This window comes from Streptomyces sp. NPDC051963 (genome assembly GCF_044593495.1).
In the GTDB taxonomy this organism is placed as follows: Bacteria; Actinomycetota; Actinomycetes; order Streptomycetales; family Streptomycetaceae; genus Streptomyces.
Genome location: NZ_JBIUCC010000007.1, coordinates 530,559 through 587,778, shown reverse-complemented (window position 1 = coordinate 587,778; position 57,220 = coordinate 530,559). Strand labels below are relative to the sequence as shown.

Sequence of the window (57,220 nt, the reverse complement as noted above, 5' to 3'; positions counted from 1 at the left end):
ACGCACGGACCGCCGAATACGACGAGGACCATCTGCGCCGGCTGCGGCTGGTGCGCGCGATGATCCAGATCGGACGGGTGCCGGTGGCGACGATCCGGGAAGTGCTGGGACACGTCGACGACGACTCCCTCCCCCGCACGATCCGCATGGGCGCTGCGATGTGGGCGCTGCCACAGGTCGCCGAGCCGGACGAGGAGGACGAGCACGTCCGCTCCGCGCACGAGGCGGCGGATCAACTGCTGGAGTCCCTGGGCTGGTCGAACGCCCAGGCGCTGGTCTCCATCTCGCCCGCCTACCGTTCGCTGGTAGTGGCGATGGCCGCGCTCAGACGGATCGGCATCGACTGGGACACTCAACTCCTGGTGGCGTACGCCCGGTTGATGCATCAGGCGGCCGTACTGGACCTGGACTTCGTGGAGCGCCATCCGTCCGAGGCGGAGAAGGTCGAGACGGCGGTGCTGGGGGCGATCCTGGTCGATCCGATGCTCCAGTCCCTGCACCGGCTGGCGCAGGAGGAGGAGTCGGCGCGGCGGTACGGCTTCGGTGACGAGCAATGACGAAGGCCCCCCACCGAAGTGGAGGGCCTTCACGATGCGTACCCCCGACCGGATTCGAACCGGCGCTACCGCCTTGAGAGGGCGGCGTGCTAGGCCGCTACACAACGGGGGCGAGGATCTTACGTTTCCGCAGATCCGAGCTGGTCTACCTGGACTCGAACCAAGACTAACTGAACCAGAATCAGTCGTGCTGCCAATTACACCATAGACCAATGTGGTTTAGACCAGTTTGTACCCCCGACCGGATTCGAACCGGCGCTACCGCCTTGAGAGGGCGGCGTGCTAGGCCGCTACACAACGGGGGCCCTAGCGATCCTGCATCGAGAACAACGGGTGCGACCCTGACTGTTCCCGCGGGAAGGATCTGTACCCCCGACCGGATTCGAACCGGCGCTACCGCCTTGAGAGGGCGGCGTGCTAGGCCGCTACACAACGGGGGCTTTGCAGATGAGCTCTGCGAGCTGGCCTACCTGGACTCGAACCAAGACTAACTGAACCAGAATCAGTCGTGCTGCCAATTACACCATAGGCCACTGGAACGCAAGCCCCTGAGGGGTTTTGTTCTAGCTTGCGCCTCCGGTTCCCGGCCTTTCGGCCCGCTCCCCGGCGACGCAGGAAGAACATTACCTGAAGGTGGACGGGGCTCCAAAACGGGTATCCGCGCCGAGCAGCGCGGGGAGTTCGGCGAGCGAGCCGATCCGGTGCGGGCCGACGGGCACGTCGTCGCCGGTGTACACGGCGCCGCGGTCGATCCAGACCGACAGCAGTCCGGCGTCGGCTGCGCCCCGTCCGTCGATCTCCGGGTGGTCGCCGACGTACGCGACCTGGTGCGGGGCGAGGTCCAGGGCCTCGCAGGCGGCCAGGAAGGCTCCGGCCTCGGGCTTGGAGACGCCGAGTTCGGCGGCGCACAGGACGGCCTCGAAGCGGTCGTGCACGCCGAGCATGCGCAGCTTGCGGTCCTGGACGACGAGGCTGGAGTTCGACAGCACGGCGTGCCGGTGACTGGCGGCGAGGGCGTCCAGGACGGGCAGTACGTCCGGGAAGAGCGCCCACGCGGCCTCGTAGTGCGTGATGTACCGCAGAAACCAGTCCTCGGCCTCCGCGTCGGTCAGCTCCGTATCCAGGAAGGCCCGGACCCGATCGCGCCGCTGCGTCTCGAAGTCGACCTCCCCGACCGCGAATCGCGCCCACTGACGGTCGGTGACCTCCCGCCACCGCACGAGGGCCTGCTCCACGGACTCGTATCCGTGAAGCAGGCCCTCGGCCGCAAGGTGCGCGCGCATTCCGGCGCGGTCCGCGGTGGTGTAGTCGAAGAGGGTGTCGTCGACGTCCCAGACAACAGCTCGGATCCCCATGACACCGACCGTACAGGGAGTGGTTACGCCGTGAGCTTGGCGAGTGCCGCGTCGATGCGGGCCAGGGTCTTGTCCTTGCCCAGGACCTCCAGGGACTCGAAGAGCGGGAGGCCCACCGTGCGGCCGGTGACGGCGACGCGGACCGGGGCCTGGGCCTTCCCGAGCTTGAGGCCGTGGGTCTCGCCGGCGGCCAGGACGGCCTCCTTCAACGACTCCGCCGAGGTCCAGTCCGCGGACTCCAGCTTCTCGCGGGCCGTACGCAGAAGTGCGTCGCTGCCCTCCTTCATCGCCTTGGTCCACGAGGCCTCGTCCGCGGCCGGCTCCGGCAGGAACAGGAAGTCGACGTTGTCCGTGATCTCGGAGAGGACCTTGAGACGGGTCTGGGCGTGCGGGGCGATCGCGTGCCACTTGGCCTCGTCGAAGTCCTCCGGCGCCCAGGGCGCGAACGGGGCCTTCAGCCACGGCGCGCAGCGCTCCGTGAAGTCCTTCACATCCAGCAGACGGATGTGGTCGCCGTTGATCGCCTCGCACTTCTTCAGGTCGAAGCGGGCCGGGTTGGGGTTCACGTCCGCGATGTCGAAAGCCGCGACCATCTCGTCCATCGTGAAGATGTCCTGGTCGGCGGAGAGCGACCAGCCCAGCAGGGAAAGGTAGTTGAGCAGCCCCTCGGGCAGGAAGCCGCGCTCGCGGTAGAGGTTGAGGGACGACTCCGGGTCGCGCTTGGAGAGCTTCTTGTTGCCCTCGCCCATCACGTACGGCAGATGGCCGAAGGACGGGATCTCCTTCGCGACACCCAGCTCGATCAGCGCCTTGTAGAGGGCGATCTGCCGCGGGGTGGAGGAGAGCAGGTCCTCGCCGCGCAGGACGTGGGTGATCTCCATCAGGGCGTCGTCGACCGGGTTCACGAGCGTGTAGAGCGGGGCTCCGTTGGCTCGTACGATCCCGTAGTCCGGGACGTTCTCCGGGGTGAACGTCAGCTCGCCGCGGACCAGGTCCGTGAAGGTGATCGTCTCGTCGGGCATCCGGAAGCGGACGATGGGCGTACGGCCCTGGGCCTTGTACTCCTCGACCTGCTCGGCGCTCAGGTCACGGCAGTGGCCGTCGTAGCCGGACGGCTTGCCGGCGGCGCGGGCGGCCTCGCGGCGGCTGTCCAGCTCCTCCTGGGAGCAGTAGCAGTGGTAGGCGTGGCCGGCGTCCTGGAGCCTGCCCGCGATGTCCTTGTAGAGGTCCATGCGCTGCGACTGGCGGTACGGCGCGTGCGGGCCGCCGACCTCAGGGCCCTCGTCCCAGTCGAAGCCCAGCCAGCGCATCGCGTCGAGCAGCTGGGTGTACGACTCCTCGGAGTCGCGGGCCGCGTCGGTGTCCTCGATACGGAAGACCAGTTTGCCGCCGTGGTGGCGGGCGAACGCCCAGTTGAACAGGGCGGTGCGGACCAGGCCCACGTGCGGGTTACCGGTGGGCGACGGGCAGAAACGTACGCGGACGGGTGCGCTAGCCACGCTTGACAACCTTGTTGGTGAGAGTGCCGATGCCTTCGATGGTGACGGCGACCTCGTCGCCGACGTTGAGGGGGCCGACCCCTGCCGGGGTGCCCGTGAGGATCACGTCGCCGGGGAGCAGCGTCATGGCCTCGGTGATGTTGACGATCAGGTCCTCGATGGAGTGGATCATCTCGCTGGTGCGGCCCAGCTGGCGTTGCCCGCCGTTGACCGTGAGCTGGATGGTGAGGTCGCTCGCGGCGGCGAGGTCCAGGTCCGTCTCCACCCAGGGGCCGAGCGGGCAGGAGGTGTCGAAGCCCTTGGCCCTGGCCCACTGCTTCTCGCGCTTCTGGACGTCGCGGGCGGTGATGTCGTTGGCGCAGGTGTAGCCGAGGATGACGTCCTTGACGCGCTCGCGGGGGACCTGGCGGCACATGCGGCCGATGACGACGGCCAGTTCGGCCTCGTGGTGGAGGTCCTCGGAGAAGGAGGGGTACTGGATCTCGTCGCCGGGGCCGATCACCGAGGTGGACGGCTTGAAGAAGGCGAACGGGGCGTCGGGCACCTCGTTGCCCAGCTCGCGCGCGTGCTCGGCGTAGTTGCGGCCGAAGGCCACGACCTTGTTGGGGAGCACCGGCGGCAGCAGCCTGACCTTGCTCAGGGGGACCTTCGTACCGGAGAGCTCGAATTCCGCGAACGGAATGCCCTTGATGATGTCCAGGACGAGCTCGTCCGGCTTGTCACCCTCGACCGCGCCGAAGGCGACGTTCCCGTCGATGGAGAATCTGGCGATGCGCACGGGATGCTCGCGCCCCTCACTGAGTAATTGTGGACGCCCAGGCTATCCGGTCCGGACGCATGGTCACACGGTACGGTGAGCCCGCTGAGCGCCTCCATGTCACTCCGGCGATGGCATGTGCCCCACATGAATGTGAGGCGACTCTCAGCCGACGCCTTTGTGCGACCTCTACAAGCACAATCCCCTCTGAGCAGTCGGAACGGCTGCATGCCGTCGAGGTTCTGTTCAGGGGTACCAGGAAAACGGGCCGGAGACTGTACGGAGTCAACGGCCCGCTTTCCTTGCTGTCCTTCGTAAGGTCGCTACATGACCGTTTTGGATGAGGCGCCGGGTGAGTCCACGAGCGAGCCGACCGACGCCCACGGGCGAGTGGCCGAGCTGCACGAGATCCGTGCGCAGGCGGTGGCCGGGCCGAGTGAGAAGGCGACGACGGCGCAGCATGCCAAGGGCAAGCTGACCGCGCGTGAGCGGATCGAGCTGCTGCTGGACCCGGAGTCCTTCCGTGAGGTCGAGCAGTTGCGCCGGCACCGGGCGTCCGGGTTCGGTCTGGAGACCAAGAAGCCGTACACGGACGGTGTGATCACCGGCTGGGGCACGGTCGAGGGCCGTACCGTCTTCGTCTACGCCCATGACTTCCGGATCTTCGGCGGGGCGCTGGGCGAGGCCCACGCCACGAAGATCCACAAGATCATGGACATGGCCATCGCGGCCGGAGCGCCGCTGGTCTCCCTCAACGACGGCGCCGGCGCCCGTATCCAGGAGGGCGTGAGCGCCCTCGCCGGCTACGGCGGCATCTTCCAGCGCAACACCAAGGCCTCCGGCGTCATCCCGCAGATCTCCGTGATGCTCGGCCCGTGCGCGGGCGGCGCGGCCTACTCACCGGCGTTGACGGACTTCGTGTTCATGGTCCGCGAGACCTCGCAGATGTTCATCACCGGCCCGGACGTCGTCAAGGCCGTCACCGGCGAGGAGATCACCCAGAACGGCCTCGGCGGCGCCGACGTCCACGCCGAGACCTCCGGCGTCTGCCACTTCGCCTACGACGACGAGGAGACCTGCCTCTCCGAAGTCCGCTACCTGCTCTCCATGCTCCCGCAGAACAACCGCGAGAACCCGCCGCGGGTCGAGTCCTCCGACGCCCCGGACCGCCGCGGCGACGTCCTGCTGGACCTCGTCCCCGCGGACGGCAACCGGCCGTACGACATGGCGAAGGTGATCGAGGAGATCGTCGACGACGGCGACTACCTGGAGATCCACGAGCGGTGGGCCCGCAACATCATCTGCGCGCTGGCCCGGCTCGACGGCCAGGTGGTCGGGATCGTCGCCAACCAGCCGCAGACCCTCGCCGGCGTCCTGGACATCGAGGCATCGGAAAAAGCTGCGCGCTTTGTCCAGATGTGTGACGCTTTTAACATTCCGATCGTCACTTTCCTGGACGTTCCGGGGTTCCTTCCCGGTGTCGACCAGGAGCACGGCGGGATCATCCGCCACGGAGCGAAGCTGCTGTACGCGTACTGCAATGCGACGGTGCCGCGGATCTCGCTGATCCTGCGCAAGGCATACGGAGGTGCGTACATCGTCATGGACAGCCAGTCCATCGGTGCGGACCTGACGTACGCCTGGCCCACCAACGAGATCGCCGTGATGGGCGCGGAAGGCGCGGCCAACGTCATCTTCCGCCGCCAGATCGCGGAGGCGGAGGACCCCGAGGCCATGCGTCAGAAGATGGTCAAGGAGTACAAGTCCGAGCTCATGCACCCGTATTACGCGGCCGAGCGCGGTCTGGTGGACGACGTGATCGACCCGGCGGAAACCCGCGAGGTCCTGATCAAATCCCTGGCGATGCTCCACACCAAGCACGCCGACCTGCCGTCCCGCAAACACGGCAACCCCCCGCAGTAACCCAGCGGCAACCTCTCTCACGGAGACTGAGACCTATGAACTCCCCTGACATCCGCGTCGAGAAGGGCCACGCCGAGCCCGAGGAGGTCGCCGCCATCACGGCGATCCTGCTCGCCCGCGCCGCCGCCCAGCCGTCCACGGACCAGCCCCACCACGGCCGCCCCAAGGCGGGCTGGCGCCGCCTGGAGCGCGAGGGCGGCTTCCGCGCCCCGCACAGCTGGCACGGGTAGGCTGCGCCGCTCAGCCGAGTGCACGTAAGAGACAGGAGAAGGGCCCCTCTGGAAAGAGGGGCCCTTCTCCGTGCGCCACGAAGGGGCGCGGGAACCGCTAGCGCAGGCGAGCCATCAAGGCGTGCTCGACCAAGGTGATCAGTGCGGACTTGGCGTCGGCGCGGTGCCGGGCGTCCGTCGTGATGATCGGGGTGTCCGGGCCGATCTGGAGCGCCTCGCGGACCTCGTCGGGGTTGTACGGCTGCTGGCCGTCGAAGCCGTTGAGGGCGATCACGAAGGGCAGGCCGCTGTTCTCGAAGTAGTCGACCGCGGGGAAGCAGTCGGCGAGACGGCGGGTGTCGACCAGGACGATCGCGCCGATGGCGCCGCGCACCAGGTCGTCCCACATGAACCAGAAGCGGTCCTGGCCGGGGGTGCCGAACAGGTACAGGATCAGGTCCTGGTCCAGGGTGATACGACCGAAGTCCATGGCCACCGTCGTGGTGGTCTTGTCCCCGGTGTGGGTGAGGTCGTCGATGCCTGCCGAAGCAGACGTCATGACGGCCTCCGTGCGCAGCGGGTTGATCTCCGAGACGGCGCCGACGAACGTGGTCTTGCCCACGCCGAAGCCGCCCGCCACCACGATCTTCGCGGAGGTGGTGGAGCGGGAAGGACCGCCGCTAGAGCTTGCGAAGTCCACTGAGCACCCTTTCGAGCAGTGTCACGTCTGGCTGGCCGCCGGCGTTCTCGTCGCCGCCGGGCTGATGGATGGCGACCAGGCCCGCCTCCGCCAAGTCGGCGACGAGGATCCTGGCCACGCCGAGGGGGATCGTGAGGAGGGCCGAGACCTCGGCCACCGACTTGATCTCTCGGCAGAGGTTGCAGATCCGCTGATGCTCGGGCAGCTGGCCCTGCATCTGGTGCGGAGCCGCAGTGGTGTGCACCAGCGCCTCGATGGCGAGCTGGTAGCGCGGCCTGGTGCGGCCGCCGGTCATGGCGTAAGGACGCACCAGGGGGTTGTTCGACGCCCCGGCGGGCGCCTGCTCAGGGGCGCGTCGCTGCGGCTGCACCGGCTGGATGCGCGGCGCCTGCGGCTGGTCGTACGGCGACGGTCCGGGACCCTGCGGCCCCTGCGGCGCGTACGGCTGCCGCCGCTGGCTCGGTGCGGAGGGGAAGTTGTACCGGTTCGCCGACCCGTCGTCCTGGCCGTGGCCCTGGCCCTGGCCAGGGCCGTACGACCAGTTGCCCGAAGACGAACCGCCTGGGGGTGTTGCCACTTTCTCCTCCTCCGACTGTGCCGGGCACCCAACACTGTGGTAGCCGCGTCCCGAAACCTTACGGCCACGGGACGCCAAAACGCACCGTCTGTCTGTTAGTTGAGAAGGCTCCCTTGGAGCTCCGCACGCAGATCAGGGGTCAGGACCGTACCGGCACGGTCCACCAGAAGCGCCATCTCGTACCCAACGAGGCCGATGTCCGCCTCCGGGTGTGCAAGAACTGCGAGCGACGAACCGTCGGAGATGGACATGATGAAGAGGAATCCCCGCTCCATCTCCACAACCGTCTGATTCACACTGCCGCCCTCGAAGATGCGCGAGGCACCGGCGGTCAGTGAGGTCAGACCGGAGGCGACCGCCGCGAGCTGGTCGGCGCGGTCGCGCGGAAAGCCTTCGGACATCGCCAGAAGGAGTCCGTCGGCGGAGACCACCACCGTGTGAGACACCCCGGGGGTGTTGTCCACGAAGTTGGTGATCAACCAGTTCAGGTTCTGTGCCGCCTGGCTCATCGGGCTCACACTAACGCTCCTGGTTGTAGGTGCTGTCAGGACCGAAGCCCTGGCCGTTCGTTTCACTTCCCGCGCTGCGGCCCCGCTGGACTCCGCGGCGCAGGTTGCTCAGCCTGCCCCGGACGTCCTCGGGAGCGCGGGAGACCTGTGGGCCACCCTGAGGGGTCGCTTCGGCGGTGCCCTCGACCAGGTTGGCCTTGGGTACCCGCCGCGGCAGGCCGGAGGAGGTCACTCCGCCCGCCTTGGGCTTGCGGAGCGCCGCGGCCTGCTGCCAGCGCGCGTCGTTGGACGAGCGCCAGTCGCCGTTGCCGCTGCCGTTGTTCTCCGGTGCGGGGGCCGGCGGCTCCTGGTTCGTGGACCGCGGGCTGTTGCCGTTCGCGGGGGTGGATCCGCGGCGGGGCAGTCCGGCGTCGGTCAGCGCGTGCGATGCGGAGGGAGCCGGTCCCGGACGCTCGAAGCCTACGCGGTCACGCTCACTCACGTCAGCGGCCTGCGCCGACTCCGGCTGCGGGGCCTCCGCGGTGTACGGGGCCTGGTAGCCGTTCTGGTAGCCGTTCTGCTGCGGCCAGTCGTCCTGGAAGGGCTGTTGCTGCTGCTCCTCGAAGGCCGAGAAGGTGTTCTCCCGTGCGGAGCCGGGGCCCGCCGAGCGGTCGTCCTGGACCGGCTCCGCGTACCGGGGCTCCGGGTAGCCGCCGTTCGACGAGAACGTGTCGTTCTGCGGCACACCGCTGTTCGGCGCGAAGTACTGCTCGTCGTACGACGGCTGCTGCGGCTCCTCGTACGCCGTCTGCTGGTCGTACGCCCCGGGCTGCTCCGGGTAGCCGGCCTGGTTGTTGTCGTAGCCCTGCTGCGGGTCGTCGAACGCGTCGGCGTAGGAGGGTGCAGAACCCTCCGGGCCGGGCAGCTGGCCCGGGTTCTGGGACTCCAGGGCCGCCCGGCGCTCCTCGCGCATCAGGGAGCGGCCTACGGGGTCCAGCTCGCGTATGTCGTCCGGGATCTCGGAGTAGCGGCTGTCGTCGAAGCCGAGTTCGGCGGCGGTGCGCAGCGGCTGGCGGTTGAAGTCCTCACCCTGGAAGCTCCGCTCCGGGATGATCTGCGAGACCGTGAACTCGTCCTGGACCGGCTGGTGCTCGCCGCCACCACCGTGGGTGATCGCGTCGGGCAGCATGACCAGCGAGGTGGTGCCGGCCTGCTCGCCGGAGGGGCGCAGCTGGACGCGGATGCCGTGCCGGTCGGACAGCCGGCCGACCACGAACAGGCCCATGCGCTGGGAGATCGCGGCGTCCACGGTCGGCGGGTTGGCCAGCTTGTGGTTGATGTCCGCGAAGTCCTCGGCGGTGAGGCCGATGCCCTTGTCGTGGATCTCGATCATCACGCGGCCGTCGGGGAGACGGGTCGCGGTGACGCGGACCTTGGTCTGCGGCGAGGAGAACGTGGTGGCGTTCTCCAGCAGCTCGGCGAGCAGGTGCACGAGGTCGGTGACCGCGCGGCCGTGGATCTCGGCCTCCGGGACGCCCGAGAGCTCGATGCGCTCGTACTGCTCCACCTCGGAGGAGGCGGCGCGGAGCACGTCGACCAGCGGGACCGGCTGGTCCCAGCGGCGGCCGGGCTCCTCGCCGGCGAGGACCAGGAGGTTCTCGCCGTTGCGGCGCATACGGGTCGCGAGGTGGTCCAGGCGGAAGAGGTTCTCCAGCTGGTCCGGGTCGGCCTCGTTGTTCTCCAGCTCGGTGATCAGGGTCAGCTGGCCCTCGATCAGCGACTGGTTGCGGCGCGACAGGTTGGTGAAGATCGCGTTGATGTTGCCCCGCAGCAGGGCCTGCTCGGCGGCCAGTCGGACCGCCTCGCGGTGGACCTGGTCGAAGGCGCGGGCGACCTCGCCGATCTCGTCCGTGGAGGTGATCGGGATCGGCGCGACCCGGGTGTCGACGCGGCCGGGGTCGGTGCGCGAGAGCTGGTCGACCAGCATCGGCAGCCGCTGCTCGGCGATACCGAAGGCGGCGTTGCGCAGCTGGCGCATCGAGCGGCTCATCTGGCGGGCCACCATGCCGGCCAGGATGAACGCGGCGAGCAGGGCGACCACGACGGCGGCGCCCACGATGAAGGCGTCCCGCTTGGCGGTGTCGGCGATGCTCGCGGCCTCGTTCACCGCGGTGTCGGCCAGGTCCGTCTCGATCTGCTGGTACGCGTTGTACTTGAGGGTGTTCACCGCCCAGAAGTTGGTCGCGGTGATGCCCTTCTCGGCGAGGCCCTCACGGACGCTGGGGTCCGGGCTCTCCATCGTCGCGATCGCCGAGATCATGTCGGTCGGGTTGGACGGCGGAGGCACGTACTCCTTGCCGTTCGCGGCGGCGTCCGCGGCGGCCTGCTTGGCCATCGCCGTGCCGTCGGCCTTGATCTGCGCCTCGGCGTCCTTGAGCTTCTGCTCGTCCGCCGCGGTACCACCGCCGATGTACTCCTCGACGGCGATACCTTCGAGGTAGGCGTAGGAGGAGAGGGCGACGCGCTGCTTGCCGAAGCCCGCGGCGTCCGTGTCGGGCTTGATCAGCATGTGCATGCCGATGGCACGCTGCAGCGACAGAGCTCCCTTGGTGAGCTCGATGGCGTAGACGGTCCGGCCGTAGCTGGTGATGTTTCCGGTGCCCAGACCGAGCTCGTTGGCGAACTCGGTGAGGGGGTGCGCCACCCCGACGTAGCCCTCTTCGGTCTGCACGCCGGTGAGCTTGCTCGTGTACGCGGCCGCACGCAGCGTGGAGAGCTTGGGCTCCTCGTCGCGGAACAGCCTCAGGCGGCGCTCCAGGCCGGTCTTCTGCGGCATGTTCTGGGCCGCTTCGTCGAAACTGTCCGCGGCCTTGTCCGTGGCACCGCGGGCCGCTGTGACGGTGGCCTTGTCCTCGGCGGTCTGTGCGCTGCCCTTCAGCAGGGGCGCGGCGGTGATGTCACGCTCGTTGTAGAGCGCGGCGGCATAGTTCAGGGAGGCACGGACCAGGCGCGCGGTGTTCTCCGCGTCCTCGGCCTCCTGCCAGGTGTCGATCGAGCTCTTCACCTGGAAGCCGCCCATGACCAGGCCGACCACCACGGGTATGAGCAGGATCGCGTTCAGCCGGGTCGGCACGCGCCAGTTGCGCGGGGAGAAACGGCCGCCGCTTGAAGCCGGGGCGGCCGTTGGTTCCGATCCGGGCACAGGGGCGGGCGCCGCTCCGCGCGGCGGCGGGGTGAAGTTGCCCCGCGCCGACGACGGCTCGGGACCGTTCTTGCTTCGCCTCACTCGACCAACAACCTTCCGGCGGGGTCGGCACCAATCGTTGTGCCGCAGTCTCTCAGAGCCCAGTACGCCATCGACTAGTGAGTACGTCATTGACTATTGGGCAGTTCAGGCATTCCAGCACGACGACCTGCGCTCTTCCAAACAGTGGAAACCGATCATTCCCAGCGCTGTAAGCCCCAGATAAAACGGTCATAAAGAGCGAGCCCCGTCAAATGACGGGGCCTTTGTGTGCGCAGCGGCACGAGTCGACCGCGACGCGTGGCGGTACCACTCGATTCCTCTGCCGAAACGTTATGAACACCGACGCCGACCGTGTCAAAGGACACAGCCGGCTCCGGGACATCTACGACAACTGCCGTATGGCACTTCCGACTTGAGTGTGAATCGAGTGCTACCTGAGACGAGCCATGAGAGCGTGCTCGACCAGTGTGATCAGGGCACTCTTCGCATCCGACCGGTGTCGGGCGTCCGTCGTGATGATGGGAGCGTCCGGACCGATCTGGAGCGCCTCGCGCACTTCCTCGGGAGCGTACGGCTGGTGTCCGTCGAAGCCGTTGAGCGCGACGACGAACGGCAGACCGCTGTTCTCGAAGTAGTCGACCGCCGGGAAGCAGTCGGCCAGGCGCCGGGTGTCCACCAGGACCACGGCGCCGATGGCACCGCGCACCAGGTCGTCCCACATGAACCAGAAGCGGTCCTGACCCGGCGTACCGAACAGGTACAGGATCAGGTCCCGGTCCAGCGTGATGCGGCCGAAGTCCATGGCCACCGTGGTGGTGGTCTTGTCCCCGGTGTGGGTGAGGTCGTCGATGCCCGCGCTCGCGGACGTCATGACGGCCTCGGTGCGCAGCGGGTTGATCTCGGAGACGGCGCCGACGAACGTCGTCTTGCCGACGCCGAAGCCGCCGGCCACCACGATCTTCGCGGAGGTGGTGGCCCGCCCTCCGTCAGAGCTTGCGAAGTCCACTGAGCACCCTTTCGAGCAGTGTCACGTCGGGCGCGCCGGTGGTCTCGTCGCCACCAGGCTGGTGGATGGCGACGAGGCCGGCCTCTGCGAGGTCGGCGACGAGGATCCTCGCCACGCCGAGCGGCATGGCGAGGAGAGCCGATACCTCGGCCACCGACTTCACTTCACGGCACAGATGGCAGATGCGCTGGTGCTCCGGGAGGAGTCCCATGAGTGCCGCCGGGTCGGCCGTGGTGCTGATCAGGGCCTCTATGGCGAGCTGGTAGCGCGGCCTGGTACGGCCGCCGGTCATCGCGTACGGACGTACCAGCGGCTCGTCGCCTTCATCGCCGTACGGCTCCGCGTACGGATCATGAGAGGCGGTGGGCGGGGTCATGGATCCTCCGGGCGGGACAGCAAGTTGGTCAGTCGTGCCGTCTGACGGTGGCCGGTGGGGGGATTGTGTCGGCCGGACGGTGATTTGGTGAGACGGGTGGATCTGGGCGAGTCAGTGGAGCAGACTTCCTTGGAGTTCGGCGCGCAGGTCCGGCGTGAGCACTGCGCCCGCGCGGTCGACCAGTAGCGCCATCTCGTAGCCGACCAGACCGATGTCGCACTCGGGGTGGGCGAGAACGGCCAGGGACGACCCGTCCGAGACGGACATCAGGAACAAGAAGCCGCGTTCCATCTCGACGACCGTCTGTGCCACGTCGCCCCCCTCGAAGATCCGGGATGCCCCGGCCGTCAGCGAGGTGAGCCCGGACGCGACGGCCGCGAGCTGGTCGGCGCGGTCGCGCGGGAAGCCTTCGGACATCGCCAGAAGGAGACCGTCGGCGGACACGACGACGGTGTGGGACACCCCAGGGGTGTTGTCCACGAAGTTGGTGATCAACCAGTTCAGGTTCTGTGCCGCCTGGCTCATCTGCCTCAACTAACGCTCCTGCTGGTGAGTGGGGTTCGGGAAGCTGCCGGTCTGGCCGCTACCGGCCTGACGGCCCTGTGAGATACCCCGACGAAGATTGGTCAGCCGGCCACGTACGTCATCAGGCGCACGCGAAACCGCCGGACCGCTTTGGTGCTGTTGCTGCTGAGCCGTACCCGGGACGAGGTTCGCCCTGGGTACCCGGCGCGGCAGGCCGGAGGTGGTGACTCCGCCCGCGGCCGGCTGCCGTACGCGCTCCGCCTGCCGAATGAGTTCGTCATTCGGCGAGCTGCGCCAGGCCCCTGCTGCGGGACGTTGGGGGGCGGGAGCGTGCTGCGGCTGCGGCGGGGCGGCCGGCGCGGGGGCCGAGCCGTTCTCCTGCTGCGGGCCGCCCTGGCTGCCCTGACCGTGGAACCAGTTGGTCTCGAGAGTGTCGTACAGCGGCGTACGTCCGTCACCCGGGCCGGTCGCCGGCGGCAGCGCCTCGGGCTCCTGGCGGACCGGCCGCTGCGGACGCGGCGGTACGGGCGGACGCCCGGCGCCGTATCCGGAGCCGTTGGTGCCGTTGCCGTTCGCCGGGTTCGGCCGGCCGGGCGGCGGAGTGTGCCCGCCCGCGGAGCCGTTGTCGTAACCCTGCGGGGCCTGCGTACCGGCCGTGCCGAAGACGTCCGAGCGGACGAACTGACCCGTGTTCTGGCCGCTGTTGGGGTTCGGCGGAGCGCCCGCACCGGGGCGGGGGAACTCGCCGGAGTTCTGGTCCGGGCGGACGAACTCACCGGTGTTGTGCTGGGCGTTGGCGCCCGGACGGGCGAACTGACCCGTGTTCTGCGGCCCGTTCGCGCCCGGCTGCTGCGGCGCACCGAAGTCCTGACGGCCGAAGTCCTGACGGCCGTCGCCCCGCGGCATCGCCGGGATGTCCGCGGGCGAGGGCGGACCCTGCCGGTCGTCGATCCGCGGCATCGGGGCGGTCTGCGACGGGTCGCGCTGCTCGTCGTGCCCGCGCGGGGTGTCGAGCGAGGCGCGCGGCACCGACGGCGTCGCGTTCTCGTCGCTCCAGCTCGGCGTGCGCGGCTGCTGCGAGTTGCCGCCCGGCAGCTCGGCCCGGGCCCCGCCGCGCGGCGGCAGCTGCGGCCGGCGACCACGACGGCCACGCCCGGACGATTCCTTGTTCGCTACGGCGTCCCGAGCGTCCGGCCCCTGCGGCGGCATGCCCGTGCCCGCGGCCTGGAGGCCCTGCGGGGCACCCGGCGCCTGACCACCGAAGCCGGCACCCGCACCGGCCGGAGCCGGTCGGCCGCCCTGCTGCGGAGCGCCCGGACCCTGCGGCCCACGCGCGCCACCCGGCGCACCCGGACCCGGACGGCCACCGGGGCCACCACCGCTGCCCGGCAGCGCGGCCCGCGGTCCCTGAGCGGCACCGAGCCGCCCACCGGGAGCACCGGCACCGGCGCCGAGAGCGCCCGCACCCGCGCCGCCCCCGAGAGCGCCGCCCTGGCCGCCCCGACGAGCGGCCGCGACACCTGCGGCGGCCTGCGCGGCGGCGGGACCACCGGCACCACCCGGGCCGCCCTGGCCGGGCTTGCCCTGCGGCTTCTTGCCGCCCTGGGCGACATCGACGGGGAGCATGACCAGCGCGGTCGTACCACCGGAGTCGGACGGACGCAGCTGAATACGGATGCCGTGCCGCTGCGACAGACGACCGACCACGAAGAGGCCCATGCGGCGGGAGACCGACACGTCCACGGTGGGCGGCGAGGCGAGCCGCTCGTTGATCGCGGCGAGGTCCTCCGGCGACAGACCGATACCGGTGTCGTGGATCTCGATCAGTACGCGGCCGTCGGGCAGCGCATGACCGGTGACCTTGACCTTGGTCTGCGGGGAGGAGAACGAGGTGGCGTTCTCCAGCAGCTCGGCGAGCAGGTGCACGAGGTCGTTGACCACGCGTCCGGCCACTTCGGTGGTGGGCACGGCGGCCAGCTCGATGCGCTCGTACTGCTCCACCTCGGAGGCGGCGGCGCGGAGCACGTCGACCAGCGGGACCGGGCGGGTCCAGCGGCGGCCGGGCTCTTCACCGGCGAGCACGAGGAGGTTCTCGCCGTTACGGCGCATGCGGGTCGCGAGGTGGTCGAGCTTGAACAGCGAGGACAGCTGGTCCGGGTCGGCCTCGCGGGACTCCAGCTCGGAGATCAGCGACAGCTGGCGCTGGATCAGACCCTGGGAGCGGCGCGAGAGGTTGGTGAACATCGCGTTGACGTTGCCCCGCAGCAGGGCCTGCTCGGCGGCGAGCCGGACCGCCTCGCGGTGCACGTCGTCGAAGGCCGCGGCGACCTTGCCGATCTCGTCCTTGGAGTGCACACCGACCGACTCGACGGAGGTGTCGACGTCCTGCGGGTCGGACTCGGAGAGCTGCTTGACCAGCTCGGGCAGGCGATCCTGGGCGACCTTGGTCGCGGTCTCCTGGAGCCGGCGCAGCGAGCGGATCATGGACCGGGCCACGACGAAGGCGCCGACCAGGGAGACGCCGAGCACCAGCAGGATCAGCGCACCGGAGATGATCGCCTCGCGCTCGGACTCGCTGCGCAGCTGGCGGGCCTTCTGCTCCATGTCCCCGAGCAGCGTGGTCTCGATCAGCCCCATCTGGTCGATCTTGACCGAGCTGTCGTCGATCCAGTCCTTGTACGACCGCTTCTCCAGGTCGGCGATGCCGCCCTGCCGGCTCAGCGCACGGTCGGCGTACTTGTCCGTGGCCTCGATGGTCGGGTTGCCCTCTTCGATGGGCTGGAGGAGCGCGGCGGCGCTGTCCGCGCCGTAGATGCTCCGGAAGCTCAGCAGCTCCGACTTCTCGCTCTCCAGCCCCGACTCGGCGTACAGGCGGTCGTTCTCGGAGACGTTGCCCGTGGCGTTGTTGTTGGTGGTGGTGGGCAGCGCGGCCGCGATGACCGCGCGCTGGACGGAGGCGTACTCCTTGGCGGAGGAGAACGAGGCCAGCGCACGGGTGCGCTGGATCATCTCCGGGTTGCTGGTCGCCTCGGCCATGTCCTGCGAGAGGTCGAGCAGGTGGGTGATCAGACGGTGGTAGGCCTCGACCGTCTGGGTGGAGTTGCGCTCGGCCTCGTAGGCCTGGTCGCGGATCTTCGCCAGGTTGCTCAGGTCACTGACCAGGCCGACCAGGCTGTCGCGGACGCCCTGGAGGTCGCCGTCCTTGCTGGAGGTGTCGATCTCTTCCGAGGCGTCGAGGAAGTTCTCCAGGGAGCGGTCGGTCTTGTCCCGGTAGCCCTTGACCGTGAGGTCGGCGCTCGCGCTGGCACCGTGGGCCAGCGGACCGGCGGACTGGTCGCGCTCCTCCTGGAGCGCGGCGGCCAGCTCGGTGGCCTGCTGGGTCATGTCCGTCAGCAGCTTCATGTTGTCGAGCTGCTGGATGTCGCTCATGTTGTCGCTGATGCGCAGCGCGCCCAGGGAGGTGGCCGCGACCACCGGCAGCGCGAGCAGCGACACCAGACGCGTGGAGATACGCCAGTTGCGCAGGGCTATTCGCGATCCGGGGCCGGAGGCGCCCTTCGGCGGCTTCACGGTCGGTGCCGCGGAGCCGGGAGCACCCGGGGAGCCCGCGGCTCCGGTGGACGCCGTGGCCCCCGAAGTTGCGGACGCACCTGCGCGCCCGCCGTCGCCGGACGACGGGCCCGGGTTCTGGGCGTGCTGGGGCGAGGAGCTGCCTTTTATGGGGCCAGCCCCACCGTGCGGCTCCGGCTCCGCCGAAGCACTGCCATCCCTCTTGAAACGTCCCTGCACTAGCGTCGCAACCTCTGGACCAGGCGCCCCTCCGCGCGAACGGAAGGACGGTGTCGGCGTCGTAGGGGGCGCCCTGAATTTGCGCCCCCCGATGGTCGTGAGTGACCGGCGCTGGCTCCCCCTATCTCGCCGCCACTGGCGCTCGTTGCGCCCCCTGTGCGCCGGCTCGATCCTGCGGCGGTCCGTGGAATTCCAGCACAGTGCAGGATCTCCAACAAGGCCCATGGGCCAGGCTGTGACCTCCGTGACACCACGTGAGGGCTGCGTCACGAGACGTAGAAAGTGATCCACCGCAAAACGGGCTTTTCGCTACGAGTCACCGGTCAGCGAGGGGTGTCCCAGTCGCCATGATCAGGAGCGGAATGATGGCTTCACACCGCCAATGTCCGTTTCATTGCGATCAGTTGTGAGCCTGAATTGACCGGTTTGCCCATGGATTCGTGAGCAAACTCACACGCACTTCATGGGGTCCGCCGACCTTCGGAGGGGAACTGCATGTTTAGCCTGGCGCTTTACAACAGCAGCCGAACTGTGAAGGCCTCTGACACCCGTGAAGACGACGATGATGTTCCGCACGATAGCCAACCCGCAGCGCACGACGTTGGCCCACCTCGAGGATGCCGACGAGATGCAGCTGCCGCAGACTCCGGAACGCACCGCCGAACTCCCGGAACAGACCGCCAATCCGCGGCGCACGGTCCTGATGGACGTTCCCGTCGCAGCGCAGGCCGCCGCCGAGTAGCGGCCGCCGAGCAGTAGCCACCAAGCCTCCCCGACCGGTTCGGGGAGGCTTCTTTGCGTGCCGGCGCCCCTTGATTGCGCCCTGGATCCTCTCCGACCCGACGCGGAACCGCGGACACATGTGGATGACGTTGAACCTTGCCAGGAATAGGTCTACGGTCGGTCTTGTTGGCATCGTTGAACGTTCAACTTACTAGCCCGCGGTCTCCGCACGGAGCCGCGCCCCGTCCCCACAAGGAGCAGATCATGGGCATCTTCGGCCGCAAGGACGACACCACCCAGACCGCTGCCGCGCCCACCGCGGTCAACCCCGACCTGGCCGCCCTGACCGGCGACTACACCATCGACCAGGCGCACACCACGATCGGTTTCGTCGCCCGGCACGCCATGGTCACGAACGTCAAGGGCAAATTCCTCGATGTCAGCGGCTCGCTGCATCTGGACGGCGGCGACCCGGCCAAGTCCACGGCCTCCATCGACGTCAAGATGGAGAGCGTCGAGACGGGTTCCGCGGACCGTGACGGTCACCTGAAGAGCGCGGACTTCTTCAAGATCGACGAGTTCCCGACGATGACCTTCCGTTCCACCAAGGCCGAGGCCCTCGGTGGCGACGACTACCGCATCACCGGCGACCTGAGCATCCTCGGCGTCACCAAGCCGCTCACGATCGACCTGGAGTTCAACGGCGCCGCGAAGGACCCCTTCGGCAACGAGCGCGTGGGCTTCGAGGGCAAGTCGGAGATCATCCGCTCCGAGTGGGGCCTGACCTGGAACGCGGCGCTCGAGACGGGCGGCGTCCTGGTCTCCGACAAGATCAAGCTGAACTTCGACATCTCGGCGATCAAGAACGCCTGAGCCTGCCGCGACGGCGCCGGTGAGTCCTCGACTCACCGGCGCCGTGGCATGTCCCCGAGGATCGCGGCCACTTGAACCGCCCGGCGCCCCACGCTCGCGGGCGGTCGCACTGGTGGTGGCAGTCATGGCCGCGGCTCGAATGGCCTAGGTGGTTGGCCGGATTTCGGCCCTTGTGTGAGGGCTCACAGCGTTCCCATAATCCAGCAACCGAAATTGACCGGTCCATGCCACACCCAGGCAGGGGCCGGTCGATTGCCAACCCCCCACGGAAGGCCTCACGTTGAAGACTCTCCTCAAAGCCCTCAAGAGATGCGCGGTCGCCGGTGCGGCCGTGCTCGCGGTCGTCAGCCTTCAGCCCGTGTCGGCGGCGCAGGCCGCCCCCGCGCCCGTCGTCGGCGGTACCCGCGCCGCGCAGGGTGAGTTCCCGTTCATGGTCCGGCTCTCCATGGGCTGTGGCGGCGCGCTGTACACCCAGCAGATCGTGCTCACCGCCGCGCACTGTGTGAGCGGCACCGGGGCCAACACCAGCATCACCGCCACCGCCGGCGTCGTGGACCTCCAGTCCACCACCGGTCGCGTCCAGGTCCGCTCCACCTACGTCTACCGGGCGCCCGGCTACAACGGCAACGGCAAGGACTGGGCCCTCATCAAGCTCGCCCAGCCGATCAACCTGCCGACCCTGAAGATCGCCACGACCACGCAGTACAACACCGGCACCTTCACCGTCGCCGGCTGGGGCTCGGCCACCGAGGGCGGCGCCCAGCAGCGGTACATGCTCAAGGCGAACGTGCCGTTCATCAGTGACGCCACCTGCCGTGGCTACAGCGGCTACAGCGGCCTCGTCGCGAGCGACGAGATCTGCGCCGGCTACGCTGCGGGTGGCGTCGACACCTGCCAGGGCGACTCCGGCGGCCCCATGTTCCGCCGTGACTCCGCCAACGCCTGGATCCAGGTCGGCATAGTCAGCTGGGGCATCGGCTGCGCCCGCCCGAACGCGCCCGGCGTCTACTCCGAGGTCTCCACCTTCGCCTCCGCGATCGCCTCGGCGGCGTCCTCCCTCTGACCTTCCGGCGATCTCCTCCGATCTCCTCTGATCTTCCGCAGGCATGATGCGGGCCCGGCGCTTCACAGAGCGCCGGGCCCGTTCCCGTATGTCGTACGCAGACCTCAGAACCCTCCGCCGAAGTCCCCGCCGCCTCCGAAGTCCCCGCCGCCGAAGCCGCCCGAGAAGTCGTCCGTGCTGAAGTCGGCGCCCGAGACATCACCGCCCTCGTAGCCGCCGGCGCCGAAGTCGCCGTAGCCGGAGCCGTAGTCGGCCGCGTAGGCGGGGCCGGCCATCATGCTGCCGAGCATCGTGCCGATCAGCAGACCGGGCAGAATGCCACCGCCGAAGTAGCCGCCGGCCCAGGGGCCGTACGCCGGGCCCGCGTCCCAGTACGGACGGCGGCCGGAGTCGGTGTCCACCTCACGGACCAGGGGATCACGGCCCTCGGCCAGCCGGGACCGGTCGGCCGCGCAGACGGGCACCTCACGGGGTGCGCCGCCCGGCGGCGTCCAGGTCTCGTCGGCGACCGACGGACCGTGCCGCGGATCGAAGAAGCAGGGCGAGCGGCGCTCGGGAAGCGGTACGTGCTCACGGCGTGCGACGAGCCGGGCGAGTGAGAAGCGGCCGTCTTCCAGGGACTGGGTGACGGCCCGGACGTGCTCGGGTTTCTCCGCCTCCGCCATGTGCGTCTTCGCCTTGTCGTAGGCGTCGAGCGCATGTTCGTAGTCCTCCCGCATGGCGTCGTCCGCGCCCGGCTCCCCCGGATGGAAGTCGAGACGGTCCAGTTCCTCGCCGAAGGCGGTGATGTCCTCGTCGACCACGACCCGCAGCTTCTCCAGCGCGGCCCGCTGCTCCTCCTCGTGCCGGCGCCGGTTGCGGCGCACCAGCGCGTACGCGCCCGCGCCGCCGGCCGCCAGCACCGCGCCGACCGTGATCAGCCCGGCGACGGGCACGTCGTCGTCGGTGCCGGTGGAGCCCCAGGAGGACGGGGCGGAGCCGCCCATGTTGGCCAGCGCCCGGTCGGTGAAGGCGGTGAGCTGGCTCTCGGTGTTCGGCTCGTCCTGCACGCTGGTGACGAGGTTCTGCACGGCGTCGTTCGACAGGACGGACGAGTCGGCGCGCGCGTTGAACTCGTCGCCCAGACGGATCGCGTACGCACCCGTGATGCCCGTCGCGGTGCGCAGGTTCTCGAAGAGGTTGTCGGTCGGGTAGTCGGCGGGCAGAACGGCCACGAAGAGCGGCTTGTCGGCGTCCTTGATCTGCTCGGCGAGCGCGTCCGCGTCCGACGTCGACAGCTGCGCGGAGGCGGCCGGGTCGACGTAGACGGGGTTCTTCTTGAGTGCTTCGGCTACGGCCGAGACGCTTGTGGCCGCGGAGGCGCTCGGGGCGGTCACCGACACGACGGTCAGTGCGGCGAACGCCAGGGCGATCAGCAGTCCGATCAGGCCTCGGCCCGGTATCGCGACCTTCATATGTCGAAAGTACCTGAAAGGACCGCGGATCGGGCGTTCCTGCCGGTGGGAGATGCGGGCCGCGCACCGCATCTCCCAGCCGACCGGTACTCAGGCGGCCCGATAGGCAGCCGTCAGTTTCTGCACAGCCGCCGCGTACCGCCCGGTAACCAGGAGATGGTCCGCGTCGGCGAAGGGCTTGGCAACCCCCGCGTCGATGTCCGTGCCGATCTTCTGCTGGACGATCAGCCGTGCCTTGCCGACGATCGCGCGGCCCGCCTGAGCCGACCCGGCCTTCTCCGCCACCGCGGCAGCGAGCCCGAGCACCTTCAGCGTGGTCGCCCCGCCCTGCGGGACCTTCGTCAGCGTGGTCAGGCCCCAGCCGTAGGGGAACTGCGGGTCGTACGACGCGTCACCGACGTTGATCGGCAGCTGCGCCTGCGACTTCGGCCAGGTCACCGGGAGCTGCCCGGTGAAGGGCCGCCTGCCGTACAGCACGTCCGCCACACCGTCGCCCTCCGTGCCCGGCAGCCAGGACGCCACCAGGGCGTCGATGTCGCCGAGCCGGTCGCCGATCAGCTGCGGACGGCCGGAGACCATGAGCACCGCGCACTTCATCGCCGCGCACACCTTGTCCACGGCTGCCTTGTCGGCGGCGGTCAGCTCCAGGTCGTTGCCGTTGCCGACGTCACCGACGCCCTCGGCGTACGGGGTCTCGCCGACCACCACGACACCCACGTCGTAGCCGGTCGTCGGCGCCGAGGCATCCTTCGAGTACGTGACGTCGCCGCCCGCCTTCCGCATGCCCTCCAGAACGGTCGTGCCCTCGGTGATGTCCCCGGAGGACCCCTGCCAGGTGATCGTCCAGCCGCCGGTCTGGTTGCCGATGTCATCGGCGTTGGACCCGGCGACGTACACCTTCTGCGACTTCTTCAGCGGCAGGACCGAGTCCGCGTTCTTCAGCAGCACCTGCGACTCGGCCGCCGCCTCCCGCGCCACGGCCCGGTGCTCGGCGGAACCGATCTCGTCGGCGCCGCTGGTGTCGGCGTACGGCTTCTCGAAGAGCCCCAGCTTGAACTTCTGGGTGAGGATGCGCGATACGGCGTCGTCCACGCGCTTCTCAGTCACGCGCCCTGCCCCGGTCTCGGCGACGAGCGCGGAGTGGAACTCCTTGTAGGAGTAGGGGGCCATGATCATGTCGACGCCGGCGTTGACCGACGTACGGACGTCGGAGGCGTAGTCGCCGGGGATCTGGTCGATGCCGTTCCAGTCGCTGATGACGAAGCCGTCGAAGTCCATACGGCCCTTCAGCACGCCGTTGATCATGTCGGCTCGGGCGTGCATCTTCACCGGACCCTGGCCGTCGCCGACGATGTCGAGCGAGGAGTACGACGGCATGAACGTGCCGACGCCCCGGTCCACGGCGTCCTGGTAGGGCGCGAGATGGACGGCCTCCAGCTGCTGCCGGGTGACCGTGGTGACGCCCTGGTCGATGGTGTACGTGCCGTTGGTGGAGGAGCCGTACGCGGTGCCGCCGTCGCCGACGAAGTGCTTGGCCGTGGCGAGGACCTTGTCGTCGTCCTTCAAGTCCCTTCCGTCACGGGCTCCTTGGAGGCCCTGGATGACCGTCTCCATGGACTCCACCAGGGCCGGGTCCTCGCCGAAGGACTCGTAGGAGCGGCCCCAGCGCTCGTCGCGGGTGACGCAGAGACAGGGGGCGAAGTCCCAGGGGATGCCGGTGGCGCGGACCTCTGCGGCGGTCACGGACCCGGTCCGCTGGGCGAGCTGGGGATCACGCGTCGCCCCGATGCCGATGTTGTGCGGCATGACGGTGGCGCCGACCAGGTTGTTGTGGCCGTGCACGGCGTCGACGCCGTAGATCAGCGGAATCTGGAAGCGGGTCGCCTGCGCCCGGAGCTGGAACCCGTCGATCATCTTCGCCCAGGCCTCGGGGGTGTTGGGCGTCGGAGTGGAGCCGCCGCCGGAGAGCAGCGAGCCGAGGTCGTAGGCGGCGACGTCGCCCCCGGTCCCCACGGCACCGCGCTCGGCCTGGGTCATCTGGCCGGCCTTCTCCGCGAGGGACATCCGGGACAGGAGATCGGCGACGCGCTTCTTCACCGGCAAACTGCTGTCCAGATACGGCAGTCCGTGCGCGTCGATGACGATCTGCGGGATCTCCGCGGGGGCCTTGGCGCCGGTGACGGTCAGCTTGAGCGGGATCGTCTCGGCGTTCTCGGCGGCCTTGTCCTTGAGGGTGGGCACCTTGACGGTGCGGGTGGTGCCGGAGGCGGTGCCCGCGGGGAAGGTGAGTTCGCCCTTGACGGGGGTGTAGTCGCGGGCCGAGGCGGTGCCGGTGGCGGCCGTCTCGTAGGCCACGGTCACGGGCTCGTCGATCGGGGCGGAGCCGGTGGTGGCGACGGTGACCTGGACGGAGGCCGTGCGGCCCTCCTTGACCGGGTACACGGCGGCGTCGGTCGTGACGCCCGCCCGCAGCGACTGGTCGGCCTTGCCGTACAACTCGACGTCGTCCATGGCGAATCGGCCGGGTGCGCCGGCCGGGAGCGTGATGCCGTACCCCCACATCTCGGTCAGTCCGAGAACGTGGTCGATACCACCGACGGGCTGGTAGTCCGTGCGATAGGTGAAGTCGGTGAAGGGGATCTCGATCTGCTTCCAGCCACTGAAGTCGTCGGTGAAGGAGGTCGTCCACAGCTCGGAGGCCTCACCGTGGGCGCCGCCGTCCTTGAGCTCGAAGGTGATCTTCTTGCCGTTGTCCTGTCCCTCCCACCACAGGCGGATGCCCTGGTGGGCGGACCAGTCGTGGGCGGGTTCGGTCGCGGCGTAGTCGTGTGTGAAGCCGCCGTAGCCGCTGATGTCGTAGGTCCCGGAGAGCACCTTCTCGCCCTCGGGGGCGTCCGTTCGTGCGGTCAGGGCGAGTTGGGGCGGGTCGTCGGTGTCACCGCCCCAGGTGAAGATGCCCTCCGCGGGCTGGGTCGCGAAGGGCACCTCGCCCTCGAAACGGTCGACGGGGACCGGGGCTGGGTCATCGGCTCCGGTGGCGGCCCCCGCGGCGGCCAGCGGCAGCAATCCGGTCAGCAGGGCGGTGGAGACGATCAGGGCGGTTCTTCGCATGGCCCTTCCCTTCGACTCTCAGCGTGCTCTTAAGACTTAGATCACGGCGTGAGTTAACAAGCGCCCCTCCCTGCCGTCAAGACTTCACGTCAGAACCGGTACAGAGGCAACAGACGGCCGGAACTGGGACGTTGTCCGTTCGACCAATGAATGTGAGAGTCCTTGACGGCCGCACGAAGCCGTCATTAACTCACGGCTTGCACGCCCCGCTTCCCCCACCACACCCCCCTCAGGAGGGCGGCGCACCATGAGAAGACCTCAGCGCGGGGTCCGGCTGCTTCTCGCCGGACTGCTCACCTCCGCCGGGCTCACGGGCCTGGCCACCTCGTCCGCCCATGCGGCCGGCGAGCAGATCACGGCCTATCTGACCACGACCGACGACAGCGGCGGACGCCATGTCGTGCGCGGGCTCCAGGCGCAGGCGCCCTTCAACTTCCAGGCCGGCAGCGGCGGTTCCGGCGACAACATCACCATCGACGAGAACACCCGCTACCAGACCTTCACCGGCGGCGGCGCGTCCTTCACCGACACCGCGGCCTGGGTGATGGACGGCAGCGGCGCCCTGTCCCAGGCCACGCGGGACGACACCATGCGCAAGCTGTTCTCGCCGACGGACGGCATCGGGCTGTCCTTCCTGCGCAATCCGATGGGCGGCTCGGACCTGGCGCGGTTCGGGTACACCTACGACGACATGCCGGCCGGGCAGACCGACGCGGACCTGTCCGAGTTCTCGATCGCACATGATCTCCAGGACGTCGTACCGCTGACGAAGCAGGCCAAGCAGCTCAACCCGGGGCTCACCGTGATGGCCTCGCCATGGACCGCCCCGGCCTGGATGAAGGACAACGGACAGCTCAACGGCGGCTGGCTGAAGGCGGAGAACTACGGGGCGTATGCCTCGTACTTCGTGAAGTACATCCAGGCCTACCAGGCGCAGGGCATCCCGATCACGTACGTCACCGCGCAGAACGAGCCGACGTGCTGCGCCGGCTACCCGTCGATGAGCTGGAACGCCTCCGGGCTCGCCTACTTCACCAAGAGCGAGCTGCTGCCCAAGCTCCAGGCGGCGGGCCTGTCGACGAAGGTGCTGGCGCACGACTGGAACTGGGACACCTACGACGCGTACGCCGCCCAGACGGTGAACGACGCGGCGGTCCGCTCGCACCCGAACTTCGGCGGGATCGCCTGGCACGGGTACGGCGGCGACGTCACCAAGCAGACGACCGTGCACAACCAGTACCCGCAGCTGGACGCCTTCGGCACCGAGCACTCCGGTGGCACCTGGATCGCCAACCAGCAGCGCGAGGACATGATGAACATCATCGACTACACCCGTAACTGGGCGAAGTCGGTGACGAAGTGGTCGCTGGCCCTGGACCAGAACCGCGGCCCGCACAACGGCGGCTGCGGCACCTGCGACGGACTGATCACCGTCCACAACGGCGACTCACGGCACGGTCAGGTCGACTACACCGTCGAGTACTACACGATGGGCCACCTCACGAAGTTCGTACGGCCGGGCGCGCAGCGGATCGCGTCCACGGCGTCGTCCGCCGTGCCGAACGTGGCCTGGCGGAACCCGGACGGCTCGAAGGCGCTGATCGCCTACAACGACTCGTCCTCGGCGCGGACGGTGACCATCAACTGGGGTTCGCAGCATGCGACTTACTCGCTGCCGGGCAAGACGTCGGCGACCTTCACCTGGGCGGGCACGCAGACCGAGGGACCCTCGCAGTCGGGGACGCTCGTGGGCCTCGCGGGCAAGTGCCTGGACGTGGCCGGGGGTTCGACGGCCAACGGCACGGCCGTGCAGCTGTACGACTGCAACGGGTCGACGGCACAGCAGTGGACGGTCGGCTCGGACGGTTCGGTCCGGGCGCTGGGCAAGTGCCTGGACGTGACGGGCGCATCCATCGCCGACGGCGCCAAGCTCCAGCTCTACGACTGCAACGGCAGCGGTGCGCAGTCATGGTCGTACAACGCCTCGACCGGTGACGTGGTCAACCAGGCCTCGAACAAGTGCCTGGACGTCACGGACAATTCATCGGCGAACGGGGCGCGGGCGCAGATCTGGTCGTGCACCGGAGCCGGCAATCAGAAGTGGAGGCTGACGTAGGGCCGTTACGATGCCCTGGCCGCCGAGGACGGCGCGCCAGTCGCAGCAGAAGGGCAGGGGGATGCTCCGCAGACGCAGGGCCGCCGACATGACGGTGACCGAACTGAGCGAGCTGGACCGGTCACGTACCCGGGCCGAGCTGCTGTGGGAGCTGTTCCGGCACGCCGAGCGTGAGGTGACGGACGCCATCGGCTGGTATCTGGCCAAGCGTCGGGGTCCGTCCCTCTGGTCGCGGGCGCTGCGGGCGCTGGCCGCGCTGCTCGGCATCGTCGGCACCCTCACCCCGCTGGTGCACTCGGCCGCCCCGCAGAGCATCCAGCCGGAATGGGGCTTCGTGTTCCTGGCCGGCGGGGCGGGCTGTGTCCTGTTCGACCGGATCTTCGGCTTCTCCGCCTCCTGGACCCGCTACATCCGCACCGAGGTCTCGTTGCAGCAGGTCCTCAAGAAGGCCCAGTCCGACTGGGCACAGGCCTACTTGAGGACCACCGACGCCCCCAGCGACAAGGACCAGGCCGCGCTGCTGGGGATCATCGAGCGGCTGCGGATGGACACCCAGCGGATCATGGAGGAGGAGAGCACCGCCTGGATCGGCTACCTGGCGGACGGCGTCGAGGAGCTGACCCGCTCCACGACGCACTCCCCCGGCCAGCGGCCGGGCGGCGCCGGACTCTTCCGGCTCGACCGGACGCCCGGCCGCGACCGGGGCGCCGACCAGATGCCGAGGCAGCGCGACACGGCCCTGTAGCGGGCGGCGCGACCACGGTCTTGCTGCGGGCGCGTGACCACGGTCTGCTGCGGGTGCCTACTCCGCGGGCTCCACGCCCGCCCGCAGCAGCCCGTAGGTGTACGCGTCCTCCAGCGCCTGCCAGGACGCCGCGATGACGTTCTCGGCGACGCCCACCGTCGACCACTCGCCCTCGCCGTCGGAGGTGGCGATGAGGACCCGGGTCGTGGACTGGGTGCCGTGCTTGCCCTCGAGGATGCGGACCTTGTAGTCGACGAGGTCGAGCTTGGCGAGCTGCGGGTAGATCTTCTCCAGCGCCACGCGCAGGGCGCGGTCCAGGGCGTTGACCGGGCCGTTGCCCTCGGCCGTGGCGACGATGCGCTCGCTCTTGGCCCACAGCTTGACCGTGGCCTCGTTGGCGTGGGTGCCGTCGGGGCGGTCCTCGACGATCGCGCGCCAGGACTCGACCTCGAAGTACTTCAGCGGCCTGCCCTCGACCTCGGCGCGCAGCAGCAGCTCGAAGGACGCGTCGGCCGCCTCGTACGTGTAGCCCTTGAGCTCGCGTTCCTTCACCCGCTCGACGACCCGGCCGACCAGCTCACGGTCGCCGCCGAGGTCGACGCCGAGCTCCTTGCCCTTGAGCTCGATGGAGGCGCGGCCCGCCATGTCGGAGACCAGCATCCGCATGGTGTTGCCGACCTGCTCGGGGTCGATGTGCTGGTACAGGTCGGGGTCGACCTTGATCGCGGAGGCGTGCAGTCCGGCCTTGTGCGCGAAGGCGGAGACACCGACGTAGGGCTGGTGCGTGGACGGGGTCAGGTTCACGACCTCGGCGATCGCGTGCGAGATCCGGGTCATCTCGCGCAGGTGGCCGTCGGGGAGGACCTTCTTGCCGTACTTGAGCTCCAGGGCCGCGACGACCGGGAAGAGGTTGGCGTTGCCGACGCGCTCGCCGTAGCCGTTCGCCGTGCACTGGACGTGGGTCGCGCCCGCGTCCACGGCGGCGAGGGTGTTGGCGACCGCGCAGCCGGTGTCGTCCTGGGCGTGGATGCCGAGCCGGGCGCAGGTGTCGTCGAGCACGGTGTGCACGACCGCCTGGACCTGCGCCGGGAGCATGCCGCCGTTGGTGTCGCAGAGGATCACGACGTCGGCGCCGGCCTCCGACGCCGTACGGACGACGGCCTTGGCGTACTCGGGGTTGGCGCGGTAGCCGTCGAAGAAGTGCTCGCAGTCGACGAAGACGCGGCGGCCCCGGCCCTTGAGGAAGGACACCGTGTCGCGGACCATCTCGAGGTTCTCGTCGAGCGTGGTGCGCAGCGCGAGTTCGACATGCCGGTCGTGGGACTTGGCGACCAGGGTGATCACCGGGGCGCCGGACTCCAGCAGCGCCCTGACCTGGGGGTCCTCGCTCGCCTTGGCGCCGGCGCGGCGGGTGGCGCCGAAGGCGACCAACTGGGCGTGCTTGAAGGCGATCTCCGCCTGTGCCCGCGCGAAGAACTCCGTGTCCCGCGGGTTGGCCCCGGGCCAGCCGCCTTCGATGAAGCCCACGCCGAAGTCGTCCAGGTGCCGTGCGATGGCCAGCTTGTCCGCGACGGTGAGGTTGATGCCCTCCCGCTGCGCGCCGTCGCGCAGGGTGGTGTCGAAGACGTGGAACGAGTCGTCGAGCTCGCTGGTTTCCGTCATGGTCGATAGGCTCCTGATGAAATGGATCTCGGTCTTTACCGGAATGACCGGCTCCACCGTCCCCCAATGATCCCTCGCGCTGCGCTCCCGGCTAGAGGTGGGCCAGAAATGCGAAAAACCTCTCGCGGGTGCGAGAGGTCTGCGCGCGGGTCGAGGACGACGGTGTCCGCCCGTACCTGGTCGTACGTGGCGGTCACTGCGGACCGGCGCGCCTGCTGCCAATAATCATGGCGAACGAGAGCACGGGGGAAGTGTGGCACAGCTTGCCCCCGTGCTCACGGTCCGTCTCAGGATGCGAGCACTGCGCTGATCACCGCAGGTGGTGCAGGAAGCCGTCGCCGGTGCCGTTGGTGTCGCCGGGGACGAGTTCGGACGACGTCGAGTACAGGGAGAGCAGGCGGCCGCTCCTGCTGAAGTCGATCGGCGCCGCATAGCCCGTGGCCAGCGGTCCGCCCGCGAGCGTACGGCTGACGAGTTCGGTCCGGCCGGTCCTCAGGTCCCGGACATGGACGTTCTCCGCGACGACCTCATCGCCCGACTTGGTCTCGGTCATGTACGCCAGCAGACGGCCGTCGGGGCTGAGGAGGCCGCCGCCGAGCCCGCCCTGGCCCTCGTGCGTGATCCACCGGGTCTTCCCTGTGCGCATGTCCTTCAGGTAGAGCTCCCATGTGTACGTCGGCGCCTCGGGGACCACACCGTCGTCGAAGGACGAGAACGCGACGAGAGAGCCGTCCTCGGAGAGCCTCGCGCCCGCCGGTGACCCGTTGGTGGGTGTGCCGTCGGACGCGGCGTTCACCAGTTCCTGTGCACCGGTGCGCAGATCGGCGAGCCACAGCTCGCCGCGCCCGCCGCGCGGGTGCCGCTGCGTATAGGCCAGGTGGCTGCCGTCGCCGCTCAGGGTGAGGGACGAGACGTACCACTCCGCGGGGATGTGGTCGCTGATCCGCTTGGTGGTGCCGGTGCGGCGGTCGACGACATATCCGAGGGTCTGGCCGACGGCGTCTGCCTCCATCCGCTGCGACGACGCGGCGAAGGCGATGTACCGGCCGTCGCGGGACATGTCGAAGCTGTCGGAGGTCCAGCCGGACCCGCCGTCGGCGGCGACGCTGATCCGTTCCGTGCGGCCGGTGCGACGGTCGTGCACATAGACGTCGTCCGCGTACGGGTTGGGCGGGGAGGGCCACTCCACGAGGTTCTTCGCCGAGGAGACGAAGGCGACGTACCGGCCGTCGCCGCTGATCTCCGCCCGGTGGGTGCCGTAGGCCCCGCCTTCCGCCTGCGTCCCGTCCGAGGCCACGTTGACCCGCTCGACGGTTCCCTTGCGCAGATCCCGGACGAACACGTCGGTCGTGCCGTTGGTGTCGCCCGGCACCACTTCGGAGTCGTCCGAGACGAACGCGAGATAACGTCCGTCGGAGCTGAGTGCGTTACCGCTCGCCCCCTTCTGGAGCTGCTCCCCGGTCGAGGACAGCGTCACCCGCTCGGTCTGCGGCTTCGGCGCCGGTGCCGCGGAGGTCGCCGACAGCGCGACCAGCGCTCCCGCGAGTACGACCACCGACGCGCCGCGCACGGTTCTGAGCATGAATTGCACGAATTCCCCCTGAGATCCCCGTGGACGCTTCTCCCCCGGCCCCGCGCCGAGGGCTCCAGTCGAGGCAAACGCACCACGCGCTACAGGGTCAATCGCCCTTATTGCGTACAACCAGGGCGCGAGGTCAGGCGTCCGCGAGGAGGCTCTCGTCCAGGAACTCCCGTACGTGGCCGAGAATCTGCGCTCGGTCCGTGCCGCGCAGCCCGATCGCCACATGGATGGAGAAGCCGTCGAGCAGGGCACGCAGACGGGCCGCGAAACGGTCCGGGTCGACCCGGCGGAACTCTCCCCTCGACACCCCCTCCGCCAGCAGGGCCACCAGGTCGCGGTGCCAGGCGCCCTCGATCGCGGCCTGGCGGTCGCGGGCGTCGTCGGCGGCGTTCTGCGAGCGGTTCCAGACCTCCAGCCAGAGGGTCCAGTGCGGATCGCGGTGCCCGTCGGGGACGTACAGGTCGACGTATGCGTCGAGGCGTTCACGGGCGGGCGCGGACCGGGTCAGCAGCCGGCCGCGCTCGGCGCCCAGCCTGCCCTCGCTCCACTCCAGGGTCTGGAGCAGCAGTTCGTCCTTGGAGTGGAAGTAGTAGAGGAGATGGCCGCTGCTCATCCCGACCTCGCGGCCGAGCGCCGCCATGGTGAGCTTCTCCAGACCGCGTTCGGCGATCATCTGCATGGCGGCGACGAGGACGTCTTCGCGCGGGGGCGCGTTCTTCCGGACGCCGGCCATCCACGACTCCTAGATTCTGGGCTGCTGCTGGGTGATGCAGTGGATGCCACCGCCACCGGCAAAGATCGTACGGGCGTCCACGAGCGTCACCGTCCGCTCCGGGAACAACCGGCGGAAGATCCCGGCCGCGATCTCGTCGCGCGGGTCGTCGAAGGCGCACAGGACGACGCCGCCGTTGCAGAGGTAGTGGTTGATGTAGGAGTAGTCGGCCCAGTGGCCGTCGGCCTCCAGGACGGTCGGCGCGGGGATCTCGACGACCTCCAGGCGCCGGCCGCACGCGTCCGTCTGCGCCTTCAGGAGGCCGATGACCTCCTTCGTGACCTCGTGGTCGGGGTGCGCCGGGTCCGGCTGGGAGTGTGCGACCACGACGCCCGGGCGGGCGAACGCGGCGACGATGTCGACATGGCCGAGGGTGCCGAAGCCGTACGGGGGATAGTCGCCGGTGAGTCCGCGGGGCAGCCAGATCGCCTTGCGGGTGCCGAGCCGGGCGTGGATCTCGGCCTCGACCTGTCCCTTCGTCCAGCCCGGATTGCGCTCGGGACCGAGCTGGACCGTCTCCGTCAGCAGGACCGTGCCCTCGCCGTCGACATGGATCGCACCGCCCTCGTTGACCAGCTTCGAGGCGTACGTCGCCACCGAACCCGCCAGGTCCGCCACCTGCGCGGCGATCTTCGCGTCGTGCTCCCAGCGGGCCCAGTCCTGGGCGCCCCAGCCGTTGAACGTCCAGTCGACGGCGGCGAGTTCACGCCCGTTGGTCAGGAAGGTCGGGCCGATGTCCCGCATCCAGGCGTCGTCGAGTTCGCGTTCGACGATCTCGATGCCGTCGCCGAGCAGGGACCGGTCGGCCTGTCCCGGGCCGCACACCACCGTCACCGGTTCGAATCGGCGGATCGTGCGCGCGACCGACGCCCAGGCCAGACGGGCCTCGGCGAGGTCGTCCGGGTCCTCGAAGGTCGGGTTGGGGCCCGGCCACGCCATCCAGGTGCGCTCGTGCGGGGCCCATTCGGCGGGCATTCGGAAGCCGTCGGCGGCAGCAGACATCGTTGATCCTCAAAGGAAGTACAGGCGGTTGAGGGAGACGGACTCGGCCGGCTCGGAGCGGACCGGGTCGCCGTCGAGGGTGACCAGGCCGGTGCGCTGGTCGACGTCGACGGTTCCGGTACGGGAGTTGAGGCGCAGGTCGGCGGGCCCGATTCCGCGTGTGCCGCGCACGGCGACCCGGCGGCGGCGCGTCGGCATCGAGTCGTCGCCCTGATCGAGGGCGGCCCGCGCGACGAAGGCCACCGAGAGGTCGGCGGGGGTCGCACCGTAGGCCCCGAACTGCGGTCCGAGGACGAGGGGTTCGCAGGTGTCGGTGGCCGCGTTGGGGTCGCCGACCACGCCGTACGCCGGGAAGCCCGCCTTCAGCACGAGCTGCGGCTTGGCCCCGAAGTACTCCGGCCGCCACAGCACGATGTCGGCGAGCTTGCCGGCCTCGATCGACCCGACCTCGTGGGATAGACCGTGGGCGATGGCCGGGTTGATGGTCAGCTTGGCCATGTAGCGCAGGACGCGTTCGTTGTCGTGGCCGTCGTCCGGGGCGCCGAACTCGGCCTTCATCTTCCCGGCCATCGCGAACGTACGGCGGACGGTCTCGCCCGCGCGGCCCATGCCCTGTGCGTCCGACGAGGTGATGCCGATCGCGCCCAGATCGTGCAGCACGTCCTCGGCGCCCATGGTCCCGGCGCGGATGCGGTCGCGGGCCATCGCCGCGTCGCCCGGCAGGTCGGTCTTCAGGTCGTGGACGGAGACGATCATGCCGTAGTGCTCGGCGACCGCGTCCCGGCCGAAGGGGAGGGTGGGGTTGGTGGAGGAGCCGATGACGTTCGCAACGCCCGCCATTTTCAGCACGTTCGGCACGTGTCCGCCGCCGCAGCCCTCGATGTGGAAGGCGTGGATGGTGCGGCCTTCGAGGACGCGCAGGGTGTCCTCCACCGACAGGCACTCGTTCAACCCGTCGCTGTGCAGGGCGAGTTGGACGTCCTGCTCTTCGGCGACCCGGAGCGCCGTGTCCAGGGCGCGCGTATGGGCGCCCATGTCCTCGTGCACCTTGAAACCACAGGCGCCGCCTTCGGCCAGGGCCTCCACCAAGGGCGCCTCGTGCGACGACGAACCCCGGCCCAGGAAACCGATGTTGACCGGCCAGGCGTCGAAGGCGTTGAAGGCGTGCTTCAGCGCCCAGGGCGAGTTGACCCCGACCCCCCACACCGGTCCGAACTCCTGCCCGATGACCGTCGTCACGCCGGACGCCAGCGACGCCTCCATGATCCGCGGCGACAGCAGATGGACGTGCGTGTCGACCGCGCCGGCGGTGGCGATGAGCCCCTCGCCGGACACGATGGACGTACCGGTGCCGACGACGACGTCGACTCCGTCGAGGGTGTCGGGGTTCCCGGCCCGCCCGATGGAGCAGATGCGCCCCTCCCGGATGCCGATGGAGACCTTCCGGATCCCCTGCACGGCGTCGATCACCACCACGTTGCTGATGACCACGTCACAGGTGTCGCGCACGGCGGCGGCCTTGAGGTGCAGCCCGTCGCGCGCGGTCTTGCCGAACCCGGCGAGGAACTCGTCGCCGTACTTCTGCGCGTCGGACTCGACACGGACGGTCAGTCCGGAGTCGCCGAGACGGATGCGGTCGCCGGCGCGGGGGCCGTGCGTGGCGGCGTACTCGTACGGATTCACAGCTCAGCTCCCAGATATCCGCAGGCAGCTGCCCTGCGCAGGGCCTCTTCCCGCGCCCCCGGCGCGTCCAGTGCCCCGTCGACGAGGCCCGCGAACCCGATGGCGATCCGGTCACCCCCGATGGGCACCAGCCCGACCTCGACGCTCTCCCCCGGCCCGAACCGCACCGACGACCCGGCTGGCACGGCGAGCCGCATCCCGTAGGCCTGTCTGCGTACGAAGTCGAGGCGCGGGTTGGCCTCGAAGAAGTGGAAGTGGGACGTCACGGAGACCGGCACGGTGGCGGTGTTGGTGACCCTCAGCCGTACGACGGCCTCGATCCCGGCGTGCTCGGGCCCCGGCAGCAGCGCACCGGGGGCGTCCTCCCCCAGACCGCCTCCGAGGGGATCCGAGACCACCGCGAGCCGCGAACCGTCGTCGAAGACGGCCTCGACATGCACCTCGGTGACCACGTCGGCGACGCCCGGCAGCACGTCGTCCGGACCCAGCACCGACCGGGCGCGCTCGATGGCCTCGGCGAGCCGGACGCCGTCCCGGGCCGCCTCGCAGACGGTGTCCGCGATGAGTGCGGTGGCCTCCGGCACATTGAGCCGGAGGCCTCGGGCGCGCCGTGCCCGGGCCAGCTCGGCGGCCCCGAAGAGCAGCAGCCGGTCGCGTTCGGTGGGGGTCAGCCGCATGTCGTTCCCTTCGTCTAGAGCACCACTCTAAACATGTCCGACCATGAACGGAAGCCTTGACGTTCTCGTTCCAGTGACAGACATTGAGTGCCGTTCTAAAAGCTGAGCACCCTGGAGGAGACGAGCCATGCCGATGGAACAGCGCGGAGTCGACACCGTCCCGGACGAGGAACGCACCAGTTCCCCCCGTGACCTCGTCTCGATCCTGCTCGGCTCGAATCTCTGCCTCGGCGTGATCGTCTTCGGCTGGCTACCGCCGTCCTTCGGCCTCGGCTGGTGGGCGTCGGTGAGCTCGATCGTCGCGGGCACGGTGCTCGGCACGCTGTTCACGGCCCCGCTGGCGCTGGTCTCCCTGCGCACCGGCACGAACCTCTCCACCTCCTCCGGCGCCCAGTTCGGCGTGCGCGGCCGCCTGGTCGGCTCGGTCGTCGGCCTCCTTCTCGCCCTCGGCTACACCACGCTGACCGTCTGGATCGGCGGCGATGTGACGGTCGGCGTCCTGGGCCGGCTGTTCGGGCTGCCGGCGAGCGGACTGTCGTACGGCGCCGTGTACGGGCTGCTGGCCGCGGCGACGGTGGCCGGCGCGGTCTACGGCTACCGCGTGCTCCTCGCCATGTCCCGCGTCCTCGCGATCGGCATGACGGCCCTGCTGGCGCTCGGTGTGCTCGCCTACGCCCCTCACTTCACGACGGGCGCCCTCCCGGAGACGGGCGGCTATCTGCTGGGCGGATTCTGGCCGACGTGGCTGCTGGCGACGGTGGCGGCGGGCCTGTCCGGGCCGGTCGCCTTCATCACCCTCCTCGGCGACTACACCCGCTACATCTCCCCGGCCCGCCACACCTCGCGCCGGGTCCTGCACGCGACCTGGCTGGGCCTCATGGCGGGCCTGCTGATCCCCCAGCTCTTCGGCACCTTCACGGCCTACGCCGCCCGCGCCGCCCTCGACTACGCGGGCCCGCTCGTCGACGCCTCCCCCGCCTGGTACCTGGTCCCCCTGCTACTGGCCGCCTCCGCGGGGTCGGTCGGCAACGCGGGCCTGATGCTCTACTCCATGGGCCTCGACCTGGACGCGATCCTGCCGCGCACCTCCCGCGCACGGGCGACCTGCGCGATGGCGGTCGTCGCCACGGTCTGCGTGTTCGTCGGGCACTACGCCTGGGACGCCCAGTCGGCGATGACGTCCTTCGTCCTGCTGCTGACGGCGATCGGCACACCCTGGGCGGTCATCACCCTCATCGGATACGTCCGCTGCGGCGGCACCTACGACCCGGAGTCCCTCCAGGTCTTCAACCGCCGTGCGCGGGGCGGCATTTACTGGTACCGGTCGGGCTGGAACGTCCCGGCGACCGTGTCCTGGGCGGCAGGCGCGCTGGCCGGTCTGCTGGCGCTGTCCCTGCCGTCGTACGAGGGCCCGCTGCTGGCGCTGACCGGCGGGGTCGACTGCAGCTTCCTGCTGTCGGGGCTGGTAGGAGGTGCGGCGTACGTGCTGTCGGCCCCGGGCTCCGTGTCAATGGAAACCGAGGCCGACTCCACAGCGCCGGCAGGTGAAAACAGCCCGTCCGGCGTTTGAGGACGAGGCCGTTCAGGCCGAAGCGGGGGTCTGGGGGCGGCAGCCCCCAGCGAGGCCCGCGCCAACGCCGCGTGCGCTACCCCAGGCGGTGCATCCACCCGTGCTGGTCCACGGCAGTGCCCCGCTGGACGTCCAGCAGGGCCCGACGCAGCTTCAGCGTGACCTCGCCCGGCTCGCCGCCCGACTGCTGCCACTCGACGCCCTCGCGCTTGACGGTGCCGACCGGGGTGATCACGGCCGCCGTACCGCAGGCGAAGACCTCGGTGAGGGTGCCGTTCTCGGCGTCGCGCTGCCACTGGTCGATGGAGACGCGGCCCTCCTCGGAGGTGTAGCCGAGGTCACGGGCGACGGTGAGCAGGGAGTCGCGGGTGACGCCCTCGAGGATGGAGCCGGTGAGTGCGGGGGTGACGATCTTGTCGCCGTACACGAAGTACAGGTTCATGCCGCCGAGTTCCTCGATCCACTTGTGCTCGACCGCGTCGAGGTAGCAGACCTGGTCACAGCCCTTGGCGGCGGCCTCGGCCTGGGCGAGCAGGGAGGCCGCGTAGTTGCCGCCCGTCTTGGCGTCGCCCATGCCACCGGGGACGGCGCGGACGCGGTCCTCGGAGAGCCAGATGGAGACCGGCTTGACGCCGCCCGGGAAGTAGGCGCCCGCGGGCGAGGCGATGACCAGGAAGAGGTACTCGCCGGCCGGCTTCACACCCAGGCCGACCTCGGTGGCGATCATGAACGGCCGCAGATAGAGGGACTCCTCGCCACCGTGCGCCGGCACCCACGCCTGGTCCTGCTTCACCAGCGCGTCGCACGCCTCGATGAAGGTCTCGACCGGCAGCTCCGGCATGCCGAGTCGGCGGGCGGACGCCTGGAAGCGCTTGGCGTTCTTGTCCGGGCGGAAGGTGGCGACGGATCCGTCGGGCTGGCGGTAGGCCTTCAGGCCCTCGAAGATCTCCTGCGCGTAGTGCAGGACCATGGTGGCCGGGTCGAGGGAGATCGGCGCGTACGGGACGAGCTGGCCGTCGTGCCAGCCGCGGCCCTCCGTCCACTTGATGACCACCATGTGGTCCGTGAAGTGGCGGCCGAACCCGGGGTTGACCAGGATCGCCTCGCGCTCCGCTGCGGAGAGTGGCGAGGCCGAGGGCTTGAGCTCGATCGTGGGCGTCGTCATGAGTTGTCCTTCACCGGTTTGTATGTGACGGGCCGCGCTCACGCCAGTACTGCCAGTGGCCAGTGCTAGGACGTCCGAGCATTCCCTCAAACCGCGGCTCCGCGTTCGATTATCGCAAGCGCGGGCCGTGGAAGAAATCGGCGTGAATGCGACCCAGGGGATGATGGTGGCACCCGGCGGGAACATAGAAAAGCCGCCGGGTATTCGAGACCCGGCGGCTTGGGGTGGCGCGGCGGGTCAGCCGGCTACTCGTACGGCCAGCGCGTCGCCGATCTCGGCGGTGCTGCGGGCGGGCTTGCCGGTGCGCTCGGCGAGGTCGACGGAGACCGCCTCGTCGATACGGGCGGCTTCGGCCTCGTAGCCGAGGTGACGCAGGAGCAGGGCGACGGACAGGACCGTGGCGGTGGGATCTGCCTTGCCCTGGCCGGCGATGTCCGGGGCCGAGCCGTGCACGGGCTCGAACATGGACGGGAAGTCACCGCTCGGGTTGATGTTCCCGCTCGCGGCTACGCCGATGCCGCCGGAGACGGCCGCGGCGAGGTCGGTGATGATGTCACCGAAGAGGTTGTCGGTGACGATCACGTCGAACCGCTCGGGCTGCGTGACCAGGTAGATGGTCGCCGCGTCCACGTGCATGTACTCGGTGGTGACCTCGGGGAACTCCTCGGCCACCTTGTTGAAGACGTTCGTCCACAGGTGACCCGCGAAGGTCAGCACGTTGTTCTTGTGGATCAGTGCGAGCTTCCTGCGCGGACGGGCCTGGGCGCGGGCGAACGCGTCACGCACCACACGCTCCACACCGAAGGCCGTGTTCACGGAGACCTCGGTGGCGACCTCGTGCTCGGTGCCCTTGCGGATGGTGCCGCCGTTGCCCGTGTACGGGCCTTCGGTGCCCTCGCGGACCACGACGAAGTCGATCTGCGGCTCACCGGCGAGCGGGGTGGCCACACCCGGGAGGAGCTTCGACGGACGCAGGTTGACGTGGTGGTCGAAGGCGAAGCGGAGCTTGAGCAGGAAGCCGCGCTCCAGGACACCGGACGGGACCGACGGGTCGCCGATGGCGCCGAGCAGGATGGCGTCGTGCTTCTGAAGGGCGTCGAGGTCGGCGTCGGTGAGGGTCTCACCCGTGGCGTGGTAGCGCTGGGCGCCGAAGTCGTACTCCTTCGTCTCCAGCTTCACATCCTGCGGAAGGACGGCGGAGAGGACCTTCAGGCCTTCGACCACGACTTCCTGGCCGATGCCGTCACCGGGAATCACTGCGAGATTGATGCTGCGAGACATATCGGCACCCTACCTCTCGTCCCATGGGATGACACACGACGTCCGGGATGCGGACACCCGGCCGACGGCAACACCACGGTGTCGGTTTCCGTTCACCCGTACGTATGGCGGGCGTTGGGCTTCGCTGGGAAGTTCACCACCATGGACCTTCCCGACTTCGGTATCCCGCAGCAGCTCGCGCGGCGGATGAGCATGGCCGAGCAGCACGAGTACCTGCGCACCAAGCTGTCCCGTCGCCGCACGCTGGTGACGGCGGGCGCGGTGGCGGGCGGACTGCTCACCGGATGTTCGGGATCGGGATCGGGGACGACCACCGCGAAGCCGTCCGCTTCCGCCACCACGAAGGTGCCCGGCTCCGTCGTCACCCCCTTCGGCCGCCATCTCGCCTTCGGCGCCGACCCGAAGACCCAGATGCGGATCTCCTGGCAGGTGCCGGCCGCGGTGAGGAAGCCGTACGTCCGGATCGGCACCCGGCCCGAGGAGCTGAGCCGGAAGATCGACGCCGAGGTGCGCGATCTGCACACCCCTGAACTCCAGGGCGTGCGCCCGGCGTTCGAGCAGTACTACGTGCACGCGGCCCTGGACGGCCTGCGCCCCGGCACGACGTACTACTACGGCGTCGGCCACGACGGCTTCGACCCGGCCTCCCCGGACCGCCGCTCGACCATCGGCTCCTTCCGTACGGCGCCGGCCGCCCCGGAGACGTTCGTCTTCACCGCCTTCGGCGACCAGGGCGTGGGCAAGGACGCGGCCGCCAACGACCATGTGCTGCTCCGCCAGAAACCGGCCTTCCACCTCCACGCCGGCGACATCTGCTACGCCGACACCAACGGCCGGGGCGAGGAGTCGGACTCCTTCGACCCCGGGCAGTGGGACGTGTTCCTCAAGCAGACGGAGACGGTGGCCAAGTCGGTGCCGTGGATGGTGACCACCGGCAACCACGACATGGAGGCGTGGTACTCGCCGGACGGCTACGGCGGCCAGTCGGCCCGCTTCTCCCTCCCGGACAACGGCTTCGACCCGCGCACGGCACCGGGCGTGTACGCGTTCACCTACGGCAACGTCGCTGTGGTGGCGCTGGACGCGAACGACGTGTCGTACGAGATCCCGGCCAACCTCGGTCACACGGACGGCAAGCAGACGAAGTGGCTGGAGAAGAAGTTGCGTGAGCTGCGGTCGGACCGGACGGTCGACTTCATCGTCGTCTTCTTCCATCACTGCGCGTACTCCACCTCGTCCCACGCCTCCGACGGCGGAGTGCGCGCCGAGTGGCTGCCGCTGTTCGCCGAGCACCAGGTGGACCTGGTGATCAACGGGCACAACCATGTGTACGAGCGGACGGACGCCATCAAGAACGGCGAGGTCGGCAAGCGGGTGCCGATCGGTGAGTCGACGGATCCGACGCGGGACGGGATCGTGTACGTCACCGCGGGCGGCGGCGGCAAGGATCTGTACGGCTTTCCGGTGGGCGCCGAGGAGAGCTACGAGGGGCACGTCCGCGACAGCGAGTCGGTCGTGACCTTCCAGTGGACCAGGTCACGGCTCGCGAAGACGGAGACGGTCCAGTGGTCGCGGGTGCGCTACCGGGGCTTCTCCTTCCTCTCGGTGGAGGCGGAGAGCGGCGCGACGCCACGACTGAAGGTGTCGGCGCTGGCGCAGAGCGGGGAGCGCATCGACCACTTCGAGGTGCGGCGCGGAGCGTAGGCACCGCACCGCACCTCGAACGGGCGCGGCTCCCGGCTATGCGGGGTGGTACAGCGCCCCGTAAGGGGCGCGGGGAACTGCGCGACCAGCCACGACGGACCCGCAGACGAAAGACCGGCCCATCGCGGCACTCAAAGCGAAGCGTTCAGTGGCCCGTCTCGCCGCCGTTGTCCCGGCGGTCGAGGGCGCGCTGGAGGGCTGCGGCGGCGTTTTTGCGGTCGGACTCGCTCGTGCGGGACACGTGGCGGACTCGGCGGCGGACGGTCGTCTCGGCCATGAGAAATCGACTCCTTCGTACATCCGGGAGTGCGGAAAGGGTTACGAGACGCCGGGTGGGGCGGGGAGCCATGGCCACAGGGGTTGCCTGCACGGGGCCCGGCTCACGTCCGCCATTCGCTTGATCGAGCGAGACGTTCGGCTCCTACAAAGTTAAGGGAGGACGGCGCTTCTGTCTCCACAATTACTCGGACTTCCTACTATCTGAGACGGCGGATCGGGTCACCCTGCGCTGACCTGGGCTTTCACCGCAGTAGGCAGGGAGTTCAGCGAACCGCCGTCGCCACCGCCTCCGCGAAGCCCTGCGGATCCTCCACCCACGGCAGATGGCCGGCGTCCGGCAGGATCACTCGGCGGACGTCGGGCAGGGCACGCTGCAGGGAGTCGACGGCCGAGCGCGGGCGGATGTCGCGCTTGCCGTCCACGATGAGCACGGGCAGCTCCAGGGCCCGGCAGGCGGCGTACAGCTCCGGAGTGCCCCAGGTCCGCTTGCGCTCGCCGTTGAGGGCCTTGTTGCACTCGGCGTTGATCCCGAACCAGGGGTCGGCCATCCGCCCGGCGTGCTCCGGCGCACGCTCGCGGTCCTCGAACTCGACGGACCACTGGAGCACCGCGCGTTCCCGGTCTCCCGCGGGCAACTCCCGCCAGCGGTCGAGTCGTTCGGGCCGTTCGGCCAGCCGGGCCAGGAGGTTCTCCTCGTAGGCGGCGTGCCAGTCGGAGTCGGGGCCGATGCCCGTACCGGAGACGTACACGAGCGCACTGACCCGCTCCGGGTGGGCCAGCGCATAGCTCAACGCCAGCTGCGCACCCCAGGAGTGGCCGAGCAGCGCCGTCCGCTCCAGCCCGAAGTGCCGTCGTACGGCGTCCAGATCGGCCACGAAACGGTCGGTCGTCCAGGGTCCCGCGCATCGCTCCGAGCGCCCGCAGCCGCGCTGGTCCCAGCGCACGACGCCGGCCGTGTCGGTGAGGGTCTCGGCCACGTCCTCGAACATGTCCCACAGCCCGGGCCCACCGTGGCACAGCACCAGCGGCTCGCCCCGGCCCGACCGGCTCGCCCACAGCCGTACGCCGTCGTCCGTCGTGACGGTCTCCATGGCAGTCAAGTGTGCCCCGCCCGCCCATGGAAACCGCCCCCGCTCCGGAGGGGGGATCCGGAACGGGGGCGGAGTTTTCGGCGGGGCGGTCAGCCCATGTGCGGGTACGGGTAGTCGGTCGGCGGGACGAGCGTCTCCTTGATGGCGCGGGTCAGCGTCCAGCGCATCAGGTTCTGCGGGGCCCCCGCCTTGTCGTTGGTGCCGGAGGCACGGCCGCCGCCGAAGGGCTGCTGGCCGACGACGGCGCCGGTCGACTTGTCGTTGATGTAGAAGTTGCCGGCCGCGTAGCGGAGCTTGTCCATCGTGTACGCGGCGGCCGCGCGGTCGCCCGAGACGACCGAGCCGGTGAGGGCGTAGTCGGACACCGACTCCATCTGGGTCAGCATCTCGTCGTACCGGTCGTCCTCGTAGACGTGCACGGCGAGGAACGGGCCGAAGTACTCGGTGGTGAAGACCTCGTTGGCCGGGTCCGTGCACTCGACGACCGTCGGGCGCACGAAGTAGCCGACCGAGTCGTCGTAGGAGCCGCCCGCGACGATCGTGCAGGTCGGGTCCTGCTTCGCCCGCTCGATCGCGGCCTTGTTCTTGGCGAAGGCGCGCTCGTCGATCACCGCGCCGATGAAGTTGGAGAGGTCGGTGACATCGCCCATGGTGATGTAGTCGACCTCCGCCGCGAACTCCTCCTTGAAGCCGGAGTTCCAGATCGACGCCGGGATGTACGCCCGGGAGGTCGCGGAGCACTTCTGGCCCTGGTACTCGAAGGCACCGCGGGTCAGGGCGGTCTTGAGGATCGCGGGGTCGGCGCTCGGGTGGGCGACCACGAAGTCCTTGCCGCCGGTCTCTCCGACCAGGCGCGGGTAGGAGCGGTACTTCTCGATGTTGGCGCCGACCGTCTTCCACAGGTACTGGAAGGTCTTGGTGGAGCCGGTGAAGTGGATGCCCGCGAGGTCGCGGTGCTCGAGAGCGACCTTGGAGACCTCGATGCCGTCACCGGTGACGAGGTTGATGACGCCCTTGGGCAGACCGGCCTCCTCCAGCAGCTGCATCAGCAGCACGGCGGCGTGGGTCTGCGTCGGGGACGGCTTCCAGACGACGACGTTGCCCATCAGCGCGGGCGCGGTGGGCAGGTTGCCGGCGATCGCCGTGAAGTTGAACGGCGTGATCGCGTAGACGAAGCCCTCCAGCGGGCGGTGGTCCAGCCGGTTCCAGACGCCCGTGGAGTTGGCCACCGGCTGCTCGGCCAGGATCTGGCGGGCGTAGGCGACGTTGAAGCGCCAGAAGTCGATCAGCTCGCAGGGCGTGTCGATCTCGGCCTGCTGGGCGGTCTTGGACTGGCCGAGCATGGTGGAGGCGGCCAGCGTCTCGCGCCACGGGCCGGACAGCAGCTCGGCGGCGCGCAGGATGATCGCGGCACGGTCGTCGAAGGACATCGCACGCCAGGCCGGGGCGGCGGCGAGGGCCGCGTCGATCGCGTCCTGGGCGTCCGCCTGCGTCGCGTTGCGGTAGGTACCGAGCACGGCCTTGTGGTTGTGCGGCTGCACGACCTGGAAGGCCTCGCCGCCGCCCAGCCGCTTCTCGCCGCCGATCGTCATCGGCAGGTCGACGGGGTTCTCGGCCAGCTCCTTCAGCCTGGCCTCCAGCCGGGCGCGCTCGGGCGAGCCGGGGGCGTAGCCGTGCACCGGCTCATTGACGGGGGTGGGGACCTGGGTCACAGCGTCCATGGGTTCCGTAACTCCTTGACTTGAGCGGTGTGGTTCAGCCCTTGGTGAGGATCGAGCGGCCGAAGAAGAGGAGGTTCGCCGGCTTCTCCGCGAGCCGCCTCATGAAGTAGCCGTACCAGTCGGTGCCGTAGGCGGTGTAGACGCGCATGCGGTGGCCTTCGGCGGCGAGCCGGAGGTGCTCGTCGCTGCGGATGCCGTACAGCATCTGGAACTCGTACTCGTCGGGCTTGCGCCCGGCGCGCCGGGCCAGCTCCTGGGCGACGGAGATCAGGCGCGGGTCGTGGGACCCGATCATCGGGTACCCGGTGCCCTCCATCAGAGTCCTCAGGATCCGGACGTACGCCTTGTCGATCTCGTGTTTCTGCTGGTAAGCGACTTCCGCGGGCTCCTTGTACGCGCCCTTCACCAGCCGTACGCGGCTGCCGTTCGCGGCGAGGCGGCGGGCGTCGGCCTCGGTGCGGAAGAGGTAGGCCTGGATGACGCAGCCGGTCTGCGGGAAGTCCTTCCGCAGCTCGTCGTGGATGGCGAACATCGAGTCGAGGGTGGTGTGGTCCTCGGCGTCCAGGGTGACGGTCGTGCCGATGGCGGCGGCGGCCTCGACGACCGGGCGGACGTTCTTCAGGGCCAGCTCATGACCGCCGTCCAGCGCCTGGCCGAACATGGAGAGCTTGACGGACATCTCGGCCCGCGTGCCCAGGTCCAGTTCCCTGAGCCGGTCGATCAGCGCCAGGTAGGCGTCGCGCGCGGCCTCGGCCTGCTCGGGGGTGGTGATGTCCTCGCCGACGACGTCCATGGTCAGCTCGAGACCCTTGGACGTGAGCTCCTGGACGATCGGCACGATCTCGTCGACCGTCTCGCCCGGGATGAAGCGGTCGACGACCTGCTTGGTCACCGGGGCCGCCGAGATCAGACGGCGCATCCGGTCGCTGCGCGACGCGGCAAGAATCACGGGACCCAGCACGGGGCACCTCCACAAACCAGCAGATAGAACCACCGTGAAACCTAAGGATCCCTCCGATCGTCGGCCATCGACAGCTGTCACGCATCCGTGCCGCAGATCTCAGACAGATGTATGAAGGGGCGCAGAAATGAGGGAGAATGCCCGGGTGACGGCCGAAGGTGCATCTTTTAACCGAGCGGGTGACTACCAGGAGCTGGTCGACGACATCTCCGAACTCCTCGGCGCGCCCGCGACCCTGGAGAGCCGTGACTTCGAGCTGATCGCCTTCGGTGCCTACGACAGCGAGGACGAGCTCGACGCGTCGGCCCTGGACCCGGTGCGGGCCCGCTCGATCCTGACCCGGCGCTCTACGGCGACCGTGCGGACCTGGTTCGAGGGGTTCGGCATCACACGGGCGACCGGCCCGGTGCGGATCCCGCCGACTCCGGAGGCCGGGGTGTACCGGGGGCGCATCTGCCTGCCGGTACGCCATCGGGGGGTCGTGCTGGGTTACGTCTGGCTGCTGGACGACGATCCGGGCCCGACCGAGCAGCAGCTGACGGCCGCGATGGAGGTGACCGTCCGCATCGGCGCCCTGCTCGCGGACGAGGCCCAGCACGGGGCGGACCTCAGCCGGGAGCTGCGGGCCGTGCTGATCGCCGAGCGCGGCTGGCAGGGGGACATGGCGGTGGCCGAGCTGCGCACGGCACTGGGCCCGCGCGCGGACGGCGTCCATACGGTGGTCTGCGTGGCCCCCTGGCCCTCGGCCGACCCCGACGACGCACCGTCCGTCCGTACGATCCCGCACGCGACGGCGTTGTGCACGGTGCCGTGGGGTACGGCGGGCCAGAGCCTGGCGGTGCTCGTCCGACTGAGATCACCGGAGGTGCGCACACCCGCGCTCACGGCGGCGGCCCGCCTGCTGAAGGAGGGAGCGGGGGCGGCCGGCGTCGGCGAACCCCGGCCCGGCCTCGCCGACCTGGGCACGACCTGGCGCGAGGCCGCGTCCGCCGCCCGCGCGGCCCTCGCGGAGCCCCGGCTCGGCCCGGTGGCCGAGTGGGCGCACATCGGCCCGTACCGCCTGCTGACCTCGCTGCCCCCGGACACCGCCCACGACCCGGCGGTCGCCCCGCTCCTCTCCCCCGCCCACCGCGAACTCGCCCGCACCGCCGAGGTCTACCTCGACCGCGCCGGCCAGGCCGCCCGCACGGCCGCCGAGTTGGGCATCCACCGCCAGACCCTCTACTACCGCCTCTCCCGCGTCGAGAAGCTGACGGGCCTGGACCTGGACGACGGCGAGGACCGGCTGCTGCTGCACATGGCGCTGAAGGGCGCGCGGCTCTGAGGGCGTTGCAGGTGGCGGAGGGTGACGGCGCCCCGTGCCCGGCGCTCATTCCTTGGTCGCGCCGGCGAGCATCCCGGACACCAGCGTGCGCTGCGAGAACAGGAAGAGGACCAGAACGGGCAGGATGGCGACGCCGATCGCCAGGGCCAGTTCCGGGATGGTGACGTCGAGTCCGGCACCGGCCACCGGGTTGAACGACGGGGTGGAGGTGAGGAGTTGGTTCAGGCCCACCTGGACGGGGAACTGGTCGCTCTTCGGCAGGACGAGGTACGGCAGGAAGAAGTTGTTCCAGTTCCCCACGAAGCTGAAGAACGCGACGAGGCCGACCACCGGCTTGGCCAGCGGCAGCGCGATGCGGGTGAAGAGCTGCCATTCGTTGCAGCCGTCGATGCGCGCGGCCGACAACAGGTCCCTGGGCAGGCTGCTGCCGAAGTAGATGTAGACCAGGTACACGCCGAACGGATAGAAGGAGAAGGGCAGGATCACCGACCAGACGGTGCCGATCAGCTGGAACTTGTTGAGCTCCAGGAAGATCGGCAGTACCAGCGTGGCCTGCGGCATGATCATCGTGACCAGGGTGACGGTCAGCAGTGTCTTGCGCCCCTTGAACTCCGTCAGCGCCAGCGCGTAACCGGCCGGGATGCTGACGGCGAGGGTCAGGATCAGCGAACCCCCGGAGTAGATCGCCGAGTTGCGCAGCCAGGTGACCATCGCGCCGTCCTGGAAGGCGAACAGGTGCTGCCAGGCGGCACCGATCTGCTGGAACGACCCGAAGGAGAGCGGATTGTCCCGCACCACCTCTCCGGCCGTCTTCGACGGCGCGAGCAGCAGCCAGATCACCGGCAGCACGAAGAACACCAGCAGCAGGGCCAGCAGGAAGCCCACGATCAGGAAGGAGACGACCCGGGAGGGCTGAAGGCGCCGGCCCGCCGCCGTCGAGGAGAGAGTGGATTGCGTCATTTCTCATCCAGCCTGAACAGGTTCGAGCGGGCGACCAGCAGTCCGGCGGCCACGAGTCCGAGCACCAGCAGGAAGACGGAGATGGCGGCGGCGCCGTTGAAGTCGCCCTGCTGGAAGGCGTAGACGTAGGCCAGCTGGTTGGGCGACCAGGTGGGGCTCACGCGGCCGAGGCTGGCGGTCTGGAGCAGTTGGGGCTCGACGAACAGCTGGGTGCCGGTCGCGAACGCCATGATGGTCATGTAGACGATCCACTGCCGGATCATCGGGATCTGGATGTGCCAGGCGGTGCGCCAGGGCCCCGCGCCGTCCATGCGGGCGGCTTCCAGTACCTCGTCGGGGATGTTGTTGAGCGCCCCGTACATCACGACCATCCAGCCGCCGGCGCCGGTCCAGAAGGCGATCAGCATGAGGATCAGCGGCAGGTTGCCGGGGGTGAGCACGGCCGCGAAGCTGTGCATGCCCATGCTGTTGAGCAGCCAGGACACCGGGCTGACGTCCGGGTCCAGCATGAACAGCCACACCAGGACACTGGCGACCCCGGCGAGGGCGCCGGGAATGTAGTACAGGAAGCGGAAGAGCGCCGACGTACCCGGGCGCACCCTGCTGCGCAGCACCACCGCGACCAGCACCACCAGGACGACGAGGACCACCAGCCACAGCACCAGGTAGATCAGCATGTGCGTGAAGGCCGGGACGAAGCGGTAGTCCTGGAAGACCTTCACGAACTGGTTGAGCCCGGTGAACTGGCCCTGGTCGTTGGTGAGTGCCAGATAGAACGAGTAGCCGGTCGGGAAGACCCCGAAGGCGAGCAGCAGGATCACATAGCCGGCGACGAAGAGGTAGCCCGTGGGACCCGGGCCCCTCCGCCGCGGCCCGGTGCCGCGACGGAGAGGGGAGACGGCTACGCGCTCGGCCTCCAGCAAGGTCATTTGTCGACCACCTGGTATCCCTCGGCCTTCGCCTCGTTGCCGATCTCCGTCTGCCACGCCTCCAGGGTCGAGGTGAGGCTCTTGCCCGCGGTCAGGGCCGGCAGGACGACGCTCGACCAGGCGGTGGCATCCGAGAACCTGGTGTTCGACCAGCCGGTCCACACCTCGCCCGCGGCCTCCTTGAAGGGCCCGCTCACATCGCCTGCGAAGTAGTCGCTGTTGACCGGGTTGGCCAGCCATGCCTCGGCGGCCTTGGTGTAGGCCGGGTAGGTGGGCGCGGACGCCTGGTTCTCGTCGGAGGTGGTCAGCCAGGTGACCAGGTCCGTGGACGCCTCGAGGTTGGCGCTGTGCGAGGACACCATCCACACGCCGCCGCCGACGTTGCCGGTCGCGGTCGTGGTCGCGCCCTCCCACTTCAGCGGGGGCGCCGCGGCGATCTGCCCCGCCGGGGTCTCGAACGCCGTCTTGAACAGGTACTGGCCGTACCAGGACGGGCCGTACGCCATCAGGACCTTGTCGCCGCTGTCCTTGGCGAAGCCCTGGCTGAAGAAGCCCTTGGTGGTGACGGCCTTGGCGTCGATCAGCCCGTCGAGCAGACCCGCCATCCTCGTGCAGTTCGGGTCCTCCAGGTCGGTCCGCAGGGTGTCCGGATCGGTGAGTTGGAACGCCGGGCACTGGCCGGACCAGAAGTACGACTCATGGGAGTTGGTGTCGCCGACCGAGCCGACGAGATAGCCGGGGTGGTCCTTGGCGACCTGCTTGCCGAGGGCCTCGTACTGCTCCCAGGTGGTGGGGACGTCGTACCCCCACTTGTCCATGAGGTCCTTGTTGTACCAGAGGACCACCTGGGCGATGTCGTTGCGCAGGCAGTAGGTGTGGTCGTTGAACTCGCAGGGTGTGAGGGAGCCCTTGGCGAAGCCGTCCAGTGTGGTCCGCGGGACGAGGTCGCCGTCCAGGGGCGCGGCGAACGGCTGTGCGTCGGCCGTGGTGGGCTCGGAGGCCCAGGTCACGTCGGTGGGCGAGCCGAACACCACGTCCGGCCAGCCGCTGCCGGTCCGGTCGAAGAGCTGCACCTTGGACTGGAGATAGGTGGAGCCGTCGGCGCCTCCGTCGTACGTGACGATGTCCATCTTCACGTCCGGGTTCGCCTTCTGGTACGCCTCCACCGACGGCAGCCGGGTCGAGTCGGCCCACACCGTGATCTGCGAGCCCTCCTTCTGCGTCACCGGCTTGAACGCCGAGGCCGAGGGGGTGGAACCGGTGGAGGTGTCGGCGCTGGCGCAACCGGCCAGTGCGGCCGCCGTGGCCAGGCAGAGCGCGGCGGCCGCGGTACGCGTCAGGGTGCGGCGACGGTCTGCTCTCGGGGATCCGGAAGACCACATTGTCTTGCCTTTCTGATGTCGTCAGCGCGGCTGCTCGACGAACGGCAGCAGTTCGCTGCCGTAGCCGAAGTCGAGCGGGAGGGCTATGCCGGGCCCCGTGGGGGCGTGCACCAGGCCCTGTGCGTCCACATGGCGCTCGCGGACGACCTTCGTCGCGGTCACCAGGGACTCGTAGTAGGTGGTGTTGGAAATGGCCATGCACAGGTGGTGGTTCGGGATGTCCGAGCCGTGCACCTCGGCCCGCAGCCGGTAGGCGTCGGCGAGGTGTGCGGTGCGCATGGCGCCGGTGATACCGCCCCGCAGGGTGGTGCCGGCCCGCACGCCGAAGGTGGCGGCACCGGACCGGATGAAGTCCGCGGAGTTCATGTGGGCTCCGTCGGAGGTCTCGGCCACCAGCAGCGGGATGTCCACGGCCGTCGCCAGCGCCTGATACGCGGAGATGGAGAACTCGCGCATCGGCTCCTCGTACCAGAGGTAGTCGGCCTCCGAGAGAGCCCGCCCCAGACGGATCGCGTCGGGCAGGTCGAAGCCGGCGGACCCGTCGTACATGAGGGGGACCGAAGGACCGACGTGGTCGCGCAGCGCCAGGCACAGTTCGGCGTCACGGCGGGCGTCGCCCCAGGCGTGCAGCTTGATGCCGGCGTAGCCCAACTCCAGGCACTGGTCCGCCACATCGAGGAACTCCGGGATGCTGGAGAACGTCGAGGTGGAGGCGTACGCCGGAATCGACTCCCGGAAACCGCCGAGCAGCCGCCAGACCGGCTGGCCGTGGTAGCGGCCGGCCAGGTCCCACAGCGCGGTGTCGACGAGACCCAGGGTGGGGAGCGGGAGTTCGTGGATACGGTCCAGCTCCCACACCCGGTGCCACAGCCATTCCCGCTGGAACGGGTCGGCTCCGAGGAGTTCGTCACGGAGGACCCGGTCCACCAGTTCCCGCAGGGTGGTGAAGGCTCCCGGCCGGGCGAACAGGGCCACCCCCTCGGCTCCGTCGTCGGTGCCGATGTGCAGGACCGCGCCGTCGCCCACCGGAGCGCTTCCGGCCAGTCCGTGCCGCCAGTTGAAGGGCGGGTCGGCCGCCGGAACGGTGATCCGGTGTACTTCGACATGGGTGATCTTCATCGTGGCTTTCGTTTCCTGTGTGAGCGGGCCGGCCCGGGTGAGGCGTGCGATCAGAACGCGCCGTACGCCTGGATCTCGTAGACGGAGCCGCCGTTGAAGCTGGACCCGGTGACCGTCAGCCGCAGATAGCGGGCGGTGACGGGCTGGTCGGGGAGCGAGTAGTTGGCCGACGAGACGGTGTTCGTCGAGGTGTGGTCGTCGAGCGTCGACCAGGCCGCGGAGTCGGTCGAGTACTCCAGGCGGTACTTGTAGCCGCGGGGCAGCTCGAAGGTGGTGACCACGCCGGAGACGCTGGTGTCCTTGCCCAGGTCCACCTGGATCCAGGACGGGTCGGGCAGGCCCAGGCCCTGCGCCCAGCGGGTCGACAGGTCGCCGTCCACCGCCTTCTCGGGGAAGTACTGGTCCGACGCCGACGACGCTGTGACCGCCTTGTTCAGCGCCAGGTTGGTGTCGGTCGGCGTGGTGAAGGCGGCCGCCTCACTGGGCTCGGAGGCGTTCAGCGCCGCGTCGCGGGCGATGACGGTGAAGGAGTACTCCGTGTCCGGAGTCAGGCCGGGGACCCGCAGTGTCGTGGCGCCGGTGACGCCGATCCGCTTGCCGTCCTGGTAGACGACGTAGCTGGTCACGCCGGTGTCATCGGTCGCGGCCGGCCAGCTGAGGTCCACCAGGGTGGGCAGCAGCGGCCTGACCTCGGGCCGGCCGGGGGTGGCGGGGGCCGTGTGGTCCGGGCTGGGGGCGGGTGTGCCGTAGACCTGGAAGTCGTAGACGGAGCCGCCGTTGAAGCTGGACCCGGTGACCGTCAGTCGCACGAAGCGGCCGGTGATCGGCTCGTCGGTGTGCGCGTAGTTGGTCGACGCCGTGGTGTTCGCGGAGGTGTGGTCCTCCAGCGTCTTCCAGTGGACCTCGTCCGGCGACACCTCGATGCGGTACTTGTAGCCGCTCGCCTTCTCGAAGGTGGTGATCACACCGTTCACGTCGTACGAGGCACCCAGGTCCACCTGGATCCAGGACGGGTCGGGCAGGCCCAGGCCCTGCGCCCAGCGGGTCGACAGGTCGCCGTCCACCGCCTTCTCGGGGAAGTTCTGCTCCGACTCCGACGACGCGGTGACGGGCTGCTTCAGCGCCAGGTCGCTGCCGGAGGGCATGGTGACCTTCAGTTCCGCGCTCGGACCCGACTCGTTGCCGGCCGCGTCGCGGGCGGTGATCGTGAAGCTGTAGCTCTGGCCGGCGGTCAGGCCGGAGAGCCGCACCGAGGTCCTGCCGGTGGCGCTGACGAGCTTGCCGTCGCGGTGGACGGCGTAGCCGGTGACGCCCGTGTCGTCGGCGGACGCGGCCCAGTCGAGGTCCGCCACCGTCGGGAAGTCGGCGGTCGCGGTCGGGGTACCGGGGGCGGTGGGCGCCTGGGTGTCGGTGACGGCCGGGCCCGGGTCGAGGTGGTCGTAGGCCGGCTGGAGGCCGGCGTTGTTCACGATGGACGCCGGGAGCTGGTCGCAGGAGTCGACGGTGACGTTGCCGCTGACGTCGTTGTTCCGGCTCATGTTCTGGACGCTGTAGGCGGGGTTGCTGGTGTAGTTGGCGGTGGCGGTGTTGTCCTCCGCGTGGTTCATCAGCAGCCACTGGAAGGCGATGTCGCACATCGCGTTGCCGGTGTTCTCCCAGTGGCGGCTGCCCTCGTCGTGGTAGACGGCTCCGTACGCCGGTGCCGGGACGTCGTGGATGTAGTTGCCGGAGACCGTGCCGCCGGGGTTGGTGCTGAGGGTGTAGACGGCTCCGCCATCGGCCTGCGACTTCATGATGTCGCCGATCTCGTTGTCGGTGACGACGGTGTCCTGGCTGGTGGTCGGGGTGTCCCAGATGGGAACTCCGGCGTTGTTCGGATAGGCGGGGTTGCCGCCCGCGTCGGTCAGACCCCAGCCCCAGCCCACCGAGATGCCGGTGTACGGCAGGTCGTAGACCTTGTTGTGGGTGATCAGTGAGTTGGCGGTGTACCCGGCGAGGATGCCGACGGAGCCGTTGTACTGGTCGGCGACCTTGGTGACGACGTTGTTGTCGACCCTGGTGTCCTTGGTGATGTCCCGGTCGTCGTCGGGATGGGCGTCGCCCGCCTCGACACCGCCGATCTGGATGCCGGTGGCGGCGATCTGGCGGAAGACGTTGCCGGTGATGTCCGTGCCCTGCGTGCCGGTGTTGAGGTTGAGTCCGACCGCGCCGAGATGGGTGAAGGTGTTGCCCTCGAAACCGACGTCGTGGCCGTAGCTCACGTTGACCGCGCCGGGCGTCTTCTGCCAGTTCAGGCGGGTGGAGTCGAAGTCGGGGTTGTCCTCGCCCACCATCCGGAAGCCGGCCTGGCCCTCGATGAGGCCGTCGGGCGAACTGGGGGCGAGCCAGGTGGAGTAGGAGAAGGTGATGCCCTCGAAGGACACGTCGGTGACGGGCTTGCTCCTGGTGCCGTTCAGGTCGACCAGGTCCTGTACGACCGGGACCGTGACGGTCGCGGTGGACAGGTTCTGGCCCTCCTTGGGCATGTAGTAGACCTCGTCCTTGCTCTGGTCGAGGTACCACTCACCCGGGGTGTCCAGCAGCTCGCGGGCGTTCTCCAGCCAGGTCGGATTCTGGATCTCCTGGCCCTGCTGGAGGTGGGCGTTGCGCCAGCAGGGCTGCTCCATCGTCATCGTCTTGCCGGAGATCGACTCCACACCGCAGCGCTGGAGCTTCCAGCCCCAACTGCTCACGACCTCAAGGTCCTTGGGCTGCTTGTAGTCGCTGATGGCACCGTCGGTGAAGGTGTAGCCCGTGGACGTCTTGCTGAATCCGGACGGGTCCTTCGTGCTGCGCGCCCGGGTCGCCAACTCCCCGTTGACATACAGCTGGCGGGTGTCGAGGTCGCTCAGCTTGGCCTTGTAGACCTTGCCCGTGGAGTCGGCCGGGGTCCAGCCGGTGATCTGCTTGCCGCCGCTGATCACGGGCTTCGCACCGGGGGCGGCCTCGTAGATGATCCGGGACCCGTCCTTGCCCGAGTCCTGGGCGGTGAGGCTGAAGGTGCGGCTCAGCTGGTAGGTGCCGGACTTCAGCAGCACATGGACATCGCCGCCGACCTTCTTCTTGGCCTCACGGACGTAGTCCCGCGCGTATTCCAGCGTCTTGAACGGATGCGCGGCGGTGCCTGATCCGGCGTTCTTGCCGGTCGGCGAGACGTAGACATTCAGGCCCTTCGGCGCGGCCGCCTGGGCCGACGACGCCGTCAGCGGCGCGGTGGCCGCGGCCAGGGACAGTGCGGCCACCAGCACTCTGCGGAGCGGCACGGGTATGCGTTCACGAGCAGACGGTGCAGACACGGAAATCCAATCGCCTGAATGAGGTGACATCTGGGGAGACCCGGTCGTCCTCCGGGTTTCCTCCGGCGTTGGGTGGCTCGGGAGGGCGGGGTGCCTGGTTCACGAGCCGTGACGGCGGGGTGCCTGGTTCACGACGCGGAGAACTTCGGTGACCGCGGCTCATCCGTGGCACCGGTGCTCCTCGACGGCTGCGCCGGCGTACCGGAGGCGCCGCGACTGTCCAGGTTGAACAGCCTGTCGCGGATCTTTCGTTCGAACTGGCTCTGCGTGGTGGCGATATGCGCCACCATCAGCTCCGCTGCGAGATCGGCCTCCCCCGCGGCGACCGCCTCTGCGATGGCGATGTGCTGTTCTGCCGCCACTTCCAGCGACCCGGGTGCGTCACCGTGGAACAGCAGAACATCGGACTGTGACGCCAGGCGCCGTACGCCGGCGACGCTCGACCTCAGGAACACGTTGTGCGAGGCGGCACCCACCGCGTCGTGGAACGCGGTGTCGGCTTCGGCGAAGCCGTAACTGTCGGCCGCCCTGGCCGCCACCATCGACTTCTCGGCGCACTCCCGGATGGTCCGGACCTCGATCGGTGTGGCGAGGGAGGCGGCACGGCGCGCCGTCTCCGACTCGATCACCGTCCGGTAGTCCAGCAGCATCAGGACGTCTTCCATGCTCGTCGGCCGGAAGTGCGAGAGGTGGTCGTCCACCATCCCGCCGGCCGAGTCGGCGACGAAGATTCCCGCACCGCGGCGCACGCTGAGCCGGCCGATGGCGGCCAGGACCTTCACCGCCTCGCGGGTGACGTTGCGGGTGGCGCCCAGGATCTCGGCCAGTCCCTGCTCCGTGGGCAGCCGGTCCCCCGACCGCAGGTTCTGCTCGGCGATGTAGTTCAGCAGCTGCTCGGCGACCAGCTCGTATCCCGGCCGGTAGCGGCCTGACGCATCGTCATTCCCCTCGCCGGCACCAGGTGCCTGCCTTGGAGCTCCCACTGCGCTGTTCCCCTCGTTGCCCACGCGGATTAATCAGGTTCATCGGCGGTGGCAACTATGACATTGGTGTTACGCAAAGAGAAGAGTGGGACAGGGAATCGTTGAATTCGATTCCATAACTCTCATATACCGCGCAAAGTTGTGCATACCGCCGTGACCATTGCGTGCAACGGATCAGATCCTTAGGGTCCTGCATGCCGGATAAAGCAGATCCAGTCGAAGGAGGGCTGAGTACGATGCAACGCTTCGCCTCCGTGGTGCGACTGCGGCCCGAGAAGGAACAGGAGTACCGCGCACTGCACGCGGCGGCCTGGCCGGGAGTGCTCGCGACCCTCAAACGGGCCGGCATCGGCAACTACTCCATCTTTCTCCGCGACGGCCTGCTGTTCAGCTACCTGGAATACACGGGCACCGACTACGCCGCCGACACCGCACTGATCGCCGCCGACCCGGTCACCCGCGAGTGGTGGACGCTGACCGACCCGTGCCAGCAGCCGCTGGACAGCGCGGCCGAGGGGCAGTTGTGGGCCCCGGCCGAGGAGATCTTCCACCTCGACTGAGGTACGGCTCCAACCGGCCGAACCGCCTGCTCAGCCCGCCGACCCCGCCGCCGCGTCGATGATGCGCCGCAGCCCCTCCGAGAGTTCCTCCGCGGTCGGCGCCGTTTTCGGGTCGAAGGTCCACTGGGCGATGAGTCCGGTCATCAGGGTCAGATAGAACTTGCCGAGGGTCTGCACCGTCTCGTCCTGGACATCCTCCTCGCGCCCGCCCATGAGCAGGGGGATGATGCCGCGTCCGGCCTCCACCTGGGCCCGTGCCAGATGGTCGCGCACCTCGGGCAGTTGGTCGCCCATGGTGATGACCTCCGTGCTGAGGTGCCAGATCGAGCCGGGGTCCCGCATGGTGCCGATGATGTTCGACCACACCTCCTGGAACCGCTCGATCGAGCCGGGTTCGGCGCTGATCCCCGAGGTCCCGTCCCCCCCGAAGGCGTCACCCACCCCCTCGACGAGCGACACATAGGCCTGCGCGAGCAGCGCGTCCTTCGAGCCGTAGTGGTAGCCGATCGAGGCCAGGTTGGTACCCGACTCCTTCACGATGTCGCGCGCCGTCGTGCGCGCGAACCCCTTCTCCAGCAGGCAGCGCTTGGCGCCTTCCAGCAGATCCTCACGGTGTCCCATGGCGTCATCGTAGCGCTCTTCCTATACGAGCGTATTAAACGCTCGTACTAGACAAGCGTTTAAGACGCTCGTACAGTCACTCCCCATGACGACGAACCCGATGAACACCCGCGCCGGCCGCCGCGAATGGACCGCCCTCACCGTCCTGATGCTTCCGCTGCTGCTGGTCTCCATGGACGTCTCGGTCCTCTACTTCGCGATCCCGGCGATCAGCGCGGACCTGGAGCCGAGCGGCACTCAACAGCTGTGGATCTTCGACATCTACGCGTTCGTGCTGGCCGGCCTGCTGATGACGATGGGCTCGGTCGGCGACCGCATCGGCCACCGCAGGCTGCTGCTGATCGGCGCCGCGGCCTTCGGCACCGCCTCACTGGTGGCGGCGTACGCGAACAGCGCCGAGACCCTGATCGCGGCCCGCGCGGTCCTCGGCATCGGCGGCGCGACCCTGATGCCGTCGACGATGGCCATGCTCCGCACGATGTTCACGGATCCCGGACAACGGGCGAAGGCGATCGGGATGTGGTCAGGCGTGATGGCGGCCGGGATCGCGCTCGGCTCGGTGATGAGCGGAGTGCTGGTCGAGTTCTTCTGGTGGGGCTCGGTGTTCCTGGTCAACCTGCCCGCGATGGCACTGCTGCTGATCATCGGCCCGAAGCTGCTCCCCGAGTCGAGGAACCCGTCCCCGGGCCGCTTCGACTGGCTGAGCGTCCCGCTGTCGATGGCGGCCGTACTCCCCGTGATCTACGGCCTGAAGGAGATCCCGTCCGAGGGCTGGAACGTCCGCTACGTCGTCTCGATCACCGTCGGCCTGCTCCTCGCGGCCCTCTTCGTCCACCGCCAGCGCACCGCGGTCTCTCCGATGATCTCCCCGGCGCTGTTCCGAGGCCGCGGCTTCGCGCCTTCCGTCGCCCTGAACCTCGTCTCGGCGTTCGGGATCATGGGTTCGGCCTACTTCACCACGCAGTATCTCCAGTCGGTCCTCGACAAGAGCGCACTGGAGGCGGCCCTGTGGGCACTGCTGCCGTCGGTGCCGATCGGGGCGGCGGCGCCGGTCGCGACCGCCCTGGTCCAGAAGGGCGTCGACCGCGCCCACGTCGTCACCGCGGGCTTCGCGATCGCCGCGGGCGGCTTCGGGCTGCTGGCCCTCGCCGGAACGGACTCGATGGCGCTGGTGCTGGTCTCGTGCGGTGTCCTCGCGGTCGGCGGCGTCATGGTGATGTCCCAGATCATGGACCTCGCGCTGGGCACCGCCCCGGTGGAGCGGGCGGGCTCCGCGTCCTCGCTGATGGAGACGGGCGCGGAGTTCGGCGGCGCGCTGGGCATGGCGGTCCTCGGCTCCATCGGTACGGCGGTCTACCGCCACGAGATCCCGGACTCGGCGCCGGCCGTGGCCCACGAGACGCTCGGCGGGGCGCTGGCGGTCGCCGACCGGGTCCCGGGGCTGGCCACGGCCGCACGGGAGGCGTTCACCAGCGGGATGCAGGGGGCGGCGATCGCCGGGGCGGTACTGCTGGCCGGGGCGGCCGTGCTGGCCGCGGTGACCCTGCGGGGCGTGCACCTGCGGGAGCCGGCTCCGGAGCCGGAGAAGGTGGCGGAGAAGGTGGCGGCATGACAAAGCGGCGGGGGGGGGGGGGGGGCCCCCCCCGCCCCCCCCCCCCGCCCCCCCCCCCCCCCCCCCCCCGGGCCCCCCCCCCCCCCCCCCCGGCCCCCCCCCCCCCCCCCCCCCCGGCCCCCCCCCCCCCCCCCCCCCGGGCCCCCCCCCGC

General features: G+C 69.4%; 45 protein-coding genes and 5 tRNA genes (1 of these 50 running past the window's edge). 13 read left to right on the top strand and 37 right to left on the bottom strand.

Annotated features, from left to right (window positions below; translation table 11 throughout):
- Positions 1 to 557, top strand: partial view of a MerR family transcriptional regulator gene (locus tag ACIHFB_RS30650; protein WP_365286474.1) — the 3' portion only. 97 nt of this gene lie to the left of the window's left edge; only the last 557 of its 654 coding nucleotides appear in the window; the start codon falls outside the window, past its left edge; its stop codon occupies positions 555 to 557.
- A 39-nt stretch (positions 558 to 596) separates the two neighbouring features.
- Here the strand turns inward: ACIHFB_RS30650 and ACIHFB_RS30645 are convergent.
- The 8 genes from ACIHFB_RS30645 to ACIHFB_RS30610 form a co-directional block, all read right to left on the bottom strand.
- Positions 597 to 669: transfer RNA gene (locus ACIHFB_RS30645), tRNA-Glu, on the bottom strand.
- 28 nt (positions 670 to 697) lie between these two features.
- Positions 698 to 769 (bottom strand) — tRNA-Gln (locus ACIHFB_RS30640).
- A gap of 20 nt (positions 770 to 789) precedes the next feature.
- Positions 790 to 862, bottom strand: a tRNA-Glu gene (locus ACIHFB_RS30635).
- Between the two features lie 62 nt (positions 863 to 924).
- Positions 925 to 997 (bottom strand) — tRNA-Glu (locus ACIHFB_RS30630).
- A gap of 21 nt (positions 998 to 1,018) precedes the next feature.
- A tRNA-Gln gene (locus ACIHFB_RS30625) sits at positions 1,019 to 1,090 on the bottom strand.
- 90 nt (positions 1,091 to 1,180) lie between these two features.
- Positions 1,181 to 1,912 (bottom strand): HAD family hydrolase, encoded by a 732-nt coding sequence (locus ACIHFB_RS30620; RefSeq protein WP_400128669.1) that lies wholly within the window; start codon positions 1,910 to 1,912, stop codon positions 1,181 to 1,183.
- Between the two features lie 23 nt (positions 1,913 to 1,935).
- On the bottom strand, positions 1,936 to 3,420 hold the full coding sequence (gene gltX / locus ACIHFB_RS30615; protein ID WP_365286478.1) for a glutamate--tRNA ligase: 1,485 nt from the start codon (positions 3,418 to 3,420) through the stop codon (positions 1,936 to 1,938).
- Positions 3,404 to 4,189: a fumarylacetoacetate hydrolase family protein gene (locus tag ACIHFB_RS30610; RefSeq protein WP_365286480.1), complete on the bottom strand. Its 786-nt coding sequence runs from the start codon at positions 4,187 to 4,189 to the stop codon at positions 3,404 to 3,406. Before ACIHFB_RS30610 ends, gltX begins: the two co-directional genes overlap by 17 nt.
- Before the next feature lie 306 nt (positions 4,190 to 4,495).
- Between ACIHFB_RS30610 and ACIHFB_RS30605 the strand changes: the two genes are divergently transcribed.
- Both ACIHFB_RS30605 and ACIHFB_RS30600 read left to right on the top strand, forming a co-directional pair.
- Complete coding sequence (locus tag ACIHFB_RS30605) at positions 4,496 to 6,091, top strand: acyl-CoA carboxylase subunit beta (protein ID WP_400128668.1); 1,596 nt, start codon at positions 4,496 to 4,498, stop codon at positions 6,089 to 6,091.
- Between the two features lie 35 nt (positions 6,092 to 6,126).
- Positions 6,127 to 6,321, top strand: coding sequence for an acyl-CoA carboxylase subunit epsilon (locus ACIHFB_RS30600; protein WP_365287083.1), 195 nt, complete (start codon positions 6,127 to 6,129; stop codon positions 6,319 to 6,321).
- Between the two features lie 97 nt (positions 6,322 to 6,418).
- Here ACIHFB_RS30600 and ACIHFB_RS30595 read toward each other — a convergent pair whose 3' ends face one another.
- From ACIHFB_RS30595 to ACIHFB_RS30560, 8 genes are all read right to left on the bottom strand, one after another.
- Positions 6,419 to 7,000, bottom strand: a complete 582-nt coding sequence (locus tag ACIHFB_RS30595) for an ATP/GTP-binding protein (protein ID WP_009314218.1) — start codon at positions 6,998 to 7,000, stop codon at positions 6,419 to 6,421.
- Positions 6,981 to 7,577 (bottom strand): DUF742 domain-containing protein, encoded by a 597-nt coding sequence (locus tag ACIHFB_RS30590; protein ID WP_365287081.1) that lies wholly within the window; start codon positions 7,575 to 7,577, stop codon positions 6,981 to 6,983. The genes ACIHFB_RS30595 and ACIHFB_RS30590 overlap by 20 nt, the downstream gene beginning before the upstream one ends.
- Positions 7,578 to 7,672: 95 nt before the next feature.
- Entirely contained in the window at positions 7,673 to 8,086 is a 414-nt protein-coding gene (locus ACIHFB_RS30585; protein ID WP_033321188.1) for a roadblock/LC7 domain-containing protein, read from the bottom strand.
- A gap of 10 nt (positions 8,087 to 8,096) precedes the next feature.
- Complete coding sequence (locus ACIHFB_RS30580) at positions 8,097 to 11,351, bottom strand: nitrate- and nitrite sensing domain-containing protein (protein ID WP_400128667.1); 3,255 nt, start codon at positions 11,349 to 11,351, stop codon at positions 8,097 to 8,099.
- Positions 11,352 to 11,742: 391 nt separating this feature from the next.
- Positions 11,743 to 12,318, bottom strand: a complete 576-nt coding sequence (locus tag ACIHFB_RS30575) for an ATP/GTP-binding protein (protein WP_301984520.1) — start codon at positions 12,316 to 12,318, stop codon at positions 11,743 to 11,745.
- A complete protein-coding gene (locus ACIHFB_RS30570; RefSeq protein ID WP_155058290.1) occupies positions 12,299 to 12,694 on the bottom strand; it encodes a DUF742 domain-containing protein in 396 nt (131 codons plus the stop codon). The genes ACIHFB_RS30575 and ACIHFB_RS30570 overlap by 20 nt, the downstream gene beginning before the upstream one ends.
- A gap of 111 nt (positions 12,695 to 12,805) precedes the next feature.
- Positions 12,806 to 13,219 carry a roadblock/LC7 domain-containing protein gene (locus ACIHFB_RS30565; protein ID WP_005479910.1) on the bottom strand — a complete coding sequence of 138 codons (414 nt, stop codon included), beginning with the start codon at positions 13,217 to 13,219 and terminating at the stop codon, positions 12,806 to 12,808.
- A gap of 9 nt (positions 13,220 to 13,228) precedes the next feature.
- Positions 13,229 to 17,008, bottom strand: a complete 3,780-nt coding sequence (locus tag ACIHFB_RS30560) for a nitrate- and nitrite sensing domain-containing protein (protein WP_400128666.1) — start codon at positions 17,006 to 17,008, stop codon at positions 13,229 to 13,231.
- A gap of 550 nt (positions 17,009 to 17,558) precedes the next feature.
- On the opposite strand from ACIHFB_RS30560, the gene ACIHFB_RS30555 reads away from it, so the two are divergent.
- The 3 genes from ACIHFB_RS30555 (at position 17,559) to ACIHFB_RS30545 (ending at position 19,667) form a co-directional block, all read left to right on the top strand.
- Entirely contained in the window at positions 17,559 to 17,750 is a 192-nt protein-coding gene (locus tag ACIHFB_RS30555) for a hypothetical protein (protein WP_365287073.1), read from the top strand.
- 245 nt (positions 17,751 to 17,995) lie between these two features.
- On the top strand, positions 17,996 to 18,604 hold the full coding sequence (locus tag ACIHFB_RS30550) for a YceI family protein (protein WP_400128665.1): 609 nt from the start codon (positions 17,996 to 17,998) through the stop codon (positions 18,602 to 18,604).
- A 280-nt stretch (positions 18,605 to 18,884) separates the two neighbouring features.
- A complete protein-coding gene (locus tag ACIHFB_RS30545) occupies positions 18,885 to 19,667 on the top strand; it encodes a serine protease (protein ID WP_365287069.1) in 783 nt (260 codons plus the stop codon).
- Positions 19,668 to 19,771: 104 nt separating this feature from the next.
- Here the strand turns inward: ACIHFB_RS30545 and ACIHFB_RS30540 are convergent, their stop codons facing one another.
- Positions 19,772 to 21,121 (bottom strand): hypothetical protein, encoded by a 1,350-nt coding sequence (locus tag ACIHFB_RS30540; RefSeq protein ID WP_365287067.1) that lies wholly within the window; start codon positions 21,119 to 21,121, stop codon positions 19,772 to 19,774.
- A 90-nt stretch (positions 21,122 to 21,211) separates the two neighbouring features.
- Complete coding sequence (locus ACIHFB_RS30535) at positions 21,212 to 24,232, bottom strand: glycoside hydrolase family 3 protein (protein ID WP_400128664.1); 3,021 nt, start codon at positions 24,230 to 24,232, stop codon at positions 21,212 to 21,214.
- Positions 24,233 to 24,479: 247 nt separating this feature from the next.
- Between ACIHFB_RS30535 and ACIHFB_RS30530 the strand changes: the two genes are divergently transcribed.
- Both ACIHFB_RS30530 and ACIHFB_RS30525 read left to right on the top strand, forming a co-directional pair.
- Positions 24,480 to 26,348 carry a ricin-type beta-trefoil lectin domain protein gene (locus tag ACIHFB_RS30530; protein ID WP_365287063.1) on the top strand — a complete coding sequence of 623 codons (1,869 nt, stop codon included), beginning with the start codon at positions 24,480 to 24,482 and terminating at the stop codon, positions 26,346 to 26,348.
- Positions 26,349 to 26,409: 61 nt separating this feature from the next.
- Positions 26,410 to 27,093 carry an SLATT domain-containing protein gene (locus ACIHFB_RS30525; RefSeq protein ID WP_365287061.1) on the top strand — a complete coding sequence of 228 codons (684 nt, stop codon included), beginning with the start codon at positions 26,410 to 26,412 and terminating at the stop codon, positions 27,091 to 27,093.
- A gap of 57 nt (positions 27,094 to 27,150) precedes the next feature.
- Here ACIHFB_RS30525 and cimA read toward each other — a convergent pair whose 3' ends face one another.
- The 6 genes from cimA to ureA form a co-directional block, all read right to left on the bottom strand.
- Positions 27,151 to 28,755, bottom strand: a complete 1,605-nt coding sequence (cimA, locus tag ACIHFB_RS30520) for a citramalate synthase (protein ID WP_400128663.1) — start codon at positions 28,753 to 28,755, stop codon at positions 27,151 to 27,153.
- A 310-nt stretch (positions 28,756 to 29,065) separates the two neighbouring features.
- Positions 29,066 to 30,337 carry a TolB family protein gene (locus ACIHFB_RS30515; RefSeq protein WP_400128662.1) on the bottom strand — a complete coding sequence of 424 codons (1,272 nt, stop codon included), beginning with the start codon at positions 30,335 to 30,337 and terminating at the stop codon, positions 29,066 to 29,068.
- A 133-nt stretch (positions 30,338 to 30,470) separates the two neighbouring features.
- Positions 30,471 to 31,070, bottom strand: coding sequence for a TetR/AcrR family transcriptional regulator (locus tag ACIHFB_RS30510; RefSeq protein ID WP_365287055.1), 600 nt, complete (start codon positions 31,068 to 31,070; stop codon positions 30,471 to 30,473).
- Positions 31,071 to 31,079: 9 nt separating this feature from the next.
- The gene (locus ACIHFB_RS30505; protein WP_400128661.1) at positions 31,080 to 32,111 is read right to left on the bottom strand and encodes an agmatine/peptidylarginine deiminase; all 1,032 of its coding nucleotides are present in this window, start codon (positions 32,109 to 32,111) and stop codon (positions 31,080 to 31,082) included.
- Positions 32,112 to 32,120: 9 nt separating this feature from the next.
- On the bottom strand, positions 32,121 to 33,794 hold the full coding sequence (locus ACIHFB_RS30500) for an urease subunit alpha (RefSeq protein WP_400128660.1): 1,674 nt from the start codon (positions 33,792 to 33,794) through the stop codon (positions 32,121 to 32,123).
- A complete protein-coding gene (gene ureA / locus ACIHFB_RS30495; RefSeq protein WP_400128659.1) occupies positions 33,791 to 34,471 on the bottom strand; it encodes an urease subunit gamma in 681 nt (226 codons plus the stop codon). Before ureA ends, ACIHFB_RS30500 begins: the two co-directional genes overlap by 4 nt.
- Before the next feature lie 127 nt (positions 34,472 to 34,598).
- Between ureA and ACIHFB_RS30490 the strand changes: the two genes are divergently transcribed.
- Complete coding sequence (locus ACIHFB_RS30490) at positions 34,599 to 36,041, top strand: cytosine permease (RefSeq protein WP_400128658.1); 1,443 nt, start codon at positions 34,599 to 34,601, stop codon at positions 36,039 to 36,041.
- Between the two features lie 76 nt (positions 36,042 to 36,117).
- On the opposite strand, the gene ACIHFB_RS30485 is transcribed toward ACIHFB_RS30490, so the two are convergent.
- Both ACIHFB_RS30485 and ACIHFB_RS30480 read right to left on the bottom strand, forming a co-directional pair.
- A complete protein-coding gene (locus ACIHFB_RS30485) occupies positions 36,118 to 37,206 on the bottom strand; it encodes a branched-chain amino acid aminotransferase (protein ID WP_365287045.1) in 1,089 nt (362 codons plus the stop codon).
- 237 nt (positions 37,207 to 37,443) lie between these two features.
- Positions 37,444 to 38,487 carry a 3-isopropylmalate dehydrogenase gene (locus tag ACIHFB_RS30480; protein ID WP_365287043.1) on the bottom strand — a complete coding sequence of 348 codons (1,044 nt, stop codon included), beginning with the start codon at positions 38,485 to 38,487 and terminating at the stop codon, positions 37,444 to 37,446.
- Between the two features lie 141 nt (positions 38,488 to 38,628).
- Between ACIHFB_RS30480 and ACIHFB_RS30475 the strand changes: the two genes are divergently transcribed.
- A complete protein-coding gene (locus tag ACIHFB_RS30475) occupies positions 38,629 to 40,191 on the top strand; it encodes a purple acid phosphatase family protein (RefSeq protein WP_400128657.1) in 1,563 nt (520 codons plus the stop codon).
- A gap of 145 nt (positions 40,192 to 40,336) precedes the next feature.
- On the opposite strand, the gene ACIHFB_RS30470 is transcribed toward ACIHFB_RS30475, so the two are convergent.
- The 4 genes from ACIHFB_RS30470 to ACIHFB_RS30455 form a co-directional block, all read right to left on the bottom strand.
- Entirely contained in the window at positions 40,337 to 40,468 is a 132-nt protein-coding gene (locus ACIHFB_RS30470) for a hypothetical protein (RefSeq protein WP_015493350.1), read from the bottom strand.
- A gap of 265 nt (positions 40,469 to 40,733) precedes the next feature.
- On the bottom strand, positions 40,734 to 41,561 hold the full coding sequence (locus ACIHFB_RS30465; protein WP_400128656.1) for an alpha/beta fold hydrolase: 828 nt from the start codon (positions 41,559 to 41,561) through the stop codon (positions 40,734 to 40,736).
- A gap of 89 nt (positions 41,562 to 41,650) precedes the next feature.
- Positions 41,651 to 43,282, bottom strand: a complete 1,632-nt coding sequence (gene pruA / locus ACIHFB_RS30460) for an L-glutamate gamma-semialdehyde dehydrogenase (RefSeq protein WP_400128655.1) — start codon at positions 43,280 to 43,282, stop codon at positions 41,651 to 41,653.
- 34 nt (positions 43,283 to 43,316) lie between these two features.
- Positions 43,317 to 44,243: a proline dehydrogenase family protein gene (locus ACIHFB_RS30455; protein ID WP_400128654.1), complete on the bottom strand. Its 927-nt coding sequence runs from the start codon at positions 44,241 to 44,243 to the stop codon at positions 43,317 to 43,319.
- A 127-nt stretch (positions 44,244 to 44,370) separates the two neighbouring features.
- Between ACIHFB_RS30455 and ACIHFB_RS30450 the strand changes: the two genes are divergently transcribed.
- Entirely contained in the window at positions 44,371 to 45,567 is a 1,197-nt protein-coding gene (locus ACIHFB_RS30450) for a helix-turn-helix domain-containing protein (RefSeq protein WP_365287032.1), read from the top strand.
- 45 nt (positions 45,568 to 45,612) lie between these two features.
- On the opposite strand, the gene ACIHFB_RS30445 is transcribed toward ACIHFB_RS30450, so the two are convergent.
- From ACIHFB_RS30445 to ACIHFB_RS30420, 6 genes are all read right to left on the bottom strand, one after another.
- Positions 45,613 to 46,527 carry a carbohydrate ABC transporter permease gene (locus tag ACIHFB_RS30445; RefSeq protein WP_400128653.1) on the bottom strand — a complete coding sequence of 305 codons (915 nt, stop codon included), beginning with the start codon at positions 46,525 to 46,527 and terminating at the stop codon, positions 45,613 to 45,615.
- Positions 46,524 to 47,456, bottom strand: coding sequence for a sugar ABC transporter permease (locus tag ACIHFB_RS30440; RefSeq protein WP_365287028.1), 933 nt, complete (start codon positions 47,454 to 47,456; stop codon positions 46,524 to 46,526). Before ACIHFB_RS30440 ends, ACIHFB_RS30445 begins: the two co-directional genes overlap by 4 nt.
- Complete coding sequence (locus ACIHFB_RS30435; RefSeq protein WP_400128652.1) at positions 47,453 to 48,838, bottom strand: ABC transporter substrate-binding protein; 1,386 nt, start codon at positions 48,836 to 48,838, stop codon at positions 47,453 to 47,455. Before ACIHFB_RS30435 ends, ACIHFB_RS30440 begins: the two co-directional genes overlap by 4 nt.
- Before the next feature lie 21 nt (positions 48,839 to 48,859).
- Positions 48,860 to 49,957, bottom strand: a complete 1,098-nt coding sequence (locus ACIHFB_RS30430; protein ID WP_365287024.1) for an enolase C-terminal domain-like protein — start codon at positions 49,955 to 49,957, stop codon at positions 48,860 to 48,862.
- 50 nt (positions 49,958 to 50,007) lie between these two features.
- The gene (locus ACIHFB_RS30425; RefSeq protein ID WP_400128651.1) at positions 50,008 to 53,322 is read right to left on the bottom strand and encodes a discoidin domain-containing protein; all 3,315 of its coding nucleotides are present in this window, start codon (positions 53,320 to 53,322) and stop codon (positions 50,008 to 50,010) included.
- 98 nt (positions 53,323 to 53,420) lie between these two features.
- Positions 53,421 to 54,275: a FadR/GntR family transcriptional regulator gene (locus ACIHFB_RS30420; RefSeq protein ID WP_400128650.1), complete on the bottom strand. Its 855-nt coding sequence runs from the start codon at positions 54,273 to 54,275 to the stop codon at positions 53,421 to 53,423.
- A gap of 236 nt (positions 54,276 to 54,511) precedes the next feature.
- Here ACIHFB_RS30420 and ACIHFB_RS30415 point away from each other — a divergent pair, with 236 nt between their 5' ends.
- The gene (locus ACIHFB_RS30415) at positions 54,512 to 54,835 is read left to right on the top strand and encodes an L-rhamnose mutarotase (RefSeq protein ID WP_400128649.1); all 324 of its coding nucleotides are present in this window, start codon (positions 54,512 to 54,514) and stop codon (positions 54,833 to 54,835) included.
- 30 nt (positions 54,836 to 54,865) lie between these two features.
- On the opposite strand, the gene ACIHFB_RS30410 is transcribed toward ACIHFB_RS30415, so the two are convergent.
- On the bottom strand, positions 54,866 to 55,456 hold the full coding sequence (locus ACIHFB_RS30410; RefSeq protein WP_365287018.1) for a TetR/AcrR family transcriptional regulator: 591 nt from the start codon (positions 55,454 to 55,456) through the stop codon (positions 54,866 to 54,868).
- Positions 55,457 to 55,541: 85 nt separating this feature from the next.
- Between ACIHFB_RS30410 and ACIHFB_RS30405 the strand changes: the two genes are divergently transcribed.
- Positions 55,542 to 57,068 (top strand): MFS transporter, encoded by a 1,527-nt coding sequence (locus ACIHFB_RS30405; RefSeq protein ID WP_400128648.1) that lies wholly within the window; start codon positions 55,542 to 55,544, stop codon positions 57,066 to 57,068.
- Positions 57,069 to 57,220: the final 152 nt, after the last annotated feature.

What these genes read in the sequence shown, in the direction of transcription:
- ACIHFB_RS30470 (WP_015493350.1), bottom strand. Translation starts at nt 40,468, where the DNA reads ATGGCCGAGACGACCGTCCGCCGCCGAGTCCGCCACGTGTCCCGCACG.
- ACIHFB_RS30505 (WP_400128661.1), bottom strand. Translation starts at nt 32,111, where the DNA reads ATGTCTGCTGCCGCCGACGGCTTCCGAATGCCCGCCGAATGGGCCCCG.
- ACIHFB_RS30585 (WP_033321188.1), bottom strand. Translation starts at nt 8,086, where the DNA reads ATGAGCCAGGCGGCACAGAACCTGAACTGGTTGATCACCAACTTCGTG.
- ACIHFB_RS30525 (WP_365287061.1), top strand. Translation starts at nt 26,410, where the DNA reads ATGCTCCGCAGACGCAGGGCCGCCGACATGACGGTGACCGAACTGAGC.
- ACIHFB_RS30530 (WP_365287063.1), top strand. Translation starts at nt 24,480, where the DNA reads ATGAGAAGACCTCAGCGCGGGGTCCGGCTGCTTCTCGCCGGACTGCTC.
- ACIHFB_RS30480 (WP_365287043.1), bottom strand. Translation starts at nt 38,487, where the DNA reads ATGTCTCGCAGCATCAATCTCGCAGTGATTCCCGGTGACGGCATCGGC.
- ACIHFB_RS30600 (WP_365287083.1), top strand. Translation starts at nt 6,127, where the DNA reads ATGAACTCCCCTGACATCCGCGTCGAGAAGGGCCACGCCGAGCCCGAG.
- ACIHFB_RS30425 (WP_400128651.1), bottom strand. Translation starts at nt 53,322, where the DNA reads ATGTCACCTCATTCAGGCGATTGGATTTCCGTGTCTGCACCGTCTGCT.
- ACIHFB_RS30540 (WP_365287067.1), bottom strand. Translation starts at nt 21,121, where the DNA reads ATGAAGGTCGCGATACCGGGCCGAGGCCTGATCGGACTGCTGATCGCC.
- ACIHFB_RS30430 (WP_365287024.1), bottom strand. Translation starts at nt 49,957, where the DNA reads ATGAAGATCACCCATGTCGAAGTACACCGGATCACCGTTCCGGCGGCC.
- cimA (WP_400128663.1), bottom strand. Translation starts at nt 28,755, where the DNA reads ATGACGGAAACCAGCGAGCTCGACGACTCGTTCCACGTCTTCGACACC.
- ACIHFB_RS30475 (WP_400128657.1), top strand. Translation starts at nt 38,629, where the DNA reads ATGGACCTTCCCGACTTCGGTATCCCGCAGCAGCTCGCGCGGCGGATG.
- ACIHFB_RS30535 (WP_400128664.1), bottom strand. Translation starts at nt 24,232, where the DNA reads ATGCGAAGAACCGCCCTGATCGTCTCCACCGCCCTGCTGACCGGATTG.
- ACIHFB_RS30445 (WP_400128653.1), bottom strand. Translation starts at nt 46,527, where the DNA reads ATGACGCAATCCACTCTCTCCTCGACGGCGGCGGGCCGGCGCCTTCAG.
- ACIHFB_RS30415 (WP_400128649.1), top strand. Translation starts at nt 54,512, where the DNA reads ATGCAACGCTTCGCCTCCGTGGTGCGACTGCGGCCCGAGAAGGAACAG.
- ACIHFB_RS30405 (WP_400128648.1), top strand. Translation starts at nt 55,542, where the DNA reads ATGACGACGAACCCGATGAACACCCGCGCCGGCCGCCGCGAATGGACC.
- ACIHFB_RS30620 (WP_400128669.1), bottom strand. Translation starts at nt 1,912, where the DNA reads ATGGGGATCCGAGCTGTTGTCTGGGACGTCGACGACACCCTCTTCGAC.
- ACIHFB_RS30440 (WP_365287028.1), bottom strand. Translation starts at nt 47,456, where the DNA reads ATGACCTTGCTGGAGGCCGAGCGCGTAGCCGTCTCCCCTCTCCGTCGC.
- ACIHFB_RS30565 (WP_005479910.1), bottom strand. Translation starts at nt 13,219, where the DNA reads ATGAGCCAGGCGGCACAGAACCTGAACTGGTTGATCACCAACTTCGTG.
- ACIHFB_RS30510 (WP_365287055.1), bottom strand. Translation starts at nt 31,070, where the DNA reads ATGGCCGGCGTCCGGAAGAACGCGCCCCCGCGCGAAGACGTCCTCGTC.
- ACIHFB_RS30450 (WP_365287032.1), top strand. Translation starts at nt 44,371, where the DNA reads ATGAGGGAGAATGCCCGGGTGACGGCCGAAGGTGCATCTTTTAACCGA.
- ACIHFB_RS30550 (WP_400128665.1), top strand. Translation starts at nt 17,996, where the DNA reads ATGGGCATCTTCGGCCGCAAGGACGACACCACCCAGACCGCTGCCGCG.
- ACIHFB_RS30410 (WP_365287018.1), bottom strand. Translation starts at nt 55,456, where the DNA reads ATGGGACACCGTGAGGATCTGCTGGAAGGCGCCAAGCGCTGCCTGCTG.
- ACIHFB_RS30570 (WP_155058290.1), bottom strand. Translation starts at nt 12,694, where the DNA reads ATGACCCCGCCCACCGCCTCTCATGATCCGTACGCGGAGCCGTACGGC.
- pruA (WP_400128655.1), bottom strand. Translation starts at nt 43,282, where the DNA reads ATGGACGCTGTGACCCAGGTCCCCACCCCCGTCAATGAGCCGGTGCAC.
- ACIHFB_RS30605 (WP_400128668.1), top strand. Translation starts at nt 4,496, where the DNA reads ATGACCGTTTTGGATGAGGCGCCGGGTGAGTCCACGAGCGAGCCGACC.
- ACIHFB_RS30435 (WP_400128652.1), bottom strand. Translation starts at nt 48,838, where the DNA reads ATGTGGTCTTCCGGATCCCCGAGAGCAGACCGTCGCCGCACCCTGACG.
- ACIHFB_RS30465 (WP_400128656.1), bottom strand. Translation starts at nt 41,561, where the DNA reads ATGGAGACCGTCACGACGGACGACGGCGTACGGCTGTGGGCGAGCCGG.
- ureA (WP_400128659.1), bottom strand. Translation starts at nt 34,471, where the DNA reads ATGCGGCTGACCCCCACCGAACGCGACCGGCTGCTGCTCTTCGGGGCC.
- ACIHFB_RS30485 (WP_365287045.1), bottom strand. Translation starts at nt 37,206, where the DNA reads ATGACGACGCCCACGATCGAGCTCAAGCCCTCGGCCTCGCCACTCTCC.
- ACIHFB_RS30490 (WP_400128658.1), top strand. Translation starts at nt 34,599, where the DNA reads ATGCCGATGGAACAGCGCGGAGTCGACACCGTCCCGGACGAGGAACGC.
- ACIHFB_RS30515 (WP_400128662.1), bottom strand. Translation starts at nt 30,337, where the DNA reads ATGCTCAGAACCGTGCGCGGCGCGTCGGTGGTCGTACTCGCGGGAGCG.